This window comes from Amycolatopsis circi (genome assembly GCF_003385235.1).
GTDB lineage: Bacteria > Actinomycetota > Actinomycetes > Mycobacteriales > Pseudonocardiaceae > Amycolatopsis > Amycolatopsis circi.
In genome coordinates, this window is the sequence record NZ_PQIA01000050.1 from 1 (window position 1) to 56,238 (window position 56,238).

The window sequence follows — 56,238 nt, forward strand, 5'->3', positions numbered from 1 at the left end:
CCGCCCCCCAGTCCGCTCCAGTTCATGCAGCAACGTAGTCATCAACCGCGCCCCAGTAGCCCCGATAGGATGCCCCAAAGCAATCCCGCCCCCATTGACATTGACCTTCTCATGCGGCACCCCCAGCTCCTGCATCCAAGCCAAAACGACCGGCGCGAAAGCCTCATTGCACTCAAAAAGATCGATGTCCCCCACAGACATCCCAGTCTTCTCCAACGCCCGCTGAGTAGCCGGAATGGGCGCAGTCAACATCCACACCGGATCCGCCCCGTACACGCTGATGTGATGCACCCGAGCCCGCGGCGTCAACCCATGCTCCGACACCGCCTTCTCCGAAGCAATCAGCAGCGCCCCCGCCCCATCGCTGATCTGCGACGCAACCGCAGCAGTAAGCGGACTCCCCTCTTCAAGAGGCTTAAGCCCAGCCATCTTCTCCAAAGTCGTGTCCCGCCGAGGCCCCTCGTCCACGGAAAAATCGCCCACCGGCGAAATCTCCCGAGAGAACCGCCCCTCGTCAATGGCAGCCAGTGCCCGACGATGACTCTCGTAAGCGAACTCCTCAAGCGAGGACCGAGAAAGCCCCCACTTCTCAGCGATCATCCGCGCGGACCGAAACTGCGAAACTTCCTGATCCCCATACCGAGCCACCCACCCAGGCGACTCCGCGAACGGCGTGCTGAACCCGAACTGCTGCCCCACCACCATCGCCGAAGAAATCGGAATCGCAGACATATTCTGCACACCCCCGGCGACAATCAGGTCCGCAGTCCCGGACATCACCCCCTGCGCCGCGAAGTGCACCGCCTGCTGACTGGACCCGCACTGCCGATCGATGGTCACCCCAGGCACATGGTCCGGCAGCCCAGCCACCAGCCAAGCAGTCCGAGCGACGTCCCCGGCCTGCGACCCAATCGTGTCGCAACACCCGAACACGACATCGTCTACAGCGCCGGGATCGATCCCAGTCCGTTCAACCAGCGCACGAATCGCATGCGCCCCCAGATCAGCCGAATGCATTCCGGCAAGCGAACCACCACGCCGTCCCACCGGAGTGCGGACCGCGTCGACCACGTATGCCTCAGGCACGAAATCCTCCTGCGGGATCAGGGATGCTGACTGCTCACCGAGACGACTTCACCGGTGAGATAAGACGAATACGCACTAGCGAGAAACACCATCACATTGGCGACTTCCCAAGGCTCCGCGGCCCGGCCGAACGCCTCGCGCCCCTTAAGCTCAGTCAGCAGCTCGGCAGTCGTGACCTTCTCCAGGAACGGATGCATCGCCAGACTGGGCGACACCGCATTGACCCGAATCCCGGACGGAGCAAGGTCCATCGCCGCGGACCGGGTCAACGCCATCACACCCGCCTTGGCCGCCGCGTAGTGCGCCTGGCCTTCCTGCGCCCGCCAGCCGATCACCGAAGCGTTGTTAACGATCACCCCGCGAGTACCACGTGCGATCATCCGCCGAGAAGCCGCCCGAATGCACCGGAAAGTCCCGGTCAACGTCACGTCAAGCACCAACAACCACTGCTCGTCAGTCATCTCGGTAATCGAAGCCGTACCGCCGAGACCAGCGTTGTTGACCATGATCTCAACGCCGCCGAACGGCTCGGCAGCGTCCAGCAAGAAAGCGACCTGCTCCTCCTTGGTCACGTCACAAACCACAGACGCAACCCGCTCGGCACCGAACTCCGCACCCAGCTTGGAAGCCGCCTCCGCAAGCCGTCGCTCATGCGTATCGCCGATAACGACCGCCTTTGCCCCCTCTTCGAGGCACCGTCGGGCCACAGCCGCACCGATTCCCGCGCCTGCGGCCGCAGTCACCACGACCACGCGATCGGCGAGCAACCCGTGCCCCGGCACGTAATCCGGCGCGGGCTGTTCCGGTTTGACACTCACGGTCGCGGCTCCTTAGGCAAGCCAAGCACCCGCTCGGCGATGATATTGCGCTGAATTTCGTCCGAACCGCCGTAAATCGTGTCGGCCCGGCTGAACAAGAAAAGCGTCTGCTGTGCGTCAAGATCGTAAGAACCGGCGGCAGTCAACGCGGAACCCCCGCGGACATCCATCGCCAGCTCGCCCAACTCCCGATGCCACCGAGCCCACAACAGCTTCGACACCGAAGCCTCCGGCCCCCGCGACCCGGCCTGATACGCACTGAGCGTCCGCAACGCATGCACCCGCAGCACCTCGAGGCCTACAGATGCCTGCGCCAGCCGATCCCGCACCACCGGATCGTCATAACGCCCGTTCGCCCTGGCAGTAGCCACAATGCCCGCCAACTCCCGGGCAAACCCGACCTGCTGCCCGATAGTCGACACCCCGCGCTCGAACCCGAGCGTCGCCATCGCGACCTGCCACCCGTCCCCGGGCGCGCCGACGACCAGCGACTCTTCAGTCCGAGCCCCGTCGAAGAAGACCTCGTTGAACTCGCTGGTCCCGGTCAGCTGCCGAATCGGCCGCACCTCGACCCCGGGCTGATCCATCGGCACCAGCAAGTACGACAACCCAGCGTGCCGCCGAGAACCAGCCTCAGTGCGCACCACCGCGAAGCACCACTGCGCGTGCTGAGCGAGCGACGTCCAGATCTTCTGCCCGTCAATCACCCACTCGCCGCCGTCCAGCCGCGCGCGCGTGCGCACCCCAGCCAGATCAGACCCCGCGCCAGGCTCCGAATAGCCCTGGCACCACAGCTCGGTGGCCCCGACGATCCCCGGCAGGAACCGCTGTCGCTGCTCATCCGTGCCGTGCGCGATCAACGTCGGCCCGAGCAGTTCCTCGCCGAGGTGATTGACCCGAGCGGGCGCGTCCGACCGCGCGTATTCCTCGTGGAAGATCACCTGCTGCACCAGGCTCAGCCCGCGGCCGCCGTATTCGACCGGCCAGCCGAGGCACGTCCAGCCGTGCGCCGCCAGGTGCTGGTTCCACGCCTGACGCTCGTCGGCCGCTTCGTGCTCGCGCCCGGATCCGCCGAGACCCTTCAGCGCGGCGAACTCGCCCGCGAGGTGGTCGCCGAGCCACTCGCGCACGTCGGCGCGGAACTGCTCGTCCTCGGGGGTGTAGCGAAGATCCACCCGTCCTCCTGGTTCGCCGGTGCCGGTCCCGCCACGCTACCAAACCAAGCACTTGTTTGGTAGCATCGCCGCCGAACCGAGAAGGAGTGATGCGCGTTGAGCGGAACCGAAGAAAGCACCGACGAGCAGGTCGTGACGTACGAGGTGCGCGGTCCGGTCGCGGTCGTCACGCTGAACCGGCCGCAGTACCGCAACGCCCAGAACTCGAAGATGACCTACGCGCTGGACGCCGCGTTCACGAAGGCGGTGGACGACCCGGACGTCAAGGCGATCGTGCTGGCGGGCAACGGCAAGCACTTCTGCGCCGGGCACGACATCGGCACCCCGGGCCGCGACGTCGACCAGAGCTTCGAGCGCAAAGCGGTCATCTGGTGGGACCACACCGACCGGGCGGGCGTCGATTCGCGCTTCGCCCGCGAGTCGGAGGTCTACCTCGGCATGTGCCGGCGGTGGCGGGAGATCCCGAAGCCGGTGATCGCGATGGTGCAGGGCGCGTGCATCGCGGGTGGCCTGATGCTCGCGTGGTCGTGCGACTTCATCGTGGCCTCCGACGACGCGTTCTTCTCCGACCCAGTCGTGCGGATGGGCATCCCGGGCGTCGAGTACTTCGCGCATCCGTGGGTGATGAACCCGCGCGCGGCGAAGGAGTTCCTCTACACCGGCGACCGGTTCGGGGCGGACCGTGCGCAGGCGCTCGGCATGGTCAACCACGTCGTGCCGCGTGCCGAACTCGAAGAGGCGACGTTCGCGATCGCCGAGCGGATCGCGCAGATGCCGCAGCTGGGTCTGGCGCTCACGAAGAAGGCCGTCAACCAGGCCGAAGACCTGATGGGCATGCGGTCCGGAATGGACTCGGTGTTCGGCCTGCACCACGCCGCGCACGCGCACAACGCCGAACTGGACACCGATTCGCTCGCCGGGCTCGACGCGCGTTCGATGGCGAAGGCCAACAAGAAAGCCGCGGGAGAGTCATGAGCCCGGAATTCACCGCCGCGGAAGAGGAGTTCCGGGCGGAGGCGCGCGGCTGGCTGGCGGAAAACAGCCCCAGCCCGCTGCCGTCGATGGATACCGAAGACGGCGCCCGCGCGCACCGCGAGTGGGAAGCGAAGCTCGCCGAGGGCCGGTGGTCCGTGGTCACCTGGCCCGCCGAGTACGGCGGCCGCGCCGCGACGCTGACCGAGTGGGTGCTGTTCGAGGAGGAGTACTACCTCAGCGGCGCGCCGACCCGGATCGCGCAGAACGGCATCTCGCTGCTGGCTCCGATCATCTTCGAACACGGCACCGACGACCAGCGCCAGCGGCACCTCCCGCTGACCGCGAACGGGACCCGGATCTGGGCGCAGGCCTGGTCCGAACCCGAGGCGGGCAGCGACCTCGCCGGAATCCGCAGCACCGCCGTCCGCGACGACGACCGCGGCGGCTGGGTCCTGGGCGGTCAGAAGATCTGGAGTTCCCGCGCCCCGTTCGCGGACTGGGGTTTCGGCCTGTTCCGCTCCGACCCCGAGGCCGAGCGGCACCGCGGCCTCACCTACTTCCTGTTCCCGCTCGATTCCGACGGCGTCACCGTCCGGCCGATCGCGCAGCTCGACGGCGACAGCGGGTTCGCCGAGATCTTCTTCGACGACGTCTTCGTGCCTGATCAGGACGTCCTCGGCGGCGTCGGCGACGGCTGGCGCGTCGCGATGAGCACGGCGGGCAACGAACGCGGCCTGTCGCTGCGTTCGCCAGGCCGGTTCCTCGCGGCGGCGGACCGGCTGCTGGGCCTCTGGGCCGAGCGCGGGGCCGAAGCGCCGCACCTGCGCGACCGCGTGGCCGACGCGTGGATCAAGGCCGAGGCTTACCGGCTCTACACCTGGGACACCGTCGACCACGTCCAGAACGGCGGCGACGTCGGCGCCGCGGGCAGCGTGAACAAGCTCTTCTGGACCGGGCTCGACCTCGGCATCCAGGAAACGGCGCTCGACCTGCTCGGCGCGGGCCAGGAGCTGCACGGGCGCTGGATGGAGGACTACCTGTTCGCTCTCGGCGGCCCGATCTACGCCGGCACCAACGAAATCCAGCGCAACATCGTCGCGGAACGGCTGCTCGGCCTCCCGCGCGGCGAACGCAGGAAGGCACAAGCATGAAGTTCCGGCTGTCCGCCGAACAGCGCGCGTTCGCCGAAGCGCTGGACGCCCTGCTGGGCGCGGCCGACGTCCCCGGCGTCAACCGGTCCTGGGCGGCCAACCGGCCGGAAGCCGGGCTGTTGCTGTGGAAGCAGCTGGCCGAACTGGGCGTCACCGCGCTCGGCGTGCCCGAGGAACACGGCGGCGTCGGCGGGACCCCGGTCGATCTGATCGTGGCCTTCGAGCGCCTCGGATACCACGGCGTGCCGGGTCCGGTGATCGAGTCGATCGCCGCTGCTCCCGCGCTGCTCACTGACGCGTCGTTGTTGTCCTCGCTGGCCTCCGGGGACGCGGTGGTGACCTTCGCGAGCGCGCCGGACACTCCGTATGCGCTGGATGCGGATGTCGCGACGGACGTCTTCGTGGTCGGCGATTCGCTGGCACGGGCGGAAATCGGCCGCTCGCTGCAGTCGGTCGATCCGTCTCGGCATCTGTTCGAGGTGACCGCCGGTGAGGAGGTTCAGCCGCTCGCCCCGGAAAAGCGCGCAGGGGCGCTCGACCTCGCCAGCCTCGCCTGCGCGGCGGAGTTGCTCGGCTGCGGCGAGCGAATGCTGGCCGACACCGTGGCGTACCTCGGCCAACGACGCCAGTTCGGCCGCGTGATCGGCGAGTACCAAGCGCTCAAGCACGCCGCCGCCGACGTGCGCGTCGCACTCGACTTCGCCCGTCCGCTTCTGCTCGGCGCGGCCCGTGAGCCCAGCGCTCGTGCGATCTCGGCGGCGAAGGTCGCGGCGTCGGACGCGGCTCAGCTCGCCGCGCGCACCGGACTGCAACTGCACGGCGCGATCGGCTACACGCTCGAATGCGATTTGAGCCTGTGGCTGTTGCGCGTCCGGGCGCTCGTGGGCTGCTGGGGCACGCCGTCCGTGCACCGCGCGCGGGTGCTGGAGAGCCTGATGAGGGGCCGCTGATGCACTTCGCGTTGTCCGACGAGCAGCGGGAACTCGCCGCCGCCGTCCGCGGGCTGGTCAAGAGACGAGCCGCGACGACTGACCTGCGGGCGGCGATCGACTCGCCGACCGGATACGACACCGAACTGTGGTCCGCGTTGTGCGAGCAGATCGGCGTCGCGGCGCTGGCTATCCCCGAGGAGTACGGCGGGGCCGGATTCAGCCTGTTCGAAACGCATGTGGTGCTGGAGGAACTGGGCGCGAGCCTGACGCCGTCGCCGCTGCTGGGCTCTGGAGTGCTTGCCGCGCAAGCATTACTGGCCGCGGACGCGCCTGAGTTGCTTCCCGAGATCGCCGCCGGTGAGGTCGTCGCGCTGGCCTGGGCTGATCGTGCTGGACGCCATCGAACCGACGGTTCGGACGTGGTCGCTTCGGCTGGAACCCTGAACGGCACCGCGACTTTGGTGCTGGACGGCGCGCAAGCGTCGCACCTGCTGGCGGTCGCGATGGCCGACGGACGCCCCGCGCTGTTCCAGACTGACGCCACCGCTGAGGCGACCCCAGCGGTCGACCAGACACTGAGGTTCGCCAAGGTCGAATTCCGCGACACCCCGGCGACGTTGCTCGCGGAGGACTTCACCGAAGCCCTCCCCCGGCTGCACGCGCTCGCCGCGATCGCTTGCACCGCTTTGCAAGTCGGCGGCGCACAGTCCTGTTTGGACCGAACCGTCGCGCACCTCAAGGAACGCGAACAGTTCGGCCGTCCGCTCGGCTCGTTCCAGGCGCTGAAACACCGGGTCGCGGACATGCTGGTCCAGGTCGAGACCGCACGTTCTATCTCGTGGGCAGCCGGGTTCGCGGCCGGCAACGGAGACGACCTCGTCCAGCAAGCGGCGTACGCGAAATCCTGGTGCAGCGAAGCCTTCACCGCGGTAGCGGCCGAAACTGTCCAGCTGCACGGCGGAATCGCGATCACTTGGGAACATGACGCCCAGCTGTACTTCAAACGAGCGCATGCGCTGGCGCACCTCTTTGGCGACGCTCGCGAGCACCGGGCCCGGCTCCGGAGCGACGCATGATCCATCACGTCGGAATCACCGTGCACGACCTTGCCGCGTCGACCGAGTTCTACCGCGATTTGCTTGGCGGCAGCGTCGAAGGACCGTTCGAGCGCAGCGGTCCGCGGATCGACGAAGTCACCGGATATCCGGGAGTGATCGTGCGCCAGAGCTTCGTGTCGGCCGACGACGGAGACACGGTGGTCGAGCTGCTGCAGTACGAAAACGGATCGCCGACGCGGATCGACCCGGATCACGGGCAAGCGGGCGCGGCACACGTCGCGATCACCGTCGACGATCTGGACGCGACGCTGGAGCGGCTGCGCGGACACGGGGTCGCGGCGGTGTCCGAGCCGATCGTCACCAGCCATCCGATGGCGGGCTGCCGCGCGGTGTACGTGCTCGATCCGGACCGGGTCCGCGTCGAACTGGTGCAACTGCCCGCCTGAGCGGACAAACAATGGAGGAACGAATGGGCGGCAAGTCCATGACGCTGGACGGCGTCACCGAGTACGTCCGGTCCGGGATGACCGTCGGGATCGGCGGATGGGGATCGCGGCGCAAGCCGATGGCGATGGTGCGCGAACTGCTGCGCAGCGACGTCGAAGACCTCACGCTGGTCACCTTCGGCGGGCCCGAGGTCGGGCTGCTGTGCGCGGCGGGCAAGGTGCGCCGGGTGATCTACGGGTTCGTCTCGCTCGACACGATCCCGCTCGACCCGCATTTCCGCGCCGCGCGCGAGGGCGGCCGGGTCGAGACGACCGAGTACGACGAGGGCATGTTCGTCGCCGCGCTGCGGGCGGGTGCCAACCGGCTGTCGTTCCTGCCGACGCGGTCCGGTCTCGAGAGCGACGTGCTGCTGATGAACCCGGAACTGAAGACGGTCGCGTCGCCGTATGACGACGACGTGTACATCGCGGTGCCCGCGGTGCGCCCGGATGTCTCGCTGCTGCACCTCAACCGCAGCGACACCCTCGGCAACGGCCAGTTCCTCGGCCCGGACCCGTACTTCGACGACCTGTTCGCGATGGCGTCGGACAAAACGCTGCTGAGCGTCGAGAAGATCGTGGACACCGAGGACCTCACCGCGACCGAGCGGTCGACGTCGCTGCTGATCAGCCGGATGTTCGTGAACGGCGTGATCGAGGCCCCGAACGGCGCGCATTTCACCTCGTGCGACCCGGATTACGGCCGCGACGAGGCGTTCCAGCGGCATTACGCGCAGTCCGCGCAGGACGAGGTCTCGTGGAAGCAGTTCCGCGAAACCTTCCTGACCGGCGACGAGGCCAGCTACCACGAAGCAGTGCGCGCCTTCCACCGCGCGACCGAGAAGGAGTCCGCATGACTGCCCCCGCAACCCGCGCCGAGGTCTGCATCGCCGCGTGCTCCGACGCGTGGCGCGGCTCCGGCGAGGTGCTGGCCCACGCGGTCGGCACGGTCCCGGCGATCAGCGCGCGGCTGGCCCGGCTCACCCACTCCCCCGAACTGGTGCTGTCCGACGGCGAATGCCACTTCATGGCCGACCCGCCGCCGCTGGGCAAGACCGCCGCGGCCGGCGGCACCGTCGAGGCCTGGGCGCCGTTCGGCCGGATCTTCGACATCCTCAACACCGGACGCCGGCATTCGATGATGGGCGCGAGCCAGATCGACCGGTTCGGCAACCAGAACATCTCGCTGATCGGCGACTGGCGGAAGCCGAAACGCCAGCTCATCGGCATGCGCGGCGCGCCGGGCAACACGGTCAACCACCGCACCGACTACTGGGTGAGCCGGCATTCGAGCCGGGTGTTCGTCGACCGGGTGGACATCGTGTCCGGCGTCGGCAACGACCGGGCCCGCGCGCACCCCTCGACGGCGCTGCGGTTCCACGACCTCGGCGTGGTGGTGACCGACCTGGCGGTGCTCGACTACGACGAGGACGGGCGGCTGAAGGTGCGTTCGCTGCACCCGGGCGTCACCGAGGACGAGGTGCGCTCGAACACCGGCTTCGAGCTGGACTTCAGCGGCGCCGGGGTGTCCCGGGAGCCGGACGAGCACGAACTGGACCTGATCCGCACCGTGCTCGATCCGAAGAGCGCCCGGGACCGGGAGGTCAAGGTGTCCCGGCCCTGAACCGTTCAGCCGGCGAGCAAACCGCCGTACAGCATCGCGAGGTACTGCTCCGCCACGACGTCGTGGCGGAGCTTTCCGCGCGGGTTGTACCAGCGGACCGACGACCAGACGGTGTCCCGGATGAACCGGTACACCAGGCTCACCTCGAGGTCGTCGCGGAATTCGCCGGTCTCGCGGCCCGCCTGGAGCACGCTGAGCCACAGTTTTTCGATCTTCAGCGACGTTTTCCCGACGAATTCGAAATCGGCGAGACTGCCGACGACGGCCGATTCGTTCTGGTAGAGCGCCACCGCGAACGGCCGCTCGTGAATGGTCGCGAAGGCGGTGTACACCAGCGCGTCGAACTGCTCGCGCGGCGTGCCGTCCTTCCCGGCGATCTCGGTGAACGCGGCCAGCAGGTCGTCCATGAACTCCTTGAGGATCTCGCGGAGCATGTCCTCTTTGGACGCGAAATGGTGGTACAGGCTCCCGGAAAGGATGCCCGCCTCGTCGGCGATGTCGCGGACGGTGGTCTGGGAGTAGCCCCGGGTCGCGAACAGCTGCGCGGCGATGCCCAGCAGCTCTCCGCGCCGGGTGCCGCCGTTTTTCGCCGGAGCCCGGCCGGTTCGCGGAGTCATCGCATGGATCCCTTCCTGCCCGCTGCTTTCCCCTATGCTACCGAACAAGCACTTGTTCAGTGAGGAGACCCGCGTGTCGACACCTCGCACGATGCCCGCGCTGCTCGACGAAGCCGCCCGCCGCCACGGCGACGCCGCGGCTGTGGTCGACGGTACGACACAGCTGTCCTGGACCGCATTGCGGGAGCGGGTACGCACCGTTTCCCGCGCGCTGGCCGCGGCCGGCGTCCGCGCTGGCGACCGGGTCGCGGTGTGGTCGCCGAACCGCGTCGAGTTCATTCTGACGTTCCTGGGCGCGCAATGTCTCGGTGCGGCGCTGGTGCCGATCAACACGCGGTACCGGGGTGAAGAAGCGCGGGTGGTGCTGGAGCGATCCGGTGCTTCGGTGCTGGTGCTGTGCAACGGGTTTCTTGGCAATGACTATCTGGAGATGCTGACTGAGGCCGCTTCCCGTTCCGGTTCCGGCGGTTCCGGTGTTTCTGGTGTTGTGCCTGGGCTTCCGCAGCTGCACACTGTGATCGACCTCGGTTCGGACGGCGTTGCGTTGCCGTGGAACGAGTTCCTCGCCGGTGCGGAGTCGGTCTCGGCTGTCGACGAATCCGCGGTGACGCCTTCCACAGTGGCGGACATTCTGTACACCTCGGGCACCACTGGCGTCCCCAAGGGCGTGATGAGCACGCACGCCCAGACGATCGGCGTGGCAGACGTGTGGGCGAAGGGCGCATCGCTCACTCCCGCCGACAACTACGCGATCGTCAACCCGTTCTTTCACTCCTTCGGCTACAAGGCCGGGGTGGTCGCGGCGATCACCGCGGGCACGACGATCTACCCGGTGCTGACGTTCGACCCGGTCGCACTGATGGAGCTAGTCCAGCGAGTTGGTATCTCAGTGCTGCCTGGTGCGCCTACCATCTTCACCACGCTGATAAACCACCCGCGCCGCGCCGAGTTCGACCTGTCGTCGCTGCGCTTCGCGATCGCCGGGGCCGCTTCGGTGCCGGAGAACCTGTTCTCGGACATGCTGGAAATCCTCGGCTTCGAGCAGGTCGCGCAGGCGTACGGGCTCACCGAATGCGTGGTGGCGACCCAGTCGCGGCCGAACGAGGACCCGCGGCACGTCGCGCACACGACCGGCCCGGCGGTGCCCGGCTTGGAGATCCGGGCGGTCGACGGCGAGGGCAAGGACGTGCCGGTCGACGCCGACGGCGAAATCCTCATCCGGGGCGAGTTCGTGATGCTCGGCTACTTCGACGACCCGGACGCGACCGCGGCGGCGATCGACGCCGACGGCTGGCTGCACACCGGCGACGTCGGGCAGCTGGACGAGCACGGGTGCGTCAAGATCACCGGACGGCTCAAGGACATGTTCACCGTGGGCGGGTTCAACGTGTACCCGGCCGAGGTGGAGAACGTGCTGAGCACGCACCCGGACGTCGTGGAGGCCGCGGTGGTCGGCGTGGACGACGAACGGATGGGCTCGGTGGGCCGCGCTTACGTGACGCTGTGGTCGGGGGTCGAACTGGACCCGGCGGCACTGCGCGAGTACTGCCGGGAGCGGCTGGCGAACTTCAAGGTGCCGCGGGAGTTCGTGGCGATCAAGGAGCTGCCGAGGAATGCCAGCGGGAAGATCGTGAAGCGAGAGCTGGGCGGGTGAGTTCGGCGACTTTTCCGTTGCTTCCCGGACAACGTCGCGCTGAGCGTTCCGCAGTTCTCCTCAGCTGGGTTCCCTTCGGCGGGCCTGTCACCGCGCGCCGAAAAGGTAGTCGGCGTCGACGAGCCCGGCGGCGACCGGTGCCCGGATCAAGCGACGCGATCCTTGACGGGTTCAGCGGGGGCTCACCGGAGCGGACTCGGCCGTAGTGGCGCGGAAGGTCCGGCCCAGTTCGGGCCCACGGCCCACGTAGTGCCGGAAGAGGTAGAACAGCGGCTCCCAAGCGGCGACGCGGATGTGCCGGAGATCCGGTTCGGCGAGCGCGGGATGGACGTGCACCCGGAGCACCTCGGCCTCGACGACGCCGAGAGCGGGATCGCCGGGATGGCGCGCGGCGGTCACCCGGCATTCGACCTGGAGCGGGCACTCCGCCACCCGGTCGACGGCCACGAGATCGGCTGGGACCGGGGTGAGGCGGGCGGCACCGAACTTGTCGCGCTCGGTCCGGAACTGGCCCGCTTTGTGCGCCGGCACGACGGGAGCGCCGGTCAGCCCGGCCAAGCGCTCGACGGCGGGCCACAGGTCGGCGCTCGGGTAGTTCAGCACGCAGTCCGGCCGGTCGCGCAGGTTGGCGAAGGTATGGCCGGTGCTGCCGAGGCCGAGCACGGCGGTGCGGCCCAGCACCCAGGCCGACGACATCGGTGCCAGGTTGGTCGTCCCGTCGGCGTTCGCGCTGGACAGCAACACGACGGGGGTGCCGGGGTAGAGCACCGGCGGGTCGATCACGACGGAATCCATGACCGCATCCTGTCGGCGGGACGGTTCGGTGAGCGCCGAACCGTCCCGCGGTCAGGGCAAAAGGCCAGTCCAGGAGCGGTTATTCTGGAGCGGCAGTCAGACGAGCCGTTCCAGCACCATCGCCATACCCTGGCCGCCTGCCGCGCACATCGTCTCCAGCCCGAAGGTCGCGTCTTTCGCCTGGAGACCGTGCAGCAGCGTCGTCGCCATCCGCGCGCCCGTCGAGCCGAACGGGTGGCCCAGCGCGATCGCCCCGCCGTGCACGTTGACGCGGTCGAGGTCCAGGCCCAACTGGTCGACGCACGGCAGCACCTGCGCGGCGAAGGCCTCGTTCATCTCGACCAGGTCGATGTCCCTAACGGACAGTCCGGCCCGGCCCAACGCCTGCTGACTCGCCTCGACCGGCCCGAGTCCCATGATCTCCGGACTCAACGCGGACACCCCGGTGGCCACGATCCGCGCCAGCGGCTGAATGCCCAGCTCGCGCGCCCGGACGTCGCTCATCACCACGAGCGCGGCCGCGCCGTCGTTGAGCGGACAGCAGTTTGCCGCGGTAACCGTCCCGTCTGGTCGGAACACCGGCTTGAGTTGAGATATCTTCTCCAGCGTCACGCCCGCCCGCGGACCGTCGTCGGTGGACACCACACTGCCGTCCGGCAACGTCACCGGCGTGATGTCCTTCTGCCAGAACTCCCCCGCCGCCTCGGCGAGGTTCTGGCTGCGCACCGCGAACGCGTCCTGGTCCTCCCTGGACACTCCACAATGGTCAGCGACGTTCTCCGCGGTCTCGCCCATCGCGATATAAACGTCCGGCAGTGCGCCGTCTTTCCGCGGGTCCGTCCACTGCAGACCTCCGCTTGCGCGCTTCTCGGTCACAGCCATCGCATCGGCGTACAACGGGTTCTTCGTGTCCGGCATCCCGTCGGCTTTCCCTTGCGAGAACCGCGAAACGCACTCGACACCCGCCGAGACGAACACGTCGCCTTCGCCAGCGCGAATAGCGTGCATCGCCATCCGCGTGGTCTGCAGCGAAGACGCGCAATACCGGTGCACGGTCGTGCCGGGCACCGCGTCGAGACCGAGCCGCAGCGCGACCATCCGGCCCAGGTTGTACGCCTGTTCTCCGGCCGGTTGCGCGCAGCCGAGCATCAGGTCGTCGATCCGGCCGACCTCCGGCACCGCGGCCAGCGCGGCTTCGACCATCTGCGCGGCGAGGTCGTCCGGCCGCAGGTCTTTGAGCGAGCCCTTGTACGCCCGCCCGATCGGCGAGCGGGTGGCGGAGACGATCACGGCTTCGGGCACAGCGGGGGCCTCCTCAGGCGTTCGGGGTGTGCTGGAGGAAGGCGGGCCATTCGCCGCCTCCGTCCACGTTGAGCACCGCTCCGCTGACATGGCTCGCGAGCGGTGAAGCAAGCAGCAGACAGGCCTGGCCGACCTCGGCCGGCGACGCGAACTGTCCGCGCGGGATCGTCCGGGCGACCGAGTCGCGCTGCGCCGGATCGCCGTAGTGGTCCTCGGAACCGGGCGTCTCGACCAATCCGCAACTGACCGCGTTGACCCGCACCTGCGGTGCCCACTCCACGGCCAAGCTGGTGGTAAGGCTTTCCAGCGCCGCCTTCGCCGCGCCGTACACCGCGGTACCCGGACTGGGCCGCCGCGCCGAGATCGACGTGACATTCACCGCCGATGCCCCGGGTGTCTCGCACAGGATCGGATGCGCCGCGTGGAGCACGTACGCCGCGGCCAGGAAGTTGAGATCGTTGATCTTGCGATGAAACCGCGGTGAGGCCTCGGCGAACTGCGCGAACGGTGCCCCGCCGGCGTTGTTGACCACGACGTCGAGCCGCCCGCGCCGCTCGCCGATCTCGTCCAGCCACTTCTGGACCTGCTCCGGCTCCCGGACGTCGACCTGCGTGAACCGCGCCTTCCGACCGCCGACCTCGCGCAGCTTCGCGGGTTCGGTGCGTCCGCAGATCTCGACCTCGGCTCCGGCCTCGAGGAACGTCGCCACGATGCCGTCGCCGACTCCGCGCGCTCCGCCGGTGACGAGGACGACGCGATCGGTCAGGTCGAAGCTGACAGGCATGCTGCTCCTTCTCGCCGGGGAGCGCTCAGCCTACCAAACAAATGCTAGGTTGAGGACGAGGAGGTTTTCCATGCCACAGGAAGCAATCCGGCGAGTCAGCATCGTCACCGGGGGTGCGCTGGGGATCGGCGGGGCGACCAGCCGCCGCCTCGCCGCGCGCGGGGACGCGGTCGTGCTGAACGACCTCGATCCCGCCGCCGCTGCCGACGCGCGTGCGTCGATCGAGGCGGCTGGCGGCGTGTGCGAAACGGTCATCGGCGACATCGTGGCGGACGAGGTGGTCGAAGCCGTCACCGTTACCGCCCTGCGCTTGGGCGACGGCCGGATCGACGTCCTGGTCAACAACGTCGGCGATTTCCGTCCCGCGTCCCGGGATTTCCTGCACAGCACGCCGGAACAGTGGGCACGGTTGCACGAGCTGAATCTGTTGCACGTCTTCAAGCTCACGCACCGGGTGTTGCCGCAGTTGATCTCGCAGGGTTCAGGCGTGATCGTGAACAACTCGACGGTGGAAGCGTTCCGCGGTATTCCCGGGCATGCGGTGTATTCCGCTTACAACGCCGGGGTTTCCGCGTTCACGAAGAGCCTGGCCGTCGAGGTGGGGCGGTATGGCGTGCGGGTGAACGCGATCGCGCCGGATCTCGCGGACAGCCAGCAGACCCCCGCCGCGGCGATGCTGCGCGACAATGACCCGTCGAAGATCGAGACATGGGTGCCGCTGGGCCGGTTCGGGCACGTGGACGAGTACGCGAAGGTGATCGAATTCCTGACGACAGACGCCGCTTCTTACATCACCGGCCACACGATTCCGGTGGATGGTGGGACGCTCGCTGCTTCGGGGTGGTACTTGCGGACGAATCGGAAGGGGTTCACTAACTTTCCGCGGGAGACGTGAAGCGGTGGGGCGGACTGACTCCGCCCCACCGAGCTTCTCAGCCCACGTAACCCGCGGACTGCCCCCAGTCCGCACCCCGTGTCGTAGTCCGGTCCACCAACACGCACCGCGTCCCGGTGAAGTTCGTCGGCATGCATTTGTTGCAGTGAATGCACAACGAGGGCGTCTCCGGCTCAGCCGCGATACGATTGACCAGATCCGGCTCCCGCAGCAAAGCCCGGCCCATCGCGACGTACTGGAATCCCTCCCGCATCGCCAAATCCATCGCCGCCCGGTCGGTGATCCCGCCGAGCAGCACCATCGGCAGCTTCACCGCGGCCCGGATCTGCCGCGCGTCTTCGAGAAGAAACGCGTCCCGGTAAGGATATTCGCGGATGAAATGCTTCCCGACCGCCTGCACGCCCAGCTTCAACGGCTGCGGCATCACGGCCGCGAACTCGCGGACCGGCGCGTCGCCCTTGAAGAGGTACATCGGATTCAGCAGGGACGAACCGGCGGTCATTTCGAGGGCGTCGCAGGTGCCGTCGGCTTCGAGCCATTGCGTCACCGGGATCGCCTCGTCGAGCCAGAAGCCGCCGGGTGCGCCGTCGTCCATGTTCATTTTCACGATCACTGCGATCCGGTCGCCGACCGCGTCGCGCACCGCGCGCATGGTGTCGCGCGCGAGCCGGGCGCGGTTTTCCAGCGAACCGCCGTATTCGTCGGTGCGGTGGTTGAGTTTCGGGCTCAGGAACGAGCTGATCAGATAGTTGTGTCCTAAGTGGACTTCGATCGCGTCGAACCCGCAGTCGATGGCGCGCCGGGCCGCGTCGGCGTGGGCGCGTTTGACCCGTTCGATGCCGGCGTGGTCGATTTCCTGGGCGAAGCTGAGCGTCGTCTTGTGGAAATACCGGCTCGGCGCGAGCGCGGGCAGCCCGTTGCCCTTCGGGTTCGCGACCGGCCCGCCGTGCCCGATCTGCGCCGAAATCGCCGCGCCCTCGGCGTGCACCGCGTCGGTGAGCACGCGCAGCCCCGGCAGGGCCTCGTCGGTCCAGTAGATCTGATGTCGGTCGGTGCGGCCTTCCTTGGCGACCGCACAATAGGCGACGGTCGTCATCCCGACCCCGCCTTTCGCGTAGCCGACATGGAAATCGACGAGATCCCGGGTGACCCGGCCGTGGTGGCTGAGCCCCTCGTAGGTCGCCGCCTTGACGACGCGATTGCGCAACTGCACCGGCCCGAGCCGGGCGGGAGCCAGCGGATCGGGCGGGGTGGGGGTCGTGGAAGTCACCTTGTCACGGTAGGAAACGGAGGGCCTGGCCCGATCCGGAGATCTCAGTGACCGGGAGGTCTGGCAAGGCAGCTGAACGGCGGGAAATACCTGGAACCGGTAACGCTGCGGCCGGACTCGGCGATTCCTGTGCGTCTATCCGTGCTTCGCCGGAGGAGAAACAGCTGTGTCCGAACCCAAGCCCCGTCCTCGCTATCACGCCGACGCCTTTACCGGGCCTGAGGCAGTCGCCACGAGGCTTAAAGAAGCGTCCGAAACAGACGGTCCGACGGACTACGCGAACAGGATCAACCTGGAGATTCTGGGCCAGCTCGCGGCTATCCGGCGGCACGCGTTGATCGTGGCCACCGTAGTCGTGATGTGGGCGATCCTGACCTTGATCGGATTCATCGTGATCTTGACCAATCTCCCCGGCAGCGGAATGTCCGTCGTCCGCTACTGACGAGCCGTCGCTTCCTCCAACTGCGCCGCCAGCGACAACAGCAGCCCCTCCTGCCCCAGGTCCGCGGCGAACTGCACCCCCAGCGGCAGTCCGTCGTCGTCCTGGCCGAGCGGGAGCGAGATCGCGGGCATGCCGGTCACGTTGAACACGCTGGTCCACGCCGAATACGCGGCCGCGTGCTCGTAGATCGACGCGGGATCCGTCGTGTCCAGCAGGCCCAGCGGCGGAGTCGGGAGCGGCAGCGTCGGCGTGAGCAGGACGTCGTACTCGGTGAAGACCTGGCCGACCTCCCACCCGATCTCCTGCGCCCGCCGCAGCGCGCGGTGGAGTTGGTTGGCGGTGAGGCCGCGGTAGTGGTCGAGCAGCAGCTCGGTGAAGGGCTCGACATCGCCCGGCCGGAGTTCGCGGCCGAGCGCGGCCAGTTGGTCCTCGACGATCACCACCAGGTCCGCACCCATCAGCACCCCGCCGGTCGTGCGGACGTCCGGGAAATCGAACGGGGCAACGGTTTCCTCGACATAATGACCGAGTTCCTCGCACAGTTTCGCCGTCTGCTGCACGGCGGCCAGGCACGCGGGATGCGGGTCGACGCCGGTTCGCGCCTGGGTGGCCAGGCCGATGCGGAGACGGCCGGGAGCGCGGCGGGTCGCGTCGAGGAAGGTGCCGGTCGGCGTCGGGGCGGCGAAGGCTTCACCTGGGAGTGGTCCCGCGATCGCGTCCAGCAGGACCGCACTGTCGCGGACGTTCGTGGTGACCGCATGCGCGACCGAGACCGGCGCGGCGAGCGTGCCGGAGTCGGGAGCGCCGGTGGTGCGGCCCCGGCTCGGTTTGAGGCCGACCAGACCGCACATCGCCGACGGGATTCGGATCGAGCCGCCGCCGTCGGTCGCGTGGGCGGCAGGAACCAGGCCCGCGGCGACGGCGGCTGCGGAACCGCCGCTCGAGCCGCCAGGCGAGCGCGAGAGGTCGTGCGGGTTGTGAGCGGGGCCGTGCAACTGCGGCTCGGTGCTTGCGTTCAGGCCGAATTCCGGTGTATTTGTGGTGCCGAGAATGACCAAACCGGCGCGTTTGTAGCGGCGGATCAGTTCACTGTCCACAGTGGAGACAGCGGAGGCGAACAGCGCGCTGCCCTGTGTGGCGGGGAGACCGGCGACCTCGGTGCCGAGATCCTTGACCAGGAACGGGACTCCGGTGAGCGGACCGTCCGGCAATCCGGCGTCGATTTCGGCAAGGGCGGCCTCGAAGCGGCGGCCGACTACGGCGTTGAGCCGCGGATTCGCTTCCTCGATTCGGGCGATCGCCTGTTCGGCGGCCTCGCGGGCGGACAGGTCACCGCGGCGGATGGCTTCGGCAGTGCCTAGGGCGGAGGACAGGTTGGACACGGCGATGTCTCCTCAGAAGGCTCAGCCGAAGAAGGCTTGGCCGCCATCGAGCGGCACGGTGGCTCCGGTCAGATAGCGCAGGTCGGAGCCGACCAGCGCGACGACGGCGCGGCCGATGTCCTCCTCGCATTCGCCGATCCGTCCCATCGGAATTGTCGAGACGAATTCAGCTGCCTCTTCGGGATTGTGCTCGGTCCACCATTTCAACCCGGGCGACAACGCGTGCGGAGCGATCGCGTTGACCCGGATCCCGTCGCGCGCCCACTCCACGGCGGCGGTGCGCGACAGCGAGCGCAAGGCTTGTTTTGCTGCCGCGTAAGCACCGTAGGTGGTGGGATCCCAGCGCACCATCGCTGAGGTGACCAGGTTGACGATCGAACCGTCGCCGGTATCCTTCAAATGCGGATGGGCGGCTTTCATGAATGCGAACGCGGCGAACGGACCGGTAGCGAAACCGCGGGTGAAGTCCTTGTCGCTCATTTCCAGCAGCGGCCCGAAAGCGCCGGAGAACGCGTTGTTGACGAGAATGTCCAGTCGGCCGAATCGCGAAACGACCTCGTCGACGACCCCGGGAATCGCGGCAGTGTCCGCGACATCGCACTCGAACGGTTCCGCGGAAGCGCCCCGCTCGCGCAGGAGGCGACAGGTCTCGTCCAGCTTGCCGCGCGTGCGTCCGAGGACCGCGACCGACGCCCCCTCCCCTGCCAGCGCAAGCGCGATTCCTTGTCCGACGCCTTGTCCAGCGCCAGTCACCAGGGCCACCCGGCCCGCGAGCGTGTTCATCGGCCTCCTTCGTCCTGGGCTACCGGTCGCGCGACGTGTTTCGCCACGAAGATTCCGTCTGCTGAAACGCAGACCTGGCCGTCGGCGAGGATTTCGCCGGTGGTGTGAATGCGGCGGCCCTCGCTGGATTGCTGCCGCGCGCGGACCGTCAACTCCTCGAACAACGGGGTCGTCCGGTGGTAACGGACGCTGAGCGTGCCGGTCATCCCGTCCGGCCCCGGTCCCCAGCTGTTGGCGACGCCGAGCGCGTGATCCAGCAGCAGCGCGGAAATCCCGCCGTGCACGCAGCCCGGCGGGCCCTGGTAAGGCAGGCCGAGGGTCACCGTGCCGGTCACCGAACCGTCCGGTAGGCCGTGCAGGTGCAGCGGCGGCGCGAGCGCGTTTTCCGGGCCAGTGACGGGATCGTGGCGCGGTCGCCCGGCCCACATGCCGACGAAACGCTCCTCGCGCGCGGGCGCGTGCTCTTCGAGCTGAGAGGCGATCCGGTTGAGGTCGCGGGCGAGGTCCGTCATCGGTGCGGCGCTGTCCGCGCCAGCGTGCAGGAGTGCGTTGACGACCCGTCGGGCCGCCGCGACGGCAGCGTCGATGCCGTCGTCGTTCGGGACGGGCGACAGCGGGACGCTTTCGGCGTAAGTCGTCATCAGTAGTGCGCCGCCGGGCGGAGGGTCGCCTCGGCGCCGCCGTCGACGTAGACGACCTGGCCGGTGATGTGCGTGGTCGCGGCGTCCGCGAAGTAGGCCAGGACTCGCGCAACGTCTTCCGCGGCCGCGTAACCGTGCAGCGGCATCGGGACTGCCTTGTCCATCACGGCTTTCATCTTCGGGTCCGCGAAAAGCTCGTCGGTCATCGGCGTCCGGACTACGCCGGGAGCTACCACGTTGACCGCGATTCCCGTGTCGGCCCAGCCTTCCGAGACGGACGTCCGGCGCGCCCATTGCGCGATCGCGGACTTCGAGGACGGGTACAGCTGGAGCCCCCGCTTATCCGCGATCGCCTCGCGCGCGGCGGTCAACGCGGCTTGTTCGTCGCCGCGCAGACAGGCTTCGACGACCGCGGGGTCGTTCGGCTGGGTGCCGGAGATCGAGCCGACCAGGACTACGCGCGGTGCTTCGGATTTCGCGAGCAGCGGCCGCAGGGCTTCGATGAACTCGGTGCTGCCGAAGTAGTTCACCGTGACCATGGCTTCGCCGGGGTTGGACGTTCCGGCGCAGGTGATCACCGCGTCGACGTGCCCGGTGCGCTTCCCGACCTCCTCGGCGGCGGCGGTTCGGCCTTGCGGGGTCGAGAGGTCCGCGTCGACGTCGCTGCCCGCGAGGTCGACTCCGAGGACTTGGTCGCCGCGCTCGGCGAGGAGGCCGCTGAGTGCCGCACCGATCCCCGAACTCGCTCCGGTGACGACGACGGTGCGCGGCATGACAGCCTCCTGAGGTGGGGTTCCGGGAACGGCCGCGACGCTACGGGGACCCAGCCGCGCGCGGCGGGTTGATCCCGGTCACCGGGAGAAACCGCACGGGTTGGTGTCCGGACGGGGTGCTGTCGCGCCGGAGGAGGCGGTGCCGCGCCTCAGCTGAGATATCACCGCGCCGTGGCAGCCACCCCAATACAGCCACGTGATCGCCGCACGAGCGACACTGCCCAGCCCAACGAGAACACCTGGCATGGCAACGCAGGGTCAGCCGCCTCGGCAATGCGCGCGGTTCTGCCTGAGATATCACCGCACTCACGCAGCCACATCAACGCAGGCTCCTGATCGCCGTCACCCGGCACGCCAATGCCCGGTCAGTTGACCTGGCGACAGCACCGTCCCTCCTGAGATATCAACCCGCCAGTGCTGCCGCACCGCAGCGAGCAGCAACCGACGCGCCAGCATCGGTCAACCCGGCGACCGCGTCATCCCGCCTGAGATATCAACCGCCGAGGCTGCCCACCCCAACCGCACACTCAGCGAGCAGCCCGACCCAGCTCAGCAAGCAGCAACCGGCACGCCAGCACCGTGTCCGCCTCCGCTTCCTCCGCCGTGATGTGCCCGTTCAGCTGAGATGTCAGCACGCCGTACCACGTCTGTTCGATCAGCCGGACCAACCGGCGGTCGTGCTCGCTGGCCTCCGCCACCCCCGCGACGCGCAGGATCAAGTCGGCGAACTCGACCGTCGCGGCCATGTTCGGCGATTCCCCCGCGACCGTCGCGTTGTTCGACTGCAGCATCGCCTGTGCGAGCCTCCGCCGTTCCAGCAGGCGGCGGGCGGCGTCGACCAGCACGCGGGCGACTGCCTCGGCCGGTTCCTGGCCGGGTTCGACCGGGACGCTGTTGCGGTCCAGCTGCTCGACCTGGCTGTGCAGCAGCGCGGTGAACAGGATCGTCTTGGACGGGAAGTACCGGTAGAGGGTGGCGATGGCGACGCCGGCGTCGCGGGCGACGTCGAGCATCTGGATCCGGTCGAGGCCGTGCTCGGCGCCGTGGTCCGCGGCCGCTCGCAGGATCCGCCGGTAGCGCTCCTGCTGCGCGGGCGAACTCGGCGTGGCCGGCGCCCGGTTTTCGGCGACTCTCGGCACCGCGACTCCTCCGCTCGTGATCAGGCCATTCTCGCGCACGATCCTCCCACCGGGCACCGCCGCTACCGCTGAGTGGGATGACCGCGCCCGGGCGCTCCGCGGATGCGGTTGGCTCGCCGGGTCGCGACGATTTGGAGGACACATGGCTTTCGACGACCAGTTTGACGTGGTGGTGGTCGGCTCCGGCGCGGGCGCGCTGACCGGCGCGTACCTCGCTGCCCGAGCCGGGTTGCGCACCGCGGTGGTCGAGGGCGCGGACCTGCTCGGCGGGACCTCGGCGTACTCCGGCGCGGCCTGCTGGCTGCCCGGCACGCAGGTCCAGCAGCGATTCGGCGTCGCGGATTCCACCGCCGCCGCGCGCGAGTACCTGCGCGCGCTGCTCGGCGAGGATCGCACCGGACGGCAGGAGGCGTTCCTGGCGAAGGCTCCGGAGCTGGTCGCGGCGCTGGAGGCGGACCCGGCGCTCGAGTTCGAGTGGCGGGCGTTCCCGGACTACTTCGACCGGCCGGGCCGGGTTCCCGGCGGACGCTCGTTCGTGCCGGTCGACCTGCCGCTGTCCGTGCTGGGCGAACGCGCGGAACTGGTGCGCCCGCCGGTGGACCGCGACCGCACCGGGCGCGGGCACCGGGACGCTCCCCTGGACGGCGGCCGCGCGCTGATCGGGCGGCTGCTGCTGGCCTTCGACGCGACCGGCAACGGCACCGTGTTCACCGGGACGCCGGTCGACGAGCTGGTGGTCGAGGACGGCCGGGTGGTCGGCGTCGGGCCGCGGCGGATCGGGGCGACCTACGGCGTGCTCATCGGCGCGGGCGGGTTCGAACGGAACGCCGGCCTGCGGAAACAGTCCGGGGTTCCGGGGTCGGCGGCCTGGTCGATGGCTCCTGAGGAAACGAACCGCGGCCAGGTGCTGACGGCGGCGCTCGAACTCGGCGCGGCAGTCGATCTGATGGACGAGGGCTGGTGGTGCCCGGGAATCGCGATGCCGGACGGCGGCGCGTCGTTCACGCTCGGCTTCCGCGGCGGGATCGTCGTGGACCGCGACGGGCGGCGGTATGCGAACGAGTCGCTGCCATACGACCAGATGGGCCGTGAGATGGCAGCAGACCCGGCACGACGGGTCCCGTCGCACATCGTGTTCGACAGCCGCGAGGGCGGTCGGCTGCCCGCCATTGCGTTGCCTGGCGGACGGCCGGACGACCACCTGGCGGCTGGCACGTGGGTGGAGGCGGACACGCTCGCGGAGCTGGCGAAACTGATCGACGCACCGGAGCTGCCCGAGTCGGTGGCCCGGTTCAATTCGTTCGCCGAAGCCGGGCACGACGCGGATTTCGGCCGCGGCGAGGACGAATACGCGCGGCATTTCGCGAACCCGGTGCTGGTGCCGGTGGACCGGCCGCCGTTTCGCGCCGCGCGGCTGGTGTTGTCGGACTTGGGCACGAAGGGCGGGTTGGTGACCGATCCGGACGCGCGAGTGCTGCGCGCGGACGGTTCGGCGGTGGAAGGCCTTTACGCGGTTGGCAATTCGGCGGCGTCCATGACCGGGGGCTACTACCCGGGTCCGGGGATTCCGTTGGGCACGGCGATGGCTTTCGCCGCCCGAGCCGTCGACGATCTGGTGGCACGAGCCGGAAAATAACCTCCGCCGGTGCTCGGGTCGGCCACCCTCGCCGATCCGACGCCGGTGCATCGCCGCTGCGCTCCGCGCCGTCGACGCTGTCCGATCTGACCACAAAGGGCGCCCTGGACGCCGATCGGATGTGCGGAAGGCGCGCGCATCCGGATGGGCAATGGAAGCTCTTACACCGTCGGCAATTCGGCCGCACCCGTGACCGGGACGGCACTACCCGGTCCCGGGATTCCCTTGGGCACGGCCATGGCCTTCACCGCCCGAGCGGTCGACGATCTGGTGGCACGGGCCGGAAAATGACCTGCGCTCCACCCGGGCACCGGTTACCGTCGCCGGGGTGGAGGACTACTTCGGGGAAAGTGTCGCAGCGAAGTACGACCAATCATCGGCGGAAATGTTCGCGCCGGAAGCGGTGAACCCGGCGGTCGACGTGCTGGCCGGGCTCGCGGGTGACGGTCGTGCGCTGGAATTGGGCATCGGCACCGGCCGGATCGCGTTGCCGCTTGCCGCGCGGAGCGTGCCGGTCTCGGGGATTGACCTGTCGTCCGCGATGGCCGCACAACTGCGGGCCAAACCGGGCGGTGACGCCATCGAGGTCACGATCGGCGACTTCGCGACGACCCGGGTCACCGGGACCTTTTCGGTGGCATATCTGGTGTACAACGCCATCGGCAACCTGACATCTCAGGACGCCCAGGTGGCATGTTTCCGCAATGCCGCGGCGCATCTCGAGCCGGGCGGGTGCTTCGTGATCGAGGTCGGGGTGCCGGATCTGCGGAAGCTGCCGCCGGGGCAGACCGTCGTGCCGTTCGACTTGAGCGCGACGCATTGGGGATTCGACCTTTACGACGTCTCGACGCAGTCGATGAGTTCGTACCACGCACGGGTGGCCGACGGGCGGGGCGAGTTCCGGGCGATTCCGTTCCGGTACGTGTGGCCCGCCGAGCTGGATCTGATGGCGCAGCTGGCGGGGTTGCGGCTGCGGTCGCGGTGGGAAAGCTGGACGGGTGAGCCGTTCACGCACGAGAGCGGGCAGCACGTGTCGGTTTGGGAGAAGCCGTCGTGAGTGTCTATCCCGGTTAGAACCGGGATAGACACTCACGAGCTATCCCTTGGGCGGCCCGAAGGCGGCCAGTTGCTCCGACCCAGACCAGTCATGCCCCCAATAACTGTCCCGGGTGATCTCCTCCGCGGTGTAGAACCGCTCGTCCACCAGCATTCCCTCGGTCCCGTACTCCAGGTCCCAACCGCCAGGGGCCCGGACGTAGAACGACACCATCTTGTCGTTGGTATGCCTCCCCAGCGTCGAAGACACCGAGAATCCGCGCTTGCCGACCTCGTCCAGGGCCCGGCCGACCGCGTCCAGGGAGTCGACCTCGACCATCAGGTGCACCAGGCCCGGCGGTTCCCCGTGCGGGGCCGGGCAGATCGCCAGGCTGTGGTGGCGCTGGTTGACGCCCATGAACCGCACCCGGCGCGGTTTCTCCTCCGGTGCCGCGCCGCTCATCGAAACCGCGCCGCGCGGGAGGAAGCCCAGCACCTCGGTGTAGAACGTTTCGACCTCGGCGAAGTTCGTCGTCGGCAGCACGACGTGGCCCATGCCCTGCGCGCCGGTCACGAACTGCTGCGTCCACTTCGTCCGCACCGGATCGTGGTCCAGGACCGGGCCGAAGAACACCTCGACCGGGGTGCCGGACGGGTCGTCGAAGGTGATCGCCGAATCGACGCGGCGTTCGCGGCATTGCTGTTCCGACAACACTTTCACCGCGGTTCCGGACGCCTCCACCGCGCGCCCGACCGCGGCCAGCGCGAACTGGTCGCGCACCTCCCAGCCGACCGCGAGCACCCGGTCGTCAGCGCCGGGCAGCACGATCAGCCGCGCCTCGCGTTCGTCCATCCGGAGGTACAGGCCGTCGGGAACCGGGCCGGACGTTTCGGCGAAGCCGAGCGCCTCCACGGTCAGCTCCCGCCAGCGCGGCACGTCCCGGCTCTGGACCCGGAGGTATCCGAGCCCTCGGATGTCGGTCATAGCGAAACTCCTTGCGGGATAAGAGAGTTCAGATCATGGAGAGCATCGGGCCGGGCGGCGGTTCGACGTCGAGATCGGTCAGTGCGGACGCGTGGAACACCGAGCCGGGCACGTGAATCGCGTGCGCCAGGCCCATGTGGCCGTCGCGCCAGAACCGCTGGATCGGGTTGTCCATCCGCAGGCCGTTGCCGCCGCTGCGGGCGACCACCTCGTCCATCGCGCGCACCGCCCGCCACGCCGCCGCGACCTGGGTGCGACGCGACGCGGCCCGATCAGCGAGCGTGACCGGCGAGCCGGCGGCTGCCTTGTCGTAGAACCGGGAAACGTTGTCCAGCAGGGCAATTCGCGACGCTTTGATCTCTTCGGCGGCGGCGCTGATCGCGAACAGCACGTACGGGTCGTCCTTCACCCGAGTACCGGTGATTTGCACGCGCGTGCGTTGATATGCCAGATGCGCGGCCAGCGCGCCCTCGGCGATGCCGATCACCGCGGAGGTGATGCCGAGCGGGAAAATCGTGGTGAACGGGACACCGTACGTCGGGTTCGTGCGGCCGGATTCGCGAAGCGCACTGCCGTCGGTCATCCGGCTGAACGGGACCGCGCGGTACTCCGGAATGAACGCGTCCTTGACGACGATGTCCTTGCTGCCGGTGCCGCGCAGACCGACGACGTCCCAGGTGTCCTCGACGATTTCGTAGTCCGCGCGAGGCAGGATCACGTGGTAATTCCGGGGCGGCTGCACGACATTGCCGTCTGCGTCGCCGAGGAAGCCGCCGAGGAAAATCCAGTCGCAGTGGTCGGTCCCGGACGAGAACTGCCACCGTCCATTGAAGACATACCCACCATCGACCGGCTTCAGCACGCCCATCGGCGCGTACGGCGAGGCAATCCAGGTGTCGTCGTCAGCACCCCAGATTTCTTCTTGCACTCGACGGTCGCAGAGGGCCATTTCCCACGGATGCACGCCGACGATCCCCGCGACCCAGCCCGTCGAACCGTCGAGCGACGCCAGCCGCATCACCGTTTCGGCGAATTCGCGCGGATGGGCTTCCGTGCCGCCGTAATCGGCGGGCTGGAGCATTTTGATCGCGCCGGTTTCCCGGAGCACCTTGGCCGCTTCGTCGGCGAGCCGGCCGAGCCGCTCGTTCTCCGGTCCGAGCGCGGCGATCTCGTCCGCGCGCTGGTCGATCGCGGCAAGAGCGGGATGGGTCATGGCGCTTCCCTTTCTCCGGTCCGATTGCGATGCGGTCCCGGCTCCCCCGAGCCTCCCAGCGGAGCACACGAGCGCGCGGACGTGCTCCCGGTCAACGGGATCAGGGCCGCGGCACCCGGTTCCGCACCACCTTGCCGGTCACGTTGCGCGGCAACGGTTCCGTGCCGATCCGCCACCTCGACGGGACCTTGAAATACGCCAGCCGCTCCGCCGCGAACGCCCGCAACTCCTCCTCGCCGACCGACGCCGACACAACCACCACCGCAGCCACTTCCTGGCCCAGGTCGACATGCGGCACGCCCAGCACAATGCATTCCCGCACCGCCGGGTGCTCCGCCAGCACGTTCTCGACCTCGGCCGGATAAACGTTCTCCCCGCCGTGCAGGATCAAATCCGAACGTCGTGCGGAGAGGCGAAGCTGGCCGCAGGAAAGGATCCCGATATCCCCGGTGTGCAGCCATCGATCGTCGTCGATAGCTGCCGCGGTGGCTTCGGGATCTTCCCAATACTCGAGCATCGTGAACGGACTGCGCACGCAGATCTCCCCCGCGCTTCCCTCGGGCATTACCTCGCCGAACGCGTCCCGAATCTCCAGCTCCACCGTCGCGATCGGGTGCCCGACAGTACCCGGAGAAGCAGTCAGATCAGCCGCCGCAGCAACGGAAATCGCCGTAGAAGATTCAGTCAGACCGTAGCTGTCGACTAATCCTTGTTCCGCCGCCGGAAACTCCGCGCGCAACCGTTGTTGGAAAGCGGGCGAAGAGGGCGCAGCGCCGAGAGTAAAAGCAGTCAGCGAGGAAAGGTCGTACCGGGCAAGGTTGCCGTGTTCCAGCAGGCGGTGTGCCATGGTCGGCACGACGCCCCAGTTCGTCACCCGTTCGGCCTCGACCAGCCGCAACACTCGCTCCGCGTCGAAACCGCCCTGGTGCAACACCACCGCGCTGCCGTCGGCCAATCGCGGCACGACCAGATTGTGCAGTCCGGCGATGTGGAACAGCGGCACCCCGAGCAGATACCGGCGCGCGGACGGATCCGTCGGGTCGCCGAGCACACGCGCGACTTCGCTGTTCAGACGGTGGAATTCGATCACCGACGTCAGGTTCCGATGCGTGTGCACCGCGCCTTTCGGACGTCCGGTGGTGCCGCTGGTGTAGAGGATGACCGCCGGATCGTCCTCGGCTACCGCACAGGAAGGCAGTGGCGCATCCGGCCGAGAGCAAGCCAGCCGCGGTATGTCCTCCTCGACGGTCAGCACCGGCGCCCCGTCCAGCAACGCGGCCCGCTTCGCATCAGCGACCACCAGCGACGGTCGCGTATGACCGAGCGCGTACTCCAGCTCCGGCCGCGACCACCACGCGTTGTAGCCGACCACGATCGCGCCCAGCGACACCGTCGCCCAGAACGCGACCACCCACTCCGGACTGTTCGCCGCCGCGATCGCGACCCGGTCGCCCTTGCCGATCCCGTGCTCCTCGCGAAGCGCACAGGCCACCGACGCGACCCGTCGGACATGCTCGGCAAAGGTGATCCGACGGTCGGCAGTCACCAGATACTCGCGTTCGCCGTGCCGTGCCGAGGCGGCCAGCACCTCCCCCAGCGACCGCGCGCGATGGGCGAACACCGTCATCGGTACGCCCAGAACCTCTTCAGTGCGCAGTTCGCACGGCCCGCCGGGCGCGGTCAGCGCGGCCACCGCCTGCCGAGGATCGGCGGAGAGGCTCATCAAGGTCTCCCTCCTCGCGCACCGGTGCGGCGTGATTGTGCCTGCTCACCGCCGTAAGCGCCGGGCCGATTCCAGTGACCGGGACCGGCTCAGAGGAACGCTGGTTCGCCGTACGCGCCCTGCCGCAGCAGCCCGGGCGACTCGGCCCGGCCGTCGAGAACCCGGTTGGTGCGCTTGGTGACCTTCCAACCCTCCTCGGTGCGGGCGAGCGCCCAATGGTTCGCCGTAGCGCGCCGGACTACAAAGCGGTCGTCCTGATATACCACCATCAGCGAGTGACATACCGCGATCGCCGTGTCGCCGTCGACGGTCACGTGCGGCGGGCCGACGAAATGCGCGCAGCCGCCGGAAATCCAGCCTTGATGGGCGCTCGACCGCACCATCCGGGCGAGTTGCGCACGGCCTTCGAGGTAGATCTCGTCGACGTCGTACACCCCGTCGTCGGTCCACAGCGCGGCGACGTCCTCGGCCGCGCCGGCGTCGACCAGGGGACCGTACGCGGCGATCAGCCTGCTGATCTCGCGTTCGTCCTCCAGCCGTGCGAGCCGCGCCTCCAACTGGGCGATCCGGTCCACTTCAGACCTCGCTTCCTAGCTCGGCGAGCGCTTCGAGCTGCTCGCAATAGTGGTCAGCGGACTTCGCGGCGATCCGCGCGCTGACCGTCGTCGCACCGGCCTCGACTACTCGCGCCAGCCGGTCCCGGCAGGAGGCCGATCCCGGGTCCAGCGGCCGTCCGGGCGACAGCACGACCTGGAAGCCGTCCGGCAGCTGAACCGCGTCGAGCATCCCCCGCAGTTCCTCCAGCGACAGCCCGAACGGGACCCAGCCGTCGGCCAGTTCCACCGCACGCCGGAGCGAGCGCTTGGTTCGGCCGCCGATCCACAACGGGACTTTCGCCTGCACGGCATGCGGTTCGACGATCATCCCGGCGAAGTCGTAGTGCGGCCCGTGGTACTCCGGCAGCCGCTGAGACAACGCGGCTCGCAGCGCCCGCAGCGCGTCGTCCGCCCGCTCGCCGCGTTGCTCGAAGGGCGCGCCCAGCAGGTCGAACTCCTCCCGCAGCGACCCGACGCCCAGGCCGAGCACCAGCCGTCCGCCGCTGACGGTGTCGAGCGTTCCGTAGCGCTTCGCGATCTCCAGCGGGTGGTGATATCCCAACACGAGCACCTGCGTGACCAACCGGATCCGGTTGGTACGAGCAGCCAGGAAGCCGAAGGTCGCGAGCGGATCCCAGTACGTCGAGCCGCGCTGCTCCGCGACCGGGACCGGCACCGCGACGTGCTCGCTGCAGGTCAGGTGATGGAACCCGAGCCGGTCCGCGGTCGCGGCGATCCGGGCCAGGTCTTCGATGCCCGCGGTGTCCTCCCAGGCGTTCGGGTCCCCCGGCAGCCGGGTCACCACGGGGCTCACGAGGCCGATGTCCATGCCGCCATGCCTACCGGCCGCCGGGCCGGCGCGAGCGGCTTCTCCCGCTGATCGGGAGCCGTGCCGCAGTCGTGACCCGCCGCGTGTTGACGCCCCGGGAGGCCGCCGTGTTACCTTCAAAACTAGAAATGATTTCAATTCGTCCGCGAGGAGCACAGCATGACGGTTGTCGCGATCGAAACGGACTCCCTCGGCACGGATGTCTCGCAGGACCGCGCCCTGCCGCCCTCGATGGTCGAGCGGATGACGCTGATCCTGGACGCCTTCGACGCGCCGAGCACCCGGCTCACCCTCGAACAGGTCGCGCGCACGACCCATCTCCCCCGTTCGACCGCGCACCGCATCCTCGACCAGCTCGTGCGGCTGCAGTGGCTGTCGCATTCGTCGTTCGGCTACGCGCTGGGCGCCCGGGCGTTGAACCTCGGCGGCACCGGCGGCAACCACCTCGAACTGCGCGAGGCGACCGCTGCCGTGCTGCACGAACTGCAGTTGCGCACCGGGATGGTCGCGCACCTGGCGATCCTCGACGGCGCTGACGTCCGGTATCTCGACAAGGTCGGCGGCCGGTTCGCCGCGGTCGTCCCCTCGCGTGTCGGCGGTCGCGCGCCCGCGCAGTGCACCGCGCTCGGCAAGGCGATGCTCGCGTGGCTGCCCGCCGAGCAGGTCGAGGACCGGGTCATGCCGACGCTCGGCCGCCAGACCAGCCGGACGATCTGCGACATGGTGACGCTGCACCGCGAACTCGGCCGGATCCGCGACCGCAACGGCCTCGCCTTCGAACGCGGCGAGTGTTTCTCTGATATCTCCTGTGTCGCCGCTGCCATCCGAGGCCCGGAAGGACCCGAGGCGGCAATCTCTCTGGTCGGTGACGCGCAGACCGCGCTGGAGCGGGTCGCGCCGCTGGTCGTGGTCGCCGCGCGGCAGGTCACTCAGGAGCTGTACCCGATGGTTCGGTTGCGCACCGCCGAGCCCGCCTGGAACTGACTGTCCACAGAGGACAACCAGTCACCGGGACCGCACCGGCGCCGCAACGGCCCGCCGTTCTACGTTCATCCTCGCAAAAGCGGGGCACTGGAAGGAGATCCGACGATGACCACAGTGGAGCCGGCACCGGACGAGGTCCGCGTGATCGAGGCCGGCGCGGCGCCCACGCGGTTCGCCCGCGGCTGGCACTGTCTCGGGCTGGCCGAGAGCTTCGCCGACGGCAAGCCGCATCCGATCACCGCGTTCGGGCAGAAACTCGTGGTGTTCGCCGGCGAGGACGGCAAGCTCAACGTGCTCGACGCGTACTGCCGGCACATGGGCGGCGATCTGTCGCAGGGCACGGTCAAGGGCAACGAGGTCGCCTGCCCGTTCCACGACTGGCGCTGGGGCGGCGACGGCAGGTGCAAGCAGATCCCTTACAGCCGCCGGGTTCCGCTGCGGGCGCGCACCGCGGCGTGGACGACGATGGTGCAGGACAAGATGCTGTTCGTCTGGAACGACCCGGAGGGCAATCCGCCGCCGCCCGAGGTCGTCATCCCGCGCATCGAGGGCGCCACGCGCGCCGACTGGACCGACTGGACCTGGTACGAAACGCACGTCGACACGAATTGCCGCGAGGTCGTCGACAACGTCGTGGACATGGCGCACTTTTTCTACGTCCACTTCGCTTTCCCCACGTACTTCAAGAACATCTTCGAGGGGCACGTCGCCACTCAGTTGCAGCGCGGGTCTTCGCGAGAAGACGTGCGTCCGCCCGCGAAGGACGGGCAGCCGAAGGCTCTCGGCAACACCTCCGTCGCCGCCTACTACGGGCCGTCTTTCATGATCGACGAGCTGACATATCACTACGAGGGCATGGACATCGACGCCGTCCTCATCAACTGCCACTACCCCGTCACCGCGAACTCGTTCAAGCTGCAGTACGGGATCATCGTCAAGCGCACGGACAAGCTCTCCGGCGAGGAGGCCGAGGCGACCGCGCGCAAGATGGGCGACTTCATCCGGATCGGCTTCGAGCAGGACGTGCAGATCTGGAAGAACAAGACCCGGATCGAGAATCCACTGCTGTGCGAGGAGGACGGTCCGGTGTACCAGCTGCGGCGCTGGTACGAACAGTTCTATGTGGACGTCGCGGACGTCACGCCGGAGATGACCGAGCGGTTCGAGTTCGAATTGGACACCGCGAAGCCGAACGCCGCGTGGCGCAAGGAGGTCGAGGAGAACCTCAGCCGCCGGACCAGCGAGCACGTCTGATGGCGGTCCGTGCCGACAACCGGCTGCTGGACGAGCCGATGCGGCCGGTCCAATGCGGAACGTGCGAGGCGTGGCTGAAGGTGCGCAAGAGCAGCTGGTATCAGACGAGCATTCAGTGGGATACCAACGCTTCCGAACGGTGTCTCGAACGGTCGGCCTGTGCCGAGGATTTGTTCCGCGGCTGTCACGCGCTACAGGATTCGATTGACCGGGCGGTCGCGGACGGGGGAATTCCGGTGGCGGGAGAATGAGCATGGTCGAGAAGTACGGGCCGTGGGCCGTCATCGCGGGCGGCTCGGAAGGAGTCGGTGCGGCGTTCGCGCATCAGCTCGCCGAGGCCGGGATCAATCTGGTGCTGATCGCGCGCAAGCCTGAACCGTTGGCGGGGACTGCCGCCGCGGTACAAGCGCTGGGCGTGGAAGTTCGTACTGTGCAAGTGGATCTGCTCGATCCGGCGGCGCTCTCGGCGATCCGGGAAGTGACGGACGGGCTTGACGTCGGGTTGCTGATCTTCAACGCGGGCGCGAACAGTTACGGGCATGAGTTCGTGACCGGGGATCTGACGCGGGTGCGCGGGGTGATTGACCTGAACATCACCGCGCAGCTCGCGTTGACATATCACTTCGGCGCGCTGATGGCAGCACGCGGGCGCGGTGGAATCGTTCTGGTGGGCTCGCTGGCCGGGTATCTGGGACAGGCGGAGATCAGCGTCTACTCCGCCGTGAAGGCGTTCAGCCGGGTGTTCGCCGAGGGGCTGTGGCTGGAGATGCGGGAGCGCGGCGTGGACGTGCTGGAGCTGGTCCTGGGCGTGACCCGGACACCGGCGATGGAGCGGGCCGGGCTGGCGTTCGATCTGCCTGGGCTGAACGTCGCCGAGCCGGAGGACGTCGCGCGGGAAGGACTGGCGCATCTGGCGGACGGGCCGGTGTGGGTGGCAGGCGGGAATTTCGCAACCGCGCAGAAGCGAAGCGGGTTCCCGCGAGCGGAACTGGCGCTGGCCGCGCACGAGGCGACGCGGAAGCTGCTCCCGTCGCGATAGTCAACGTTCCGTGAAGGGCTCCTTGAGGGAATCTGATTCCCTCAAGGAGCCCTTCACGGACCGGCCAAGAACCCGCTCACCGCAGCGTGGAAGCCGGTCGGGTCCTCCACCCACGGCAGATGACCGGCTGGCAGCCGCACCCGCGACACCACCGGCAACGCCCGCTCCAGCGAGTCCACCGCCCAGCGCGGCCGGATGTCCGCGGTTCCGTCCACGATCAGAGTCGGCACCTTCAGCAATTCGCACTGGCCACGCAGGTCTGGCGAACGCTCGCCGTTCAAAACCGCGTTGCACTCGAAATTCACGCCGAACCACGGGTCAGCCATGGCTTCGGCGTTCTCCAGCGCGTGCCTCCGGTCGGCGAAGTCGGCTGACCACTGCACGACGCAGTACTCCCGGTCCTCCTCCGCAGTGCGTTCCCGGGTCCGCAATGACTCCCAGCGCGTCCGGCGTTCGCCGAGCGCAGCGCGGAGGTTGCGCTGGTAGTCCGTGTGCCAAGTCGAGTCGTCGTCGATTCCGGTGCCGGAGACGTAAACCAGCTTCGTCACGCGCTCCGGATGCGCCAGCGTGTAGCGCAACGCCAGCTGCGCGCCCCACGAATGCCCCAGCAGCGCGACGCGGTCCCAGCCGAAATGGGCCAGGACCGCGTTGAGATCCGCCACTGTCCGGGAGATCGAGTACGGACCTTGCCGCTGCGACCGGCCGCATCCTCGCTGGTCCCAGCGGCAGACCGTCGCGGCTCCCGAGAGGGAAGCCGCGACGTCCGCCATCATGTCCCACAGCCCCGGGCCGCCGTGGCAGAAGACGACTGGCTCGCCATCGCCGGTCGTAGCCGCCCAAAGCCGGATACCGTCCTCAGTCCGCACCGCTTGCTCCACGCGACGCAGTATGGCCGCTTTCAGGCTTGCGCGACCGTCACCCGAGCGGCCGTGTCGCTCTCCTCGATCATCCCGCCCTGCGCGGGTTTGCGACCGTGCTTCATCAGCAGGACGATCGCCACCCCGAAGACGCCGACCACGCCTGCCCACAGGTAGGACTGGGTGAACGCGGCGTCGCCGTAGATCACCGCGTGCGATTGGGGCAGCGTCATCCGGACGTGCGAGGCCATGATCGCGCCGGTCACCGTCACCGCGGCCGACGACGCCAGCATCGCGATCACGCCGGCGATGCAGTTGCCCGCGCCGCCGAGCCGCTCGGGCAGGGCGTCCTGCAGCAGGTTCGCGTTGGAGGAATGCAGGAACCCGACCGCGAACCCGGCGACGAAGCTCGTGATCGCGACCTGCCACTGCACAGTGAACATCCGCGAGCCGAGGAACATCACCACCAGGAAGCACAAGCTGGACGCGAGCAGTACCTGGCGCGCGCCGATCCGCTTCGACAGGTAGCCGCCGAGCGGGCCGACGACCATGCCCACCACGCCGAGCGGGAACGTCCACAGGGCCAGCTGCAACGCGGAAAGCCCGACGCCGTAAGTGTTTCCGGGGATGTGCGGCGTCTCGAACATGGTCGGGCTGAGGATGCCGTGCGCGTTCATCATGTACGACACCAATCCGACCGCGATCACCGTCGGCAGGAACTTGCGTCCGACGAGTACCCGCAGATCGATCAGCGGTTCCTTCGCCTTCAGCTCGCGCAGCACGAACGCGGCCAGCAGCAGCACCCCGAGGGCGAACGCGCCGACAGTGGTCGTCGATCCCCAGCCCCACGTGCCGCCTTTGCCGACCGCGACGAGCAGAATGCCGAGGCTGGCACCGAGCAGAATGGCACCGGGAATGTCGAACGAGGATTTGACCCGCACCTTGCTTTCCGGCACCAGCCACGCGTGCAGCGGCAGCAGGACGCCGACGTAGATCGCCATGAACCAGAACACGCTGCGGAAGCCGAAATTGTCGATCAGCCATCCGGCGAGAAACGGCCCGGCGACCGCGCCCATGCCGATTCCGGTGACCACCGAACCGAGCGCGATCGGCACGTACGAGCGCGGGATCACGTCGCGGACGAGCGCGTAGGAAATGTTCACGATGCCGACCAGGCTGCCCTGCAGCAGGCGGCCGATCAGGAGCAGCGCGAACACGTCGGTCGTCGCGCACACGACGCTGCCGAGCAGGAAGATCGCGCCCATCACCAGGATGATCCGCTTCTTTCCGTAGCGATCGGCGGCCTTGCCCGCGAGCGGGAGCACGACCGCGCCGGCGAGCGTCACCACCGAGGCCGCCTGCGCCACGTCGAGGGTCCGGAAATGCGCGGCCATCCCGGGCAGCGCCGGATACACCATGAGAATTTCGAACGTCGCTATTTCGGAGAGCAGAATGATCAACGCGCAGACCGCGATGATCCGCCCGCGGGAGACAGGTCCGTTCGCCGGATTCAGGTCGAGTGCCATGCCGGTCCCTTTCCAGAAGTGATCAGGGGAATCCTCGCCGGAATACGAGGTCCCGCGCTGATGAGGCCGGAATCGACGTGAGCGTAAGCACGACCGCCGCACGGGCCTGGCGCGATCCCGCTCATCGGGAGTTCTCTCAGACGTGCGAACCGCCGTCCACGCGGATCTCCGTGCCGGTCAGGTATCCGGCGTCGGCGGAGGCGGCAAAGGCGATCGTGGCCGCGATCTGGTCCGGCTCCGCCGCGCCCATCGGCGAGCGGATCCGGCTGTAGTAAGAGGTGTCGAGACCGGCCAGCACGTGCTCGCCGACCAGCGGTGTCGCGACCGTGCCCGGAGACACGACGACCACGCGAACGCCGCGGCCGATCACCTCGGCCGCCAGGCTCAGCGAGAATCCCAGGACCGCGGCTTTGCTGGCGGCATAGGCCGTCATGTAGGGATTTCCGTGGGTGGCAGAGCTGGACGAGACGTTCACGATCACACCACGGCCGTCGGGCAGGTGCGGCAACGCTTCCCGGCAGCACAGCGCGGTGCCGATCAGGTTCACGTCGTAGAGCCGCCGGAGGTCTTCGACGGTCAGCTCGGCGATCGGGGTGGTGCGGTGGATTCCGGCAACGTTGACGACCACGTCAAGTCCGCCCAGCGCTGTCGCTGCTTCCCGAACCGCGGCGGAAACCGCGGTCTCGTCGGAAACGTCGGCCTGATGCGGGAGGATCCGTCCGGTTTCCGGCAGCCCGGAATGGTCGACGTCGACGGAGAAGACAGTCGCGCCTTCGGCCGCGAGACGGAGCGCGGTGGCTCGGCCGATCCCCGAGCCGCCACCGGTGAGCAGGACTTTCGCGTTCTCGAATCGGTGCATCCGTCGCACGCTGCCACCGGCACCGCTCCCCACGCGGCGGCGATCCCGCTCACCGGACCTCGTGAGTGGCTATGCCGGTTCTAACCGGCATAAACACTCACGAGACCCCGTACGTAACCTTCACTTGGTCCGTCCGCGGCCGGGCCTGGCACGCCAGAATCAACCCGTCGGCGAGGTCCTGCGCATCGAGGACTTCGTTGTGCACCAGGTCCACCTCACCGCTCACCAGCACACAGGCGCAGGCACTGCACGCACCCTCCCGGCACGAGAACGGCGCGTCCAAACCCGCCGCCAAAAGGACGTCGAGCAACGCGTTCTCCCTCGGCCAGCGCAACTTCCTTGTCTCACCGTCGAGTTCGACTTCCACCGTGCTCGCCGGGCCGGACGCGTCCACCGCCACCGAGGCGAACGGATCGCCAGTGAGCGACGTGAACCGTTCCACGGTAACGCTTTCCACACAGAGTCCATTCAGGACCATCGAAGCCAGATCCATGAAGGGGCCAGGTCCACAGAGGAACGTAGCTCGCTCCCGATACGGTGCCGTCAACGCCCGAAGCCCGGCCTCGGTCGGCAACCCCTGCACTGACTCCAGCCAATGCAGCACATTCAGCCGATCCGGAGATTCCTTCGCCAGCCGCAGCAGTTCGTCCCGGAAGATCACCGACTGCTCGTCCCGGTTCGCGTAAACCAGCGTCACCCGTCCGGAACCGGCCCGCAGACAGGACTTCAGGATCGACATCACCGGCGTGATCCCGCTGCCAGCGGCGAGCAGCAGCACGTCGGCGTCGAGCGAGCGCGGCGTGAACGTGCCGGACGGCCGCAGCACGTCCAGCACAGTCCCCTCGACCGCGTTGTCCACCAACCAATTCGATCCGTACCCGCCTGCTGTGCGCTTCACCGTGATTCTCGGCGGCTCCTCGCAGTGCGGGGAACTGCACAGCGAATAGCAGCGCGCGACACTGTCCTCAGTGGACGGAATCCGTATCGTGAGGAATTGCCCTGGCAGATAGTCGAAACTGCCGTCGATCGGTTCCAGTACCAGCGAATGCGCGTCAGCGGTCTCGCGGACTACCTCGGTCACCCGCACGCGCCTCGCGCTCATGCCGAGCGCGCGGCCGCGTGCTGCGCCGCGAGATAGCCGAAGACGATCGAAGGACCGATCGTCGCACCCGGACCAGCGTATTCGTTGCCCATCACCGCAGCGGTCGTGTTGCCGGTGGCGTACAGGCCGTCGATCGCCGAGCCGTCGTCGCGCAGGACGCGGCTGTTCTCGTCGCACACCAGGCCGCCCTTGGTGCCGAGGTCGCCGACCTCGATGCGGAACGCGTAGTACGGTCCTCGCTCGATCACGTCGAGACACGGATTCGGAAGTGTCGGATCGCCGTAGTACCGGTCGTAGGCGGATGCGCCGCGACTGAAATCGTCGTCCACTCCAGCACGGGCAAAACCGTTGAACCGCGCCACGGTTTCCGCCAACGCGTCAGCCGGAACACCGATTTTATCCGCCAGTCCAGCAAGGGTATCCGCGCGATGTGCGATTCCGGCGGCGTAATAAGGCTCCGGAATCGGTGCCCCCGGCAGGATCTGTGCGAACGGATACCGCGCACGAGCCTTCGCGTCCATCACGAACCAAGCCGGCACATGTCCGCCCTCAAGCTGAGCGTGCACGAAGGTGACGTACGGCGCGGACTCGTTGGTGAACCGCGTTCCCTCCGCCGACACGATGACCGAACGCGGGATCGACCGTTCGGACACCAGCGGCACCACCGCTCCAGACGGATGCCGCACCGACGGCATCCACCACGCGTCATCCATCAGCGCCGTCGCCGCGCCGACGCCCAGCCCGGCCTCAATGCCGTCGCCGACATTCTCCCGTGCACCGCCGCTGTGATCGTCCCACGCCGCTTCCGGGAGGTAGCGTTTCCGCAGCTCAGCGCTGTGCTCGAAGCCGCCGGTCGCGAGCAGCACGCCACGGCGGGCGCGGATCCGCTGCTGCACACCGTCGTGCTCGGCCACGATGCCGGTCACCCGGCCGTCCTCGACCACCAGCTCGGTCATCGGCGACCGCAGCCACAGCGGGACCCCGGCGTCCTTCAACGCCATCCGCAACCGCGCGACCAGCGCACGGCCGCCGGTCGCCATGTGCCGGCGCCGCACCACATTGGACGACACCCGCCAGGCCGCGATCACCGAAGCCCACCGGCCGCGCCAGGTGCGCTTGACCATCGCCAGGTCGTGGTAATCCTTCGCGGTCACCCACAGGCCAAGCGGGCCCTTCATCGTGTTCGGCCGCTGGTGCCGCTCGTCCTCGCCGAGGTGCCGGGTGTCGAACGGTTTTGCCTCGACCGACCGGCCCAGCGGGCGGCCGCCTTCGAGCTCCGGGTGGTAATCGGCGTAGCCCTTGACCCAGAAGAACCGCAGCCATTTGCTGCGCTCCAGCAGTTCCATCGCCGCCGGGCCGTGGTCGACATACGCGTCGAGCCGCTCTGCGGGCACCCGTCCCTCGGTGAGCAGGTCGAGATAACGCCGGATCGACGCCCGGCTGTCGTCGTGCCCGGCCGCCCGCAGCGTCGGATTGTTCGGGATCCAGACGCCGCCGCCGGAAATCCCGGTGGAGCCGCCGTACATCGCGCCCTTCTCGACGACCAGCACGTCCAGCCCGGCCGCCGCGGCGGTCAGCGCCGCCGTCATCCCGCCGCCGCCCGAGCCGACGACGACGAAGTCGTATTCCGCGTCCCAGGCCATCAGTCGCCGTCCTTCCGGAGCAGGAACGCGAGAACAGCGCTTTCCCAGGCGTCTTTCTGCTCGATCATCGTCCAATGACCGCAATTCGGAAGAATGTGCAGTTCCGCGTGGGGAATCGTGCGCATCGGGATCAGGGCCATGTCGAGCGGGCTGACCCGGTCGTCCCGGCCCCAGGTGACGAGGGTCCGGGCGCGGATCTTGCGCAGCGTCGCCCACAGCGGGGTGACGTCGAATGCCGCGGCGGCTTGCGCCTGCAACACACCCTTGCCGTACATTTTCTTCGCGCTGGCCAAAGAATCCGCCGCGGTCGCCAGCCGCCAGCGTTCTTCGATCAGTTCTTCGGTGATCAGCCCGCGGTCGAACACCATCGAATTCAGCCACTGCACAAGCCGTTCGCGCGTCGGGTCCTCGACAAATTCGGTCAGCAGGTTGATCCCCTCGCCCGGGGCCGGGCTGAAGATGTTCGTGCCCATCCCGCCGACAGTCACCAGCCTGCGGACGCGGTCCGGGTGCGCGATCGCGGTGCGGGTGGCGACGAACCCGCCCATCGAGTTGCCGACGAGGTCAGCGGCGGCGATGTCGAGCCCGTCGAGCAGGTCGAGCACCGCGCGCTCGGCGGCGGGCATCGGCGGTTCCGCGACCGGGTCGCTGACGCCGAATCCGGGGAATTCCAGGATCAGGCACCGGAAATGCGCGGCGAACGACGGCAGGTTCGCCCGGAAGTTCTGCCATCCGGTGACGCCGGGGCCGGATCCGTGCAGCAGCACGAGCGGCGGGCCGTCGCCTGCTTCGTGGTAGCGCAGCACGCCCCGGTCGGTGCGGAGTTCGCGCAGCGTCGCGTCGTGGCTCAATTCCGGCATGGCTGACCTCTTGCTCGTGGATGCGGGATGCCGCCGAAGCTAGCCAGCCGCCGGACGCGCGCGGGACTCCAGTCCCGGTCACCGAGAGAGCCCGTCTGCGGAGGCGTCGGCAGCTTTTACCGTCGAGGCCATGCAAGCCACCGAAGCACCGACCCCGCTGGAGATGCGCCGCGCACTGAGCCGGTTCGCCAGCGGCGTCACCGTGGTGACCGGCGTCGACGGCGGCGAGGCGCTGGGGTTCACCTGCCAGTCCTTCACGTCGGTGTCGCTGGAACCGCCGCTGGTGCTGTTCTGCGCCGACCGCGGCGGCCGGGCGTGGCCGCGCATCCGCGCCGCCGGACGGTTCTGCGTCAACGTGCTGGCCGAACAGCAAGCCGATCTCTGCGGCCGCTTCGGATCCCGCCACGGCCTTCGCTTCGAAGGACTGAATTGGAAGCTTTCCCGTTGGGACACACCGGAATTACCCGAGGTCCTGCTCCGCGTGCACGCCGAAATCGAAACCGTGCACCACGCAGGCGACCACGACGTCGTCCTCGGCCGAGTACTCGCGCTCGACCCCGGCGCCGACGAGCGGCCGATGATCTTCTACCGCGGCGATTTCGGTGTCGAAGGCCGCCCCGACGAGGTGCCGGGCTACCTCTGGGGCTGGAGCGACCGCTGAGCCTCTTCCTCCAGCGCCCGCACCATCGCCACCGCGGCCTGGCCCGGCTGCTCCCCCGTCACCGCCCACAGGCAGCGCCGCAGTCCGCCGCATTCGTCGCGCACCGGGATCCACCGCACGTCGGCGGGGAGCGAATCCGCCGCGAAGCCGGGCACCAGCGAAATTCCCAGTCCTGCCGCGACCAGGCCTAACCGCGTCGGCCAGGCGCGCACCGCGAACGCGACCGTCGGCCCGGCGATCCCCGGCCACGTCCCGAATTCCGGCGAGCTGCCCGCGCCGACGATCCAGTGCTGTTCGGCCAGTTCGTCCGATTCGACCCAACTGCGCCCGGCGAACGGATGCGATTCCGCGACCGCCACTCCGTACCCGATTCCGCTGCGCAATTCGGTGCGGCGCAAGCTGTCGAAGTCGTATTCCGGCAATCCGTCCCCGGTGACGACCACCGCGACCTCGAGCCGGCCGCGGCGCAACGACTGCAGCTGCGCCGGGGTCGCGGACTCGGCGAGCTGCACTTCCACGCCCGGATGCGCCCGGACCAGCCGGGAAACCGCTCGCGGCAGCAAAACCGCCGACGCGGCCGGAAATCCGCCGACCGAGATCCGCCCGGCCAGCCGGTCGCGCAGTCCGGCAAGTTCTTTTCCTGCCGCGCTCACGCTTTCCAGAACGCGCCCGGCGTGCCGGATCAACACTTCCCCGGCCGTCGTAGGACGGATTCCGCGGGCGTGCCGTTCGAACAATGCGGTTCCAGTAGCGCGTTCGCTCGCCGCGATCTGCCGCGACACCGCCGATTGCGTGTAGCCGAGCCGGTGCGCGGCCGCACTGAACGACCCGGTGCGGGCCACCTCGACCACGACCCGGAGACCGGTGAGCGTCAGATCAGCCATTCCGCCAACCATATCCGAAACGCGCTGCCCGGACGTCCACAGTAGACGCCACCGCGGTCCCCTCCCCTTGGCCACGACGCGAAATACCCTGCCCGTCCGCTCCAGCCGGGATTTTCGCGCCCCGAAGGACACCGAGCGTGCCCCATTTACCTCGCCACAGGTGCCGCCGAACGCCCGAATCGCGGTTGCGGCGAACAGTCGAACTCGCGGCGTACCACTCCGCGGGCGAAACACCGGAGCGGGAACCGGCGATGTCATTGCCAGGAGTGGCGAAAAGAATCTCGAGCGTGACCGTCGGCCGACGGTCTACTGTGGAATGCCCGCACGCACCCGCTGTTCACCGGGTGGCCGTCGCCGCTTAACCGCTGACGGTAACTTTCCGGCGGCGCGCCCGCGATGTCCATTCTGACTGCGACGGCTTGTCACCGGACGGCCGTCCGAGCCGGACTGAGGTTGCGACACATGAAAAGCGCTCGAAGTCCACGCCGGACTCCCCGGTTCCAGCTGATCGGCGGCCCGGGAAACGCGACGAGGTGGCGGCTCCTCGGCACGAACAACGCTTCGCTGGGGCTGGGCACCGTCGACTACCGCAACGGGGAGGAATGCGTCGCGGCGATCCAATGGCTGTGCGCGAACATCCCGCGCACGCGCATGGAACTGACCCACGACCACGGAATCGACTGGCGGTGGACGCTGCGCGCGGGCACCGGGACGATCGCGTCCGCGAGCCACGCCTACGGCCGCAAGATCGAAGCGCAGCACGGATACGAACGGTTCGTCGCCGCGATCGCGGACGCGGCGGAATTCGCGGCGGAAGGCCGGATCACCGACTGGCGCACGAAGTACCGGCTGCCGGGCTGAACGCGTTCGTCGGGCATTAACTGCCGCGCCGTCGGGTGGGAACGCGACCAACGGGGCAGTGTTTGCCGGACCCCGAAAGGTTTGGTGTCGGCCACGGAATCCCGTGGCCGAGACCAGACAGAGAGAGTACAAACTGATGCGTGCTCGTACTGCCCGGTTCGTGGGCGTCTCCGCCGCTGTCGCCGCGGGTGCGGCCCTGATCTTCCCGGCTGCCGCCAGCGCGGTCCCCGGTCCCAACCAGCTTGCCGAGGTCGTGGCGGCGGTGGGTTCCGACACGATCGCGGACGTCACCACCGCGGTGTTCGCCGCGGCCAACAGTTCGGCGGCGAACACCGACCCTGACAACTACGTGAACGTCCCGCCGGTTCTCGCGGGCAACCAGTCTTTCAGCGTTCCGAGCGACGTCTATGACGGCGGCACCACCTACAACGTCTCGAACCCGCCGCCCAACGGCTCCTCCGCGGGCAAGACCGCCCTGGCCAACGCCGCCGCGGCGGGCAGCGGCTCGGTCGATCTCGCCCGCTCCTCGTCCCCGCGGTCGGCTTCCGACCCGTCGACCTTCCAGTACTACGCCTTCGCCAAGGACGGCGTGTCGTGGGCCGCCTCGTCGACCGGCGCGGGAGCCGGCGTCACCCTGACCTTGGACCAGCTGCGCGGCATCTACAGTGGCGCCATCACCAACTGGAACCAGGTCGGCGGCACCAACACTCCTATCGCCGTCTACCTGCCCCAGGCCGGTTCCGGCACGCTCTCGTTCTTCACGAACACGGTGCTCGGCTTCGACCCGACCACGAAGCCGGTCACCATCAAGCGCTTCCAGGAGAACGAAGGCAACACCATCCAGGCGGGCGACCAGTCGTCGGCGATCGCGCCCTACTCCGTGGCCCAGTGGGTCGCGCAGGGCAACGGGGTCGTCAGCGACAAGCGCGCCGGCTTCTTCGAGGGCACCCTCACCGGTGCCGGTTCGGACGGCGCCCCGGTCTCGGGCTCCGCCCCGAATTACGCCCCGGCCTTCGCCGACGGCTTCCTCGGCGCCCGTTTCGTGTACTACGTGCTCGACACCCGCTCGCCGTCCCACGACGCGGCGCTCAACGCGGTCGGCTTCGACTCGTCCGGCCCGAGCCCGCTCTGCAACGGCAGCCTCGCCGGCACGCTGAGCCAGTACGGTTTCAAGCCGCTCGCCCCGGTGAACGGCGTCACCTGCACGCTTTCCTGACCCGCTGAAGCACCGGACCGGCCCGGCCGGGGGATCCTTCCCCTGCCGGGCCGGTTTCGTTGTCCGCCAAGCATCGACCCGTGCCCTGGTCCGCGATCGCAGTCTCCTCTTCGCCGGTGTCCACCGGGCACGCAGCCCGGCGCGGACGGTAAACCCGAGCCGCCTTCGGCCTGTTCGAGCCCGGCAGCTTCCCCAGTGGCCGCAGCAAAAACCGGGGAGAGCCAGGATGTCAAGCCCAGGCAGGCAGCAACCGCCACACCGCCGACGCCGCCAGCACCGCCAGCGCCAGCAGTGCCGGAGTCGTCAGCACATACGTCGACACCGAACGCCAGCGCCGGTACAGCAGCGTCGCGCCCACCGCCACCACCGCGAAGCCGCCGAACGCGAGCACCAGCCGGGCCCAGCCGCTCGGATCGCCAGTACGACCGTCCTGGGCGGCTGCCCGGCCGTTCTGCGGCGTGGGGCGGAAGGGCTTGCCGTCGAGGACCGCGGTCACCACTGTCGCGCTCGAAGCTGAGCCCGGCCACCACGAATCGGACGTGACAAGCGTCAGCCGATCGTTCTCCGTACGGCCGTAGTCGCGGTCTTCGTCCAGGTCGCGAGTCGCCGTGTCGGTCACGGTGTAGACCGACTTCCCTTGCGTCGTCGCGACCACCAGCTTGTCTCCCCGCGACAGCTCACTGAGCCGCGAGAAGGGAGCGCCGTATCCGGAGTACCGGCCGACCACCGCGGAGTTCCCCGGCTGGCCGGGGCCCGAGGTGCCCGGCACATGTCCCGGTCCCGACATCGTGTCGCCCGATTCCACGCCCTCGATCACCACCTGCTGCACCTCCAGCTTCGGGATCTCGAGCACCGCCACCGGCGCGCCGAACTCCGGGGGTTTCGTCACCGGCGCGGCGCCGAGCAACGTGCGGGCCGCGCCCTGCGCCTGGGCCATCCGGCCCTGCAGCGACGACAGCGCCGCCCGCTGGTCATTGCTGGCCAGCATCGGCCCGAGTGCGTAGGCGACGATGCCGAAGCACAACACCGTGGTGACCAGCCAGCCGACCACCGCGATCACCGTCCACTGAGGATTCGAGTGCACCGGGGCACGCAGCGTCGCGGTCATGCGCGGCGTCGCAATGCGACGAGCCGCTCAGCGAGCCGATTCACCCACGAGGGCAGCGGCTTCCCCGCGGTCAGATAGCCAGTCGTCGGCGGCAACAGCACCAACGCGACCAAAGCGAGCAACGGAATCAGCGCCCCCAGAACGCCTGCTCCCGGGAACAGCGGGATCTTCACCGCCGCGGCCAGGCTCCGAGCCTCTTGGACACTCGCCTGCGTCGGCGCCTTCATCGCCAGCGCAGCGGCTTCCGCCGCACCGGGGCCATTCGAACCGGAACGGGGAAGCGGACCGCTCAAGCCGCTGCTCGACGGTGTCCCTCCCGCGGCGGCGCCAGGGCCGCCGGTCGCTGCCGAACCAGGGTTCTGCGCTTCCTTCTGTTCATGGCAGGACGCCGCGGCGGTGCCGGTGCCGACCTTCGCCGCGGCGGCCTGGGCCGCGGAAAGCAGGTCCGGTGTCAGCGGAACGAGACCCGGCCCCAGACTGCTCTGACCGCCGTTGGTCGCGGCCTTCAGGAAGGTCGTGAGCTGGGCTTGCTTGGCGGCTTCCGGCGCACACGAAGCGTCCACCAGCGGGTTCAGCGGTGCGGTCAGGGATTCGAGGTACGTGAGCGGGTACGCCTCGGGGTCGTCGCTGGGGACGATCTGCACCGAACCGTCCTTGGCATCCTGGGTGTGCGCAGCCGCGGCCTGCAACGACTTCGGCGTCGGCGCGACGTAGCCGCCCTTGCCGTTGGGCAGGGCGACCGGGGTCCAGCCGTTCTCGGTCGCGGTGGCCAGGTCGGTGACGACCCAGTTCAGGCATCCGTTGTCGCACTCGTTTCCGGTCCCCAGCGTCACGTTGCTGACCTGCTTGCGGACGTTGACCTGACCGGTTTTCGCGTCGACGTTGTGCACCCCGCCGTCTCCGAGGTTGAGTGCGTTCAGGTCGGTCACCACGCCGACCGGCCCGCTGCTCCCCTCCAGCGGCTGCTTGTCGTGGTTCACGAAAGTCCCGTATTTCCACGCGGGCATTCCGTTCAGCCTGCTGCTGAGCACCAGCGGCACGGTGCTCGTCCCGATTTCGCCGGTGACCCCGAAGAAATCGGTGTTGAACTGCCCGGCGCGCGTGTTGGGCGCGAGGATCGGATTGGTCGGGCCGCTGATCGCGGCCAGCGCCGGATTGCGCCGCACCAACGCGGCGCCGTCCGTGAAGATGCCGCCCCGGCCAGTTCTGTCGGGCGACAAACCGCCCTTGCTCAGCAAATTGGCGACATCGTCCCAGCCGAACTTCAGATTGTCGGCCAGACGCGAGTTCAGCGCACCACCGTCGTCTCTGCGATCTGTCGGCGCCCACCCGACCGCGGCGAGCACCGTGGCGTTGAGCGCCGTCGGCACGTAGCTCCGCGCGCGGACCTGCTGCGCTGCCAGTGTTCCGCCAGAGCCGGTGACCTGCATGTCCGACTCGCCCTTGTCGAACGACGTCAGTCCGACGTCCTCGCTCTCGTTCACGATGTTGACCGGCTGCACCGCCTTCGTCGGCGCGCAGAGCATCTGGTTCCAGCCGACCGCGGTGCGTCCGAACCGCTCCGGCATGCTGCCGGTCAGTGTGCTGGCCCCGACCCCTCCGCAGCCTTTGATCTTGAGTCCGGGAGCGGACGCGCGGAACGTGATCGAACTGTCGAACACCGTCTGCGCGGGAGCGGTCGCCGTCGCCGGGGCGACGATCCGCAGCATCACGGTGCACGGATGGTTCTCGTCGCAGGGGAACGAATACTGCTTGTGGTCCGGGTTGTTCGGCCACTTCAGCTTGTCCGTCTTCTTGAGAGTCGTGAAGTCCGGGTCCAAGACGATGGTTGCGGGCGTACGTGCCCCTCGCGGCACGTACGTGTCGAACACGAGGTCGTGCGTCGTCGCGCTCCGCCCGACGTCCTTCGGGGTCTTGAATTCCACGCCCGACAGTTCGTCGTTGAAGTTCTTGCAGTAAGCGGTGACGCGGGCCTCGACGGACGGATCGTGCACCCAACTCCCCGCTTTCACGAGCGAGTCCCGCAACGGCAGCGGGCACACCGAGTATTTCGCCGTAGCCCCCGCGGGCAGTCCGGAGATCGTGATGCGCAGCGAATCCCCGTCCTGCGCGTTCATCGGATCCGCGCCGGTCACCTGCACCTGATAGTTCAACGGGCTCGGCTGCGTCTGCGCGGACGCGGCGGGCGCGACGGCGACGCCGAGCACCGCGAGCACCCCGGCGGCGAGCACGTGCGCCACGCGTCTGAAGCGGTTCATGGGTTCAACTTCGCCACCGTCGCGCGCGGCGTCAACAAACGGGAACGGAACGCGGGCACCGGTTCACGAAGGCGCCGTCGGGCCTTCGCTGTCCAGCCAACTTTCTCCGCTTCCGGCTCGTAATACTCGCTTCCGTGACCGTCTCGTCCTCCCCGTCCGGCCCCGCGCCGCCGGACCGTCTCGTCCTCGCCGATCTGCCTTCCCGCGCCGATCGGCTCTTCCGCCGCGTCACGAGCGGGGCCGGGCTTTCGGTGCTCGCGCTCTTGATCGTGATCGGCTTCTTCCTCGTCTACCGGTCCGCGCCCACGTTCGAGGCCAGCGGTTTCGGCTTTTTCACCACGATCCAGTTCGACCCGGCTTCCGGGCACTTCGGCGTCCTCGGCCTGCTGTACGGGACGGTGGTGGTCGCGCTGATCGCGGTCGCGGTCGCGGTGCCGTTCTCGGTGCTGGCCGCGCTGTTCATCAGCGATTACGCCAGTCCGCGGATGCGCGGATTCCTCACCGGGCTGGTCGATCTGCTCGCTGCGATTCCCAGTCTGCTCTACGGCCTCTGGGGATTCAGCTTCCTGCGCCCGTACATCACTCCGTTGTCGCAATGGATGACGGACAATCTCGGCTGGTTCCCGTTGTTCGACACGAAACCGGGCGCGGTGCTGTTCAATTCCATGTTCGTCGCGGGGCTGGTGGTGTCGTTGATGGTCATTCCGATCACGACGTCGGTCATCCGCGAGGTTTTCACCCAGACTCCGCCCGGCGAAAAGGAAGCGGCACTCGCGCTCGGCAGCACGCGCTGGGGCATGGTGCGCACGGTCGTGCTGCCGTTCGGCCGCGGCGGGATCGTCGGCGGATCGATGCTCGGGCTCGGCCGTGCGCTCGGCGAGACGATCGCGGTTTCCCTTCTGCTGCCCCAGGTTCCGGAATTGACAACGCATCTGCTGGAGTTCGGCGGCGCGACTATTTCCGGGTTCATCGCCAACAACGCGGGACAGTCCGGGCCTGCGTTGAGCGGTTTGATGGCGGCCGGGCTGGTGTTGTTCGCTTTCACGCTGGCGACGAACTTCACCGCGTCGGTGATCATTTCCCGCAGCCGTTCCGGAGCGGGGGTCGACGCGTGACTGCCACCGAAGTCCTCCCCGAAGAGGAAACCGCCGGGGTGCGTCCGATTCCGGTTCGCCGTCGCACGTCGGCGACCACTCCGCAAGACCGCCTAGTGGCACTCGGCTGCGCCGCGTCGGCGACCTTGCTGACCTGGTTCGTGATGCATCAGCTGCTGGTCTCGCCGGGCTGGCTCGCCGACCTGGTCGTGGCGTACCTGCTTTATCTGGGGATGCTCTACCTCGTCACCCGCGACCGGCTCGGACGGCTCGCCGCGGTCGACAAACTGGTGTCCGCGGTCGTGGTGAGCGGCGCGGTCGGCCTGCTGATCCCGTTGCTGTTCCTGCTCGGCTACATCGTCGCCAAGGGCGTGCCGAGCCTGCGGCTGGCGTTCTTCGGGCACGACATGTCGGCCGTCGCACCGACCGATCCGGCGACGGCGACCGGTGGCCTGCACGCGATCGTCGGCACGTTGGAACAGACGGCGCTCGCGCTCGTGTTCGTCGTTCCGCTCGGCGTGCTCACGGCGGTGTTCCTCAACGAAACCCGGTCCCGTTTCCGCCGTCCGGTGCGGATTTTCGTGGACGCCATGAGCGGTTTGCCATCGGTGGTCGCCGGTCTTTTCGTCTATGCAGCACTGATTCTGCCGCCCGCTCAGCTCGGCTTCTCCGGGTTCATGGCGACGCTCGCGTTGACAATGATCATGCTGCCGACCGTCACCCGCACCGTCGACGTGGTGCTGCGACTCGTGCCGGACGGTCTGCGCGAGGCGTCGCTCGCCCTCGGCGCGAGCCGCGCGCGGACGGTCTGGTCAGTGGTGCTGCCGACCGCGCGCACTGGCGTGAGCACCGCGATCATTCTCGGCATCGCGCGCGTGGTCGGCGAGACCGCACCGCTGCTGTTCACGTCCTTCGGCACGCTTTCGATGAATTTCAACCCGTTCAGCGATCCGCAGGAAAGCTTGCCCCGCTTCGTTTACCGCTACATCAAAGAACCGCTCGCCTCGGCGCAGGAACGCGGGTACATCGGCGCGCTGGTGCTGATCCTGCTGATCTTCGCGCTGTTCGCCCTGACCCGGCTGATCGGCCGCAAACGCTGGTCGGCGCGCCGCACGAAACCCAGGAGTGCCCGGTGACCGAAACCCTCGAAGTCCGCGAACCCGTCCGGGTGCTCGGCGGGCCGCCGCCGGGTGCTGCGGCGCTGGAGGCGCGCGGCGTGCACGCTTGGTTCGGTGACCGGCTCGTGCTGGAGGACGTCACCCTCGCGATGCCCGCCAACGAGGTCACCGCGCTGATCGGCCCGTCCGGCTGCGGGAAGTCGACGTTTCTGCGCATTCTCAACCGAATGCACGAACTCGTCGGCACCGCGAGCCTCGCCGGAGAAGTCCTGTTGGACGGCGACGACATCTACGCCGAGGGCACCCGCGCCCAGCACGCCCGGCTGCGGATCGGCATGGTGTTCCAGAAACCCAATCCGTTCCCGGCGATGTCCATTCGGGACAACGTGCTCGCCGGACTCAAGCTCGCCGGCGTCAAGTGTGCGGACAAGGACGGACTGGTCGAGCAAAGCCTCGAGCGGGCCGGGCTGTGGCGGGAGGTCCGGGACCGGCTGAACTCCCCTGGCGGCGCGCTGTCCGGCGGACAGCAGCAGCGGCTGTGCATCGCGCGATCGCTCGCGGTGCAGCCGAATGTGTTGCTGATGGACGAACCCTGCTCGGCGCTCGACCCGACGTCCACGCGGCGGATCGAGCAGACAATCGTGGAGATTTCGGACGAGGTAACGGTCGTGATCGTCACGCACAATATGCAGCAGGCACAACGGGTTTCGCATCACTGTGCCTTCTTTCTCGCCGGGGAGAACGAACCTGGGCGAGTCGTCGAGCATGGCTCCACTGAGCAGATCTTCGAGAGTCCGGAAGACAGCCGCACCCACGACTATGTCCATGGCCGGTTTGGCTGAGCTGGGAGTTTGTTGATGCACCGCACGAGATGGGCCGGACTCGGCTGCGCGGGGGCGCTGCTGGCTTGCCAGGTTTTGCTTGCTCCGGCCGCCGAGGCGTTCAGCCAGGTCAACGGGTCCGGGTCTACTTACGTCGGGCTCGCGATGAGCGACTGGCAGAACGGCGCTAATTCGCGCGGTATTCCGGTCAATTACAGCGCGCTCGGTTCTCCGGCCGGAGTCAATCAATATGGCGATCACACCGTTGACTTCGCGGGCACGGAGGCCGAAGTCAGTTCGCTGGAAGCGGCGGGTGGCGGTGGGGCTACCGCGAAGCAACGTGGCTATCAGTATGTGCCGGACGTCGCGGGCGCGGTGGCGGTGATGTACAACGTCACCGACGCCGGTGGACGCCGGGTCGACACGCTGCATCTGACCCGCGATGTGGTGGCTCGGATCTTCGCGCGGCAGATCACGCGCTGGAGCGATCCGGCCATCAGCGCGACGAATGGCGGCTTCGCCCTGCCGGATCAGCCGATCACCCTGGTGGGCCGCAGCGGACAGTCCGGCACCACAGCGTTGTTCTACGACTTCGTGGCACACGTCGCGCCCGGACCGTACGGTGACTTCATCGCCCGGAATGTCGACAAGGGGATCGGCCCGCTGCCGTCCGGGGTGCGGCCGATCCAGTTGCCGACCCGGGGGCCGGACGCGGATTTCTACCGGCTGTTCGCCGACTCCGACCAGATCGCGCAAACGCTCGCCAACGGCAGCGTCCCGTTTTCCATCGGTTACGACGAATTCGGTTACGCGAAGAAGTACAACGCGCCGACCGCCTGGGTGGAGAACCAGGCCGGGAAGTACACCCTGCCGTATGCGGCCAATATCGCGGCGGCGTTGACCAAGGCCAACCTGCGGCCGGACCTCAGCCAGGAACTGTCCGGCGTCTACGCCAATCCGGAGCCGTCGACGTATCCCATTTCGGCGTATTCGTATTTGATGACGCCGTGCGGGTCCGGGCGGGACACCTGCAAGGGCGGATACTCGGACGGGGCCAAGGCGGACACGATGACCGCGTTCATCGAGCACGTCGCCTGCGACGGGCAGATCAACATGGCGCGGATCGGGTATTCGCCGCTGCCGCCCAACCTGTCCCAGGAGATGATGAACGCTAATGCTCGGCTGACCGGGCGTCCGCCTAAACAGCTCAATGCCGGGAACTGCGCCAACCCGACGTTCCAAGGAGGTCTCGGGGCGGGCGCTACCGCGCCGCAGGATCCGTTTGCCGCGATGGGCGGGGTGGATGCGTTGACCCACGGAGGGAATGGCGGCGGACCGAAAGCGGGGGCGAAGGAAGGACCGAAGTCTTCGGCCAGCGCGCAGGCATCGGCGGGGCCGGGGGCGTCCTCGTCTTCGGGGCCGGATGCTTCGGAGGCCAACGGCGGGTCGAAGGATTGGCGCAATGCCGAGCCCGCCGCTTATCAGGGTGGCGGATTCGGCGGGTTCGGGGCGTGGGCGGCGCTGGTGTTGTTCGCGGCGATCTGCGTGCCATTGGTGGTACGCGGAATCATTCGGCGATTGCGACGGACGGGATAGCGCGGATTCAGTTTCCGGTCCACGGAGGAGCCGAGCCCCAACCCCAGCGAGGCACCGGCTGCTCGCCCGCGGGCCGGGCGTCCGGCGCGGAGAACACCACCGCGAGCCTGCTCCCCCATTCCAGGTATCCGGCGAGTGCGGCGCGGAACTCCGGGTCCGCAGGCAGCCCCGCCTCGTCGGCCGTGGCGAGCAGCAGCGAGACCCAGCGACGCCGCTGCGGCTCGGTGATCGCCCGGCCGGCATGCCTGGAGATCATGTGCTCGTGCCCGCCATGGCTGGCGGTGTACGCGGCCGGACCACCGAACACTTCGCCGAGCCACACCGCGACGTGCGCGGGGTGCTCCGGGCTCATCCCGGCGAACACCTCGGCGAGCAGGTCGTCGTCGGGCACCTTCGCGTAGAACGCCTCGGTCAGCCTGGCCAGCGCGGCCGCTCCGCCTGCCCACTCGTAAAGCGTCGGCACCGCACCGCCCGGCCCGGCCACCTCGGTGCGTTCGTAATGCCGCATCTCCTCGATGTTCTCGACATAGGGCCGGATCTCGGCGAGGAACGCGGCGAAATGAGGCCCACCCCGAAAACCCTCGATGTGCGCGTCGGCCGAAGTCCAGACAATGCGCAGGACATAGCTGCCCGGCTCGTCGACTGCGTGCGTGAGTTCGTAGTCGTGACACTGCTCCGCCGCCGCGAGCGACTCCGCCGCCCGCCGGTAAGCGGCTTCGAACTCCGCGTGCCCGCCGTCCGGAATGCGGTACCGGATGTACTCGATGATCACCGTGCCACCCAAGCACGCGCCGGGCCGGTCGCCTAGTACGCACTTGCCGGTGCGTACCCGCGGCAGGCGATGATGGAGGGATGAAAGCGCGCTACTCCTGTGCGGTCGAACTGGCCGTCGACGTCATGGGCGGGAAGTGGAAGCCGGTGATTTTGGCGCGGCTCAAGGAAGGCCCGCACCGGTACGGCCAGCTGCGCCGGGCCATTCCGTCGATCACCGAGAAAGTCCTTACCGCGCAACTGCGGGAGCTGGCCGCGGCCGGACTGGTCGACCGGACCGAGGTGGCCGGCCGGGTGCCGACGGTCGAGTACCGGTTGACTCCCGACGGTGACGAGCTGCGCCCGGCGCTGACCGCGTTGTACGAATGGGGCAGCCGGTACGCCGAACGCAACGGCATCGCGGTCGGCCCCTCCTCGACCGGCTAGGAAGAGCGGAGCAGGTCAGCCAATACCGCCGCTTCGCTGATGTCGCTGCGTTTAGTCGCGGTCAACAGCGTCAACGGCCCCTTCTTGGCCAGCGCACGCAAGTGGCCCAGCGCCTCCGCACGTTCCGGTTCTTCCAGTTCCGACCGGTAGCGCTCCGCGAATTCGTCGTAGCGCTCCGGATCGTGCGCGTACCACTTGCGCAGTTCCGTCGACGGGGAGATCTGCTTGAGCCAGTCGTCCAGGTGTGCACGGTCCTTGCTCAGCCCGCGCGGCCACAGCCGGTCGACCAGGACCCGCGAGCCGTCTGCGGATTCTGGCGAGTCGTAGACCCGGCGCACCTGGACTTGGCGTTTGCTCATCGGGGCAGCGGCTCCTTCCGGCATCTGGGGCTCCCGTCGCCACCCAGCGTCCGCCGGTGTCGGCCGTGGTGCAAACGAAGGGGGTATAACCCCAGGGTATGGAACTGCGTCAGCTGCGGTACTTCGTCGCCGTCTTCACCGAGGGGTCGATCAGCCGGGCGGCCGGGTCGCTGCTGATGTCGCAGCCCGCGCTGACCCGGCAGATCCGCGTCCTGGAACGCGAACTCGGGACCCCCTTATTCGACCGCGTGCCGACCGGCGTTCAGGCGACCGTGGCTGGCCGCGCGCTGCACGAACACGCCCGGCAGTTGCTGCGACTCGCCGACGCGACGCGGGAGGTCACGCGGTCCGCGGCTCCGGTGAAGGAGCAGGTCGAGATCGCGTTGCCGCCGGGGATTCCGCAGGCCTGGGTGCTCGCGGCGCTGACCGAGATCCGCCGTCAGGTACCGGACGCCGCACTGTCGTTTTTGGACGCCAGCAGCACCGAGCAGCTGCGGATGCTCAGCGAGGGACGGATCGACATCGGGCTGGTCCACCAGAACCCGCCGTCCACCTTGCACGGGCGGTTGTTGTTCGAGCATCCATTCGGGGTCGCGATCCGGCCTGGCCACCAGCTTTTCGGCCGCGCACAATGCCGGTTGCGGGATCTCGACGACGTCCGGGTGCTCGCGCACTCGCGGGCGCAGGTCCCGGCCGGGCACGACCAGATGCTCGCGGCGGCGCACGGGCTCGGAGTGTCGCCGAACTGGCGGTTGGCGCGGTTCAACGAGAACGCGCTGGCCTGCGCGGAAGCCGTCGAAGCGGACGCGGTGCTGCTGAGCCGTCCCAGCGCAAACCGCATGCTGCCCGGCTGGGCCTGGAGCGAGCTGGTCGAGCCGAGCGTTCCGCTCACGACGTGGGCGGCGTGCCAGCCGCAGACCCGGCGGATCGTCGGCGCGGTCATGGAGGTGCTGGCCGGGTGCTGAAAGCCCGTCCGGGAGCACGGGCTCCCGGACGGGACCGGATCAGCCGGTGGCCAGCACCTTCAACCGGTCAAGACCGGCGCTGAAGTAGTCCTGGTCGAGCGGCGTCGAGGTGTACTGCCAGAAGGTGTAGAAACCCCAGGCATACGGCAGCGCGCCCGGCGACGACGAGTACGCCGCCACCCACAGCGGGTTGGTCGAGCTGAAGTCGCCACGGTTGCCCGTGCACTGGGTCCACCAACTGTTGGCCGTGTAGATGACCGGCCAGCGCGACGTCTTCGCGTGGTACTCGTCGCTGAACGCCTTGATCCACGACACCATCGCGGACTGGCTCAGCCCGTAGCAGGCCGAACTGGGCCCCCATTCGATGTCGAGCGTGCCGGGCAGGGTCTTGCCGTCCTTCGACCAGCCGCCGCCGTGCGCGACGAAGTAGTCCGCCTGCGCCGCGCCCCCTGAGATATCAGGACGGCCGTAGTGGTATGCCCCGCGGATCATGCCGACGCGGTACGAACCGTTGTACTGCTGGGTGAAGTCCGGATTCTGGTAGCCGGTGCCCTCGGTCGCCTTGACGTAGGCGAACCGCTTGCCCTGGTTCCAATAGGACTGCCAGTCGACCGCGCCTTGGTAGCTGCTCACGTCGATGCCCGACGTGGTCGTCTCGACCGACGCCGGCGCGACCGAACCGCTGCCCGGTTCGTGCGCCCGGATGGAGGCGCCCATCTGGTGGTTGTCCGGAGTCTCGGCCGTGGTGCTCGCGGCTGCGGCAGGTGCAGCCGCGGCGTTCGGCGCGGTCGCCACGAGCAGGGCGGCAGCCGCGGCGAACACCGCCGCGGTCAGGCGACGGCGCGCCCTCCCGGCGGGTCCCCAGTGGTGAGTGGTCATTGACAGGTCCTTTCGGATGCCCTCGCGACGTGCCACCCGATCAGGTGGCACGAGGACCTGATTCTGTTACTCAACGCGAGGCACTGTCACTGCTCCAAGTGAACTAATTTCCACTTGACCGGACAACGGGAAAGACATTCTCAGTAGGCCGTTGCGGTCGTTTTCGCCGAAAGCCCCACCAACGGGCTGCGGTCGCCATACTCTGCTCCGCCATGTCGACACATCGAAGAACCCGGACGATCCTGCAGCTCCTGGCCGTACTCCTGGCGCTGGCCGCGACCGGCACCGGCACCGCGCAAGCAGACGAACAGCCCGTCCTGCACTTCAACCACTCCTACGGCGTCCTGGACCGCGAGACCGCCGACGCCATCGAGCATTCGGCCTACCTCAAGGACTTCGCGAACTTCCAGGTCCGCACCACGACCGGCGCGGGCGGTGAAAAATGGACCGGCCGCTACCTGATGGGCCGCGAAACCTACTTGGAACTGTTCGGTGTCGGCGACGTCCCAGGCAAGGACGGCGACCTAGGTTCGGCGGGCCTGGGAGTCTCGGTCGAACACACCGGCCAACTGTCCACAGTGGTCCAGCACCTACGCGACGCAGGCATTACGAACCCGTTGGAATTCCTGCAAACCCGCGACTTCGGCGACGGCAAGCCAGTCCCGTGGTTCAATGGAGTCTTCACCACCGACCAGTACGACACCTTCGGCGCCTGGGGCATGGAATACCGCCCGGAGTACTTCGCCGACCCGCGCAGCAACACCGGCCCCGCGCAATACCCCGGCGACGTCAGCCGCAACCGATACCTGCCAGACGACTACCGCAACCACCTGATGCGCGACGTCACCGGCATCCGCCTGGGCATCACCGCCCGCGACCTCGCCAACACCCTGCCGCTGCTGCGCGCCGGAGGAATGGCAGTACGAGAACTCCCCACCGGTGCCCTCGCCACCGACGGCATGACCACCCTCCGCTTCGACACGGTCCCCGCAGACCAGGTCGGCCTGCGACAGATCGACCTGGCCCTCAACCACCCCGCCGGCACAAGGCACGTCGAACAGATCGGCCACTCAACGCTGACTGTCGGCCCTGGCGCACACGCACGCTGGACCTTCAACCTCCGCAGCTGAGCCAAGTTCCGTGAGGGGAACCCTCACAGACTCTGATTCCCTCAGGGCTCCCCTCACGACCTGCCGCGGTTCTGTGAGGGGCCCCTTCACGGACTCAGATTCCCTCAAGGAGCCCTTCACGGACCACCCCACCCACCGGCACCCGCGAACCAGCCCGGCCAGACACCAA

56 protein-coding genes are annotated in these 56,238 nt (G+C 68.4%); 26 read left to right on the top strand and 30 right to left on the bottom strand.

Annotation, left to right across the window (positions count from 1 at the left end; translation table 11 throughout):
* From D0D37_RS21735 to D0D37_RS21745, 3 genes are all read right to left on the bottom strand, one after another.
* Positions 1-1,086, bottom strand: a 1,086-nt coding sequence (locus D0D37_RS21735) for an acetyl-CoA C-acetyltransferase (protein ID WP_116202455.1), incomplete at its 3' end; no start/stop codon positions are given.
* Positions 1,087-1,103: 17 nt separating this feature from the next.
* Positions 1,104-1,904 carry an SDR family oxidoreductase gene (locus D0D37_RS21740; RefSeq protein WP_116202403.1) on the bottom strand — a complete coding sequence of 267 codons (801 nt, stop codon included), beginning with the start codon at positions 1,902-1,904 and terminating at the stop codon, positions 1,104-1,106.
* Positions 1,901-3,079 carry an acyl-CoA dehydrogenase family protein gene (locus D0D37_RS21745; RefSeq protein WP_116202404.1) on the bottom strand — a complete coding sequence of 393 codons (1,179 nt, stop codon included), beginning with the start codon at positions 3,077-3,079 and terminating at the stop codon, positions 1,901-1,903. The genes D0D37_RS21740 and D0D37_RS21745 overlap by 4 nt, the downstream gene beginning before the upstream one ends.
* 96 nt (positions 3,080-3,175) lie before the next feature.
* Here D0D37_RS21745 and D0D37_RS21750 point away from each other — a divergent pair, with 96 nt between their 5' ends.
* Genes D0D37_RS21750 through D0D37_RS21780 form a run of 7 tightly spaced genes read left to right on the top strand, consistent with a single transcriptional unit; the run spans position 3,176 to position 9,304 of the window.
* Entirely contained in the window at positions 3,176-4,054 is an 879-nt protein-coding gene (locus tag D0D37_RS21750; RefSeq protein ID WP_116202405.1) for an enoyl-CoA hydratase, read from the top strand.
* A complete protein-coding gene (locus tag D0D37_RS21755) occupies positions 4,051-5,205 on the top strand; it encodes an acyl-CoA dehydrogenase family protein (protein ID WP_116202406.1) in 1,155 nt (384 codons plus the stop codon). Before D0D37_RS21750 ends, D0D37_RS21755 begins: the two co-directional genes overlap by 4 nt.
* A complete protein-coding gene (locus D0D37_RS21760; protein WP_116202407.1) occupies positions 5,202-6,155 on the top strand; it encodes an acyl-CoA dehydrogenase family protein in 954 nt (317 codons plus the stop codon). The genes D0D37_RS21755 and D0D37_RS21760 overlap by 4 nt, the downstream gene beginning before the upstream one ends.
* Positions 6,155-7,213: an acyl-CoA dehydrogenase family protein gene (locus tag D0D37_RS21765; protein WP_116202408.1), complete on the top strand. Its 1,059-nt coding sequence runs from the start codon at positions 6,155-6,157 to the stop codon at positions 7,211-7,213. Before D0D37_RS21760 ends, D0D37_RS21765 begins: the two co-directional genes overlap by 1 nt.
* A complete protein-coding gene (locus D0D37_RS21770; RefSeq protein WP_116202409.1) occupies positions 7,210-7,641 on the top strand; it encodes a VOC family protein in 432 nt (143 codons plus the stop codon). Before D0D37_RS21765 ends, D0D37_RS21770 begins: the two co-directional genes overlap by 4 nt.
* A 23-nt stretch (positions 7,642-7,664) precedes the next feature.
* Positions 7,665-8,537: a CoA transferase subunit A gene (locus tag D0D37_RS21775; RefSeq protein ID WP_116202410.1), complete on the top strand. Its 873-nt coding sequence runs from the start codon at positions 7,665-7,667 to the stop codon at positions 8,535-8,537.
* Entirely contained in the window at positions 8,534-9,304 is a 771-nt protein-coding gene (locus tag D0D37_RS21780) for a CoA-transferase subunit beta (protein ID WP_116202411.1), read from the top strand. The genes D0D37_RS21775 and D0D37_RS21780 overlap by 4 nt, the downstream gene beginning before the upstream one ends.
* A 5-nt stretch (positions 9,305-9,309) precedes the next feature.
* Here D0D37_RS21780 and D0D37_RS21785 read toward each other — a convergent pair whose 3' ends face one another.
* Positions 9,310-9,921 carry a TetR/AcrR family transcriptional regulator gene (locus D0D37_RS21785; protein ID WP_116202412.1) on the bottom strand — a complete coding sequence of 204 codons (612 nt, stop codon included), beginning with the start codon at positions 9,919-9,921 and terminating at the stop codon, positions 9,310-9,312.
* Between the two features lie 73 nt (positions 9,922-9,994).
* Between D0D37_RS21785 and D0D37_RS21790 the strand changes: the two genes are divergently transcribed.
* Positions 9,995-11,575 (top strand): AMP-binding protein, encoded by a 1,581-nt coding sequence (locus D0D37_RS21790; protein WP_425266963.1) that lies wholly within the window; start codon positions 9,995-9,997, stop codon positions 11,573-11,575.
* A gap of 171 nt (positions 11,576-11,746) precedes the next feature.
* Here the strand turns inward: D0D37_RS21790 and D0D37_RS21795 are convergent, their stop codons facing one another.
* The 3 genes from D0D37_RS21795 to D0D37_RS21805 all read right to left on the bottom strand — a co-directional run bounded on the left by D0D37_RS21795 (position 11,747) and on the right by D0D37_RS21805 (position 14,456).
* Positions 11,747-12,370: a flavin reductase family protein gene (locus D0D37_RS21795; protein ID WP_116202414.1), complete on the bottom strand. Its 624-nt coding sequence runs from the start codon at positions 12,368-12,370 to the stop codon at positions 11,747-11,749.
* A 96-nt stretch (positions 12,371-12,466) separates the two neighbouring features.
* Entirely contained in the window at positions 12,467-13,672 is a 1,206-nt protein-coding gene (locus D0D37_RS21800) for an acetyl-CoA C-acetyltransferase (protein ID WP_116202415.1), read from the bottom strand.
* Between the two features lie 13 nt (positions 13,673-13,685).
* On the bottom strand, positions 13,686-14,456 hold the full coding sequence (locus D0D37_RS21805) for an SDR family oxidoreductase (RefSeq protein ID WP_116202416.1): 771 nt from the start codon (positions 14,454-14,456) through the stop codon (positions 13,686-13,688).
* Positions 14,457-14,526: 70 nt separating this feature from the next.
* On the opposite strand from D0D37_RS21805, the gene D0D37_RS21810 reads away from it, so the two are divergent.
* Entirely contained in the window at positions 14,527-15,351 is an 825-nt protein-coding gene (locus D0D37_RS21810) for an SDR family NAD(P)-dependent oxidoreductase (RefSeq protein WP_116202417.1), read from the top strand.
* A 37-nt stretch (positions 15,352-15,388) separates the two neighbouring features.
* On the opposite strand, the gene D0D37_RS21815 is transcribed toward D0D37_RS21810, so the two are convergent.
* A complete protein-coding gene (locus D0D37_RS21815; protein ID WP_116202418.1) occupies positions 15,389-16,621 on the bottom strand; it encodes an NADH:flavin oxidoreductase in 1,233 nt (410 codons plus the stop codon).
* Positions 16,622-16,787: 166 nt separating this feature from the next.
* Here D0D37_RS21815 and D0D37_RS21820 point away from each other — a divergent pair, with 166 nt between their 5' ends.
* The gene (locus D0D37_RS21820) at positions 16,788-17,063 is read left to right on the top strand and encodes a hypothetical protein (protein WP_116202419.1); all 276 of its coding nucleotides are present in this window, start codon (positions 16,788-16,790) and stop codon (positions 17,061-17,063) included.
* Here the strand turns inward: D0D37_RS21820 and D0D37_RS21825 are convergent.
* The 5 genes from D0D37_RS21825 to D0D37_RS21845 form a co-directional block, all read right to left on the bottom strand.
* Positions 17,057-18,445 (bottom strand): amidase, encoded by a 1,389-nt coding sequence (locus D0D37_RS21825; RefSeq protein WP_116202420.1) that lies wholly within the window; start codon positions 18,443-18,445, stop codon positions 17,057-17,059. The two genes, D0D37_RS21820 and D0D37_RS21825, sit on opposite strands and share 7 nt — an antisense overlap.
* 21 nt (positions 18,446-18,466) lie before the next feature.
* Positions 18,467-19,228 (bottom strand): SDR family NAD(P)-dependent oxidoreductase, encoded by a 762-nt coding sequence (locus D0D37_RS21830; RefSeq protein ID WP_116202421.1) that lies wholly within the window; start codon positions 19,226-19,228, stop codon positions 18,467-18,469.
* Positions 19,225-19,869, bottom strand: a complete 645-nt coding sequence (locus tag D0D37_RS21835) for a PaaI family thioesterase (protein ID WP_116202422.1) — start codon at positions 19,867-19,869, stop codon at positions 19,225-19,227. Before D0D37_RS21835 ends, D0D37_RS21830 begins: the two co-directional genes overlap by 4 nt.
* Positions 19,869-20,642 carry an SDR family oxidoreductase gene (locus tag D0D37_RS21840; RefSeq protein WP_116202423.1) on the bottom strand — a complete coding sequence of 258 codons (774 nt, stop codon included), beginning with the start codon at positions 20,640-20,642 and terminating at the stop codon, positions 19,869-19,871. Before D0D37_RS21840 ends, D0D37_RS21835 begins: the two co-directional genes overlap by 1 nt.
* A 527-nt stretch (positions 20,643-21,169) precedes the next feature.
* The gene (locus D0D37_RS21845) at positions 21,170-21,781 is read right to left on the bottom strand and encodes a TetR/AcrR family transcriptional regulator (protein ID WP_116202456.1); all 612 of its coding nucleotides are present in this window, start codon (positions 21,779-21,781) and stop codon (positions 21,170-21,172) included.
* A 142-nt stretch (positions 21,782-21,923) separates the two neighbouring features.
* Between D0D37_RS21845 and D0D37_RS21850 the strand changes: the two genes are divergently transcribed.
* The gene (locus D0D37_RS21850) at positions 21,924-23,417 is read left to right on the top strand and encodes an FAD-binding protein (protein ID WP_116202424.1); all 1,494 of its coding nucleotides are present in this window, start codon (positions 21,924-21,926) and stop codon (positions 23,415-23,417) included.
* A gap of 385 nt (positions 23,418-23,802) precedes the next feature.
* A complete protein-coding gene (locus D0D37_RS21855; RefSeq protein WP_244223619.1) occupies positions 23,803-24,474 on the top strand; it encodes a class I SAM-dependent DNA methyltransferase in 672 nt (223 codons plus the stop codon).
* A gap of 39 nt (positions 24,475-24,513) precedes the next feature.
* Here D0D37_RS21855 and D0D37_RS21860 read toward each other — a convergent pair whose 3' ends face one another.
* The 5 genes from D0D37_RS21860 to D0D37_RS21880 all read right to left on the bottom strand — a co-directional run bounded on the left by D0D37_RS21860 (position 24,514) and on the right by D0D37_RS21880 (position 29,798).
* The gene (locus D0D37_RS21860) at positions 24,514-25,437 is read right to left on the bottom strand and encodes a VOC family protein (protein WP_116202426.1); all 924 of its coding nucleotides are present in this window, start codon (positions 25,435-25,437) and stop codon (positions 24,514-24,516) included.
* Between the two features lie 28 nt (positions 25,438-25,465).
* Positions 25,466-26,650: an acyl-CoA dehydrogenase family protein gene (locus D0D37_RS21865; RefSeq protein ID WP_116202427.1), complete on the bottom strand. Its 1,185-nt coding sequence runs from the start codon at positions 26,648-26,650 to the stop codon at positions 25,466-25,468.
* Positions 26,651-26,750: 100 nt separating this feature from the next.
* Entirely contained in the window at positions 26,751-28,373 is a 1,623-nt protein-coding gene (casG, locus tag D0D37_RS21870) for a steroid-24-oyl-CoA synthetase (RefSeq protein WP_116202428.1), read from the bottom strand.
* Between the two features lie 89 nt (positions 28,374-28,462).
* The gene (locus tag D0D37_RS21875) at positions 28,463-28,948 is read right to left on the bottom strand and encodes a nuclear transport factor 2 family protein (RefSeq protein ID WP_116202429.1); all 486 of its coding nucleotides are present in this window, start codon (positions 28,946-28,948) and stop codon (positions 28,463-28,465) included.
* Position 28,949: 1 nt separating this feature from the next.
* Positions 28,950-29,798, bottom strand: a complete 849-nt coding sequence (locus tag D0D37_RS21880; RefSeq protein WP_116202430.1) for an LLM class F420-dependent oxidoreductase — start codon at positions 29,796-29,798, stop codon at positions 28,950-28,952.
* A gap of 159 nt (positions 29,799-29,957) precedes the next feature.
* Here D0D37_RS21880 and D0D37_RS21885 point away from each other — a divergent pair, with 159 nt between their 5' ends.
* The 4 genes from D0D37_RS21885 to D0D37_RS21900 all read left to right on the top strand — a co-directional run bounded on the left by D0D37_RS21885 (position 29,958) and on the right by D0D37_RS21900 (position 33,075).
* On the top strand, positions 29,958-30,782 hold the full coding sequence (locus D0D37_RS21885; RefSeq protein WP_116202431.1) for an IclR family transcriptional regulator: 825 nt from the start codon (positions 29,958-29,960) through the stop codon (positions 30,780-30,782).
* Positions 30,783-30,887: 105 nt separating this feature from the next.
* Positions 30,888-32,036 (top strand): 3-ketosteroid-9-alpha-monooxygenase, oxygenase component, encoded by a 1,149-nt coding sequence (locus D0D37_RS21890; protein ID WP_116202432.1) that lies wholly within the window; start codon positions 30,888-30,890, stop codon positions 32,034-32,036.
* Positions 32,036-32,287: a hypothetical protein gene (locus D0D37_RS21895; RefSeq protein WP_116202433.1), complete on the top strand. Its 252-nt coding sequence runs from the start codon at positions 32,036-32,038 to the stop codon at positions 32,285-32,287. Before D0D37_RS21890 ends, D0D37_RS21895 begins: the two co-directional genes overlap by 1 nt.
* Complete coding sequence (locus D0D37_RS21900) at positions 32,284-33,075, top strand: SDR family NAD(P)-dependent oxidoreductase (protein ID WP_116202434.1); 792 nt, start codon at positions 32,284-32,286, stop codon at positions 33,073-33,075. The genes D0D37_RS21895 and D0D37_RS21900 overlap by 4 nt, the downstream gene beginning before the upstream one ends.
* A gap of 53 nt (positions 33,076-33,128) precedes the next feature.
* Here D0D37_RS21900 and D0D37_RS21905 read toward each other — a convergent pair whose 3' ends face one another.
* From D0D37_RS21905 to D0D37_RS21930, 6 genes are all read right to left on the bottom strand, one after another.
* Positions 33,129-33,953: an alpha/beta fold hydrolase gene (locus D0D37_RS21905; RefSeq protein ID WP_116202435.1), complete on the bottom strand. Its 825-nt coding sequence runs from the start codon at positions 33,951-33,953 to the stop codon at positions 33,129-33,131.
* A gap of 20 nt (positions 33,954-33,973) precedes the next feature.
* Complete coding sequence (locus D0D37_RS21910) at positions 33,974-35,458, bottom strand: MFS transporter (RefSeq protein WP_116202436.1); 1,485 nt, start codon at positions 35,456-35,458, stop codon at positions 33,974-33,976.
* A 136-nt stretch (positions 35,459-35,594) separates the two neighbouring features.
* A complete protein-coding gene (locus tag D0D37_RS21915; RefSeq protein WP_116202437.1) occupies positions 35,595-36,317 on the bottom strand; it encodes an SDR family NAD(P)-dependent oxidoreductase in 723 nt (240 codons plus the stop codon).
* 97 nt (positions 36,318-36,414) lie between these two features.
* On the bottom strand, positions 36,415-37,419 hold the full coding sequence (locus D0D37_RS21920) for a ferredoxin--NADP reductase (protein WP_116202438.1): 1,005 nt from the start codon (positions 37,417-37,419) through the stop codon (positions 36,415-36,417).
* Positions 37,416-39,062: an FAD-binding protein gene (locus D0D37_RS21925; RefSeq protein ID WP_116202439.1), complete on the bottom strand. Its 1,647-nt coding sequence runs from the start codon at positions 39,060-39,062 to the stop codon at positions 37,416-37,418. Before D0D37_RS21925 ends, D0D37_RS21920 begins: the two co-directional genes overlap by 4 nt.
* Positions 39,062-39,922 (bottom strand): alpha/beta fold hydrolase, encoded by an 861-nt coding sequence (locus D0D37_RS21930; protein ID WP_116202440.1) that lies wholly within the window; start codon positions 39,920-39,922, stop codon positions 39,062-39,064. Before D0D37_RS21930 ends, D0D37_RS21925 begins: the two co-directional genes overlap by 1 nt.
* A gap of 130 nt (positions 39,923-40,052) precedes the next feature.
* Here D0D37_RS21930 and D0D37_RS21935 point away from each other — a divergent pair, with 130 nt between their 5' ends.
* Entirely contained in the window at positions 40,053-40,583 is a 531-nt protein-coding gene (locus tag D0D37_RS21935; RefSeq protein WP_116202441.1) for a flavin reductase family protein, read from the top strand.
* Here D0D37_RS21935 and D0D37_RS21940 read toward each other — a convergent pair.
* A complete protein-coding gene (locus tag D0D37_RS21940; protein WP_208720084.1) occupies positions 40,556-41,467 on the bottom strand; it encodes a LysR family transcriptional regulator in 912 nt (303 codons plus the stop codon). The genes D0D37_RS21935 and D0D37_RS21940 overlap by 28 nt on opposite strands.
* Positions 41,468-41,929: 462 nt before the next feature.
* Here D0D37_RS21940 and D0D37_RS21945 point away from each other — a divergent pair, with 462 nt between their 5' ends.
* On the top strand, positions 41,930-42,328 hold the full coding sequence (locus D0D37_RS21945; RefSeq protein ID WP_208720085.1) for a DUF1508 domain-containing protein: 399 nt from the start codon (positions 41,930-41,932) through the stop codon (positions 42,326-42,328).
* Positions 42,329-42,464: 136 nt separating this feature from the next.
* Positions 42,465-43,544 carry a substrate-binding domain-containing protein gene (locus D0D37_RS21950; RefSeq protein ID WP_162834381.1) on the top strand — a complete coding sequence of 360 codons (1,080 nt, stop codon included), beginning with the start codon at positions 42,465-42,467 and terminating at the stop codon, positions 43,542-43,544.
* Positions 43,545-43,773: 229 nt separating this feature from the next.
* On the opposite strand, the gene D0D37_RS21955 is transcribed toward D0D37_RS21950, so the two are convergent.
* Together D0D37_RS21955 and D0D37_RS21960 are read right to left on the bottom strand one after the other, a co-directional pair.
* Positions 43,774-44,652 (bottom strand): sortase, encoded by an 879-nt coding sequence (locus D0D37_RS21955; protein WP_116202444.1) that lies wholly within the window; start codon positions 44,650-44,652, stop codon positions 43,774-43,776.
* On the bottom strand, positions 44,649-46,910 hold the full coding sequence (locus D0D37_RS21960) for a hypothetical protein (protein ID WP_116202445.1): 2,262 nt from the start codon (positions 46,908-46,910) through the stop codon (positions 44,649-44,651). Before D0D37_RS21960 ends, D0D37_RS21955 begins: the two co-directional genes overlap by 4 nt.
* Positions 46,911-47,044: 134 nt before the next feature.
* Between D0D37_RS21960 and pstC the strand changes: the two genes are divergently transcribed.
* The 4 genes from pstC to D0D37_RS21980 are packed head-to-tail and all read left to right on the top strand — an operon-like array spanning position 47,045 to position 51,539.
* On the top strand, positions 47,045-48,025 hold the full coding sequence (gene pstC, locus D0D37_RS21965) for a phosphate ABC transporter permease subunit PstC (RefSeq protein WP_116202446.1): 981 nt from the start codon (positions 47,045-47,047) through the stop codon (positions 48,023-48,025).
* Positions 48,022-49,140, top strand: a complete 1,119-nt coding sequence (gene pstA, locus D0D37_RS21970; RefSeq protein ID WP_208720086.1) for a phosphate ABC transporter permease PstA — start codon at positions 48,022-48,024, stop codon at positions 49,138-49,140. The genes pstC and pstA overlap by 4 nt, the downstream gene beginning before the upstream one ends.
* Before the next feature lie 32 nt (positions 49,141-49,172).
* Positions 49,173-49,964 (top strand): phosphate ABC transporter ATP-binding protein, encoded by a 792-nt coding sequence (locus D0D37_RS21975; protein ID WP_425266964.1) that lies wholly within the window; start codon positions 49,173-49,175, stop codon positions 49,962-49,964.
* A 15-nt stretch (positions 49,965-49,979) separates the two neighbouring features.
* The gene (locus D0D37_RS21980; protein WP_116202448.1) at positions 49,980-51,539 is read left to right on the top strand and encodes a substrate-binding domain-containing protein; all 1,560 of its coding nucleotides are present in this window, start codon (positions 49,980-49,982) and stop codon (positions 51,537-51,539) included.
* Between the two features lie 7 nt (positions 51,540-51,546).
* Here the strand turns inward: D0D37_RS21980 and D0D37_RS21985 are convergent, their stop codons facing one another.
* Complete coding sequence (locus D0D37_RS21985) at positions 51,547-52,311, bottom strand: group II truncated hemoglobin (RefSeq protein WP_116202449.1); 765 nt, start codon at positions 52,309-52,311, stop codon at positions 51,547-51,549.
* Between the two features lie 80 nt (positions 52,312-52,391).
* Between D0D37_RS21985 and D0D37_RS21990 the strand changes: the two genes are divergently transcribed.
* Positions 52,392-52,736 carry a winged helix-turn-helix transcriptional regulator gene (locus D0D37_RS21990; RefSeq protein ID WP_116202450.1) on the top strand — a complete coding sequence of 115 codons (345 nt, stop codon included), beginning with the start codon at positions 52,392-52,394 and terminating at the stop codon, positions 52,734-52,736.
* Here D0D37_RS21990 and D0D37_RS21995 read toward each other — a convergent pair.
* A complete protein-coding gene (locus D0D37_RS21995) occupies positions 52,733-53,095 on the bottom strand; it encodes a DUF488 domain-containing protein (RefSeq protein WP_116202451.1) in 363 nt (120 codons plus the stop codon). The two genes, D0D37_RS21990 and D0D37_RS21995, sit on opposite strands and share 4 nt — an antisense overlap.
* A gap of 98 nt (positions 53,096-53,193) precedes the next feature.
* Between D0D37_RS21995 and D0D37_RS22000 the strand changes: the two genes are divergently transcribed.
* Complete coding sequence (locus tag D0D37_RS22000) at positions 53,194-54,060, top strand: LysR family transcriptional regulator (protein ID WP_116202452.1); 867 nt, start codon at positions 53,194-53,196, stop codon at positions 54,058-54,060.
* Positions 54,061-54,099: 39 nt separating this feature from the next.
* On the opposite strand, the gene D0D37_RS22005 is transcribed toward D0D37_RS22000, so the two are convergent.
* Positions 54,100-54,939, bottom strand: coding sequence for a GH25 family lysozyme (locus D0D37_RS22005; RefSeq protein WP_162834382.1), 840 nt, complete (start codon positions 54,937-54,939; stop codon positions 54,100-54,102).
* Positions 54,940-55,151: 212 nt separating this feature from the next.
* On the opposite strand from D0D37_RS22005, the gene D0D37_RS22010 reads away from it, so the two are divergent.
* On the top strand, positions 55,152-56,069 hold the full coding sequence (locus D0D37_RS22010) for a DUF5829 family protein (protein ID WP_116202454.1): 918 nt from the start codon (positions 55,152-55,154) through the stop codon (positions 56,067-56,069).
* Positions 56,070-56,238: the final 169 nt, after the last annotated feature.

Coding starts and splice junctions, on each gene's coding strand:
- D0D37_RS22010 (WP_116202454.1), top strand. CDS start 55,152: ATGTCGACACATCGAAGAACCCGGACGATCCTGCAGCTCCTGGCCGTA.
- D0D37_RS21805 (WP_116202416.1), bottom strand. CDS start 14,456: ATGCCTGTCAGCTTCGACCTGACCGATCGCGTCGTCCTCGTCACCGGC.
- D0D37_RS21885 (WP_116202431.1), top strand. CDS start 29,958: ATGACGGTTGTCGCGATCGAAACGGACTCCCTCGGCACGGATGTCTCG.
- D0D37_RS21890 (WP_116202432.1), top strand. CDS start 30,888: ATGACCACAGTGGAGCCGGCACCGGACGAGGTCCGCGTGATCGAGGCC.
- D0D37_RS21785 (WP_116202412.1), bottom strand. CDS start 9,921: ATGACTCCGCGAACCGGCCGGGCTCCGGCGAAAAACGGCGGCACCCGG.
- D0D37_RS21775 (WP_116202410.1), top strand. CDS start 7,665: ATGGGCGGCAAGTCCATGACGCTGGACGGCGTCACCGAGTACGTCCGG.
- D0D37_RS21995 (WP_116202451.1), bottom strand. CDS start 53,095: ATGAGCAAACGCCAAGTCCAGGTGCGCCGGGTCTACGACTCGCCAGAA.
- D0D37_RS21765 (WP_116202408.1), top strand. CDS start 6,155: ATGCACTTCGCGTTGTCCGACGAGCAGCGGGAACTCGCCGCCGCCGTC.
- D0D37_RS21935 (WP_116202441.1), top strand. CDS start 40,053: ATGCAAGCCACCGAAGCACCGACCCCGCTGGAGATGCGCCGCGCACTG.
- D0D37_RS21860 (WP_116202426.1), bottom strand. CDS start 25,437: ATGACCGACATCCGAGGGCTCGGATACCTCCGGGTCCAGAGCCGGGAC.
- D0D37_RS21910 (WP_116202436.1), bottom strand. CDS start 35,458: ATGGCACTCGACCTGAATCCGGCGAACGGACCTGTCTCCCGCGGGCGG.
- D0D37_RS21835 (WP_116202422.1), bottom strand. CDS start 19,869: ATGACGACTTACGCCGAAAGCGTCCCGCTGTCGCCCGTCCCGAACGAC.
- D0D37_RS21755 (WP_116202406.1), top strand. CDS start 4,051: ATGAGCCCGGAATTCACCGCCGCGGAAGAGGAGTTCCGGGCGGAGGCG.
- D0D37_RS21915 (WP_116202437.1), bottom strand. CDS start 36,317: ATGCACCGATTCGAGAACGCGAAAGTCCTGCTCACCGGTGGCGGCTCG.
- D0D37_RS21780 (WP_116202411.1), top strand. CDS start 8,534: ATGACTGCCCCCGCAACCCGCGCCGAGGTCTGCATCGCCGCGTGCTCC.
- D0D37_RS21950 (WP_162834381.1), top strand. CDS start 42,465: ATGCGTGCTCGTACTGCCCGGTTCGTGGGCGTCTCCGCCGCTGTCGCC.
- D0D37_RS21865 (WP_116202427.1), bottom strand. CDS start 26,650: ATGACCCATCCCGCTCTTGCCGCGATCGACCAGCGCGCGGACGAGATC.
- D0D37_RS21770 (WP_116202409.1), top strand. CDS start 7,210: ATGATCCATCACGTCGGAATCACCGTGCACGACCTTGCCGCGTCGACC.
- D0D37_RS21795 (WP_116202414.1), bottom strand. CDS start 12,370: ATGGATTCCGTCGTGATCGACCCGCCGGTGCTCTACCCCGGCACCCCC.
- D0D37_RS21895 (WP_116202433.1), top strand. CDS start 32,036: ATGGCGGTCCGTGCCGACAACCGGCTGCTGGACGAGCCGATGCGGCCG.
- D0D37_RS21760 (WP_116202407.1), top strand. CDS start 5,202: ATGAAGTTCCGGCTGTCCGCCGAACAGCGCGCGTTCGCCGAAGCGCTG.
- D0D37_RS21945 (WP_208720085.1), top strand. CDS start 41,930: ATGAAAAGCGCTCGAAGTCCACGCCGGACTCCCCGGTTCCAGCTGATC.
- D0D37_RS21925 (WP_116202439.1), bottom strand. CDS start 39,062: ATGGCCTGGGACGCGGAATACGACTTCGTCGTCGTCGGCTCGGGCGGC.
- D0D37_RS22000 (WP_116202452.1), top strand. CDS start 53,194: ATGGAACTGCGTCAGCTGCGGTACTTCGTCGCCGTCTTCACCGAGGGG.
- D0D37_RS21810 (WP_116202417.1), top strand. CDS start 14,527: ATGCCACAGGAAGCAATCCGGCGAGTCAGCATCGTCACCGGGGGTGCG.
- D0D37_RS21980 (WP_116202448.1), top strand. CDS start 49,980: ATGCACCGCACGAGATGGGCCGGACTCGGCTGCGCGGGGGCGCTGCTG.
- casG (WP_116202428.1), bottom strand. CDS start 28,373: ATGAGCCTCTCCGCCGATCCTCGGCAGGCGGTGGCCGCGCTGACCGCG.
- D0D37_RS21850 (WP_116202424.1), top strand. CDS start 21,924: ATGGCTTTCGACGACCAGTTTGACGTGGTGGTGGTCGGCTCCGGCGCG.
- D0D37_RS21960 (WP_116202445.1), bottom strand. CDS start 46,910: ATGAACCGCTTCAGACGCGTGGCGCACGTGCTCGCCGCCGGGGTGCTC.
- D0D37_RS22005 (WP_162834382.1), bottom strand. CDS start 54,939: ATGACCACTCACCACTGGGGACCCGCCGGGAGGGCGCGCCGTCGCCTG.
- D0D37_RS21990 (WP_116202450.1), top strand. CDS start 52,392: ATGAAAGCGCGCTACTCCTGTGCGGTCGAACTGGCCGTCGACGTCATG.
- D0D37_RS21940 (WP_208720084.1), bottom strand. CDS start 41,467: ATGGCTGATCTGACGCTCACCGGTCTCCGGGTCGTGGTCGAGGTGGCC.
- D0D37_RS21900 (WP_116202434.1), top strand. CDS start 32,284: ATGAGCATGGTCGAGAAGTACGGGCCGTGGGCCGTCATCGCGGGCGGC.
- D0D37_RS21920 (WP_116202438.1), bottom strand. CDS start 37,419: ATGAGCGCGAGGCGCGTGCGGGTGACCGAGGTAGTCCGCGAGACCGCT.
- D0D37_RS21880 (WP_116202430.1), bottom strand. CDS start 29,798: ATGGACATCGGCCTCGTGAGCCCCGTGGTGACCCGGCTGCCGGGGGAC.
- D0D37_RS21955 (WP_116202444.1), bottom strand. CDS start 44,652: ATGACCGCGACGCTGCGTGCCCCGGTGCACTCGAATCCTCAGTGGACG.
- D0D37_RS21855 (WP_244223619.1), top strand. CDS start 23,803: ATGTTCGCGCCGGAAGCGGTGAACCCGGCGGTCGACGTGCTGGCCGGG.
- D0D37_RS21930 (WP_116202440.1), bottom strand. CDS start 39,922: ATGCCGGAATTGAGCCACGACGCGACGCTGCGCGAACTCCGCACCGAC.
- D0D37_RS21840 (WP_116202423.1), bottom strand. CDS start 20,642: ATGCCGCGCACCGTCGTCGTCACCGGAGCGAGTTCGGGGATCGGTGCG.
- D0D37_RS21830 (WP_116202421.1), bottom strand. CDS start 19,228: ATGAACACGCTCGCGGGCCGGGTGGCCCTGGTGACTGGCGCTGGACAA.